Raw genomic sequence first — 51078 nt, forward strand, 5'->3', positions numbered from 1 at the left:
AGGCGTTTGTAACGGGAATAAATATCAGAAGCGATGTAACCGAGCGGGTGGCCTACATGTAGTCCTGCTCCTGACGGATAAGGGAACATGTCCAAAACGTAATACTTTGGTTTGTCGGTATTTTTTTCGACTTTATAAACCTTATTGGCAATCCAGTATTCGTGCCACTTTTTCTCAATTTCTCTGAAATTGTACTCCATGATTGTTTATCGTTTATTTTATCGTTTTCTATTTAAAGCCACAAAGTTAGTGAATTTTGTAATACATAAAGGTTTGGAGCGGCAAATTGAAGGATTTAGTCTTTTACATACCCGATTTTGTTTCTGGGTTTATTCTCTCTTTCCTTGTTCCGGTTAGCCAATTCAGCCAATGCCAAATATATATCATCAAAGTGTTGTTCATAACTTTCATGATCTTTAGAAAGGCTTTCCATATCTTCCCGAAGGTAACGAAGCTGGAGTTTGAGTTCAGCCAGTTCTTTGGCTGTCTGGTTGCTTTCAAGTATGTATTGTCTTATTTTTACGAAAGCCCGCATGATGTTTATATTAACTTGTATGGCTATGGGGGAACGAAGGACGCTTGACAGCATGGCTATGCCCTCTTGTGTGAAAGCAAAAGGTGTATAAGCACTAAAGTTATATTGGGGTGTCCCATTTTGGGATACCCTAATGGATAGCAATGCGTTAGCTTCTTCTTTTGTTAATTCGAACATAAAATCTTCAGGGAAACGTTCTATATTTCTTCTTACGGCACGTTTTAATAATCGTGTTTCTGTTACATAAAGTTCTGCCAGATCAAAATCCAGCATCACCTGTCGTCCCCTGATCTCATAAATCTTGTTTTGAATGATTTGAAGTTCCATAGCTAAGTATTTTTATTGTTTTAATTTATCAAAGGAAAGGATAATAATCTGATAAAGCAAAAAGACAGAAAACTATTTTCTTGTGATAAGGAATATAGGTAATTATCAAAATGTCAAATGAACTCGCTGTCGTTTCTCTCTATCTGTATAAATGTACGGACGCTGAATTTTATAGCCGTATTTGGGAGGATATTATTTTCAATAAGTAATGGAATTGGGTAAATACTTGTGATATTTATTATTACTGGCTTATTATTGTATGAAAAGGTTTCATAGCAAATGTTTTTTATGGTAAAGTGATAGATCGTTTTGTGTTGGTGTTCCTTCACAACCAGCACGGAAATCTTCAAAATTTTCACCTTATTCGTCGGAAATCCATTGCCAGTTTAACAAAAATTGATTGCCTGACGAAATAAATTTTTACTCTTATGAATTTTTAGTTCGTCTTAAACGAAATTTTTCCCGGCTGTAGTCGGGTAGAAGCGCTTCATAAAAGAATATAATTGGTTAATTTATGTATTGTAATTGATAAATATGTATCATTTTTTATTTTGTAAGCCTTTTTTCTCATTAGTCAGTGTTATCGAAAAACTCTAAATGCAACCATAATGAAATGCTATCTGCATAAAATAAATCTTTTTGCTTTTTTGTTTCGGAACGATTGTTTTCTTCTCTCATAATTCGTTTCTTTGTAACAATAGTACCGAATAAAAACACACTCGCTCATATGCAGATATATATTCATGTAAAGCAACTGGGAAAACGCAGAAATGTGATTGACAAGAAAGCCATGCAACTGGATAAAGTCCCCGGAAACACAGCCTCCCTGATAGCCGGTATTGTAGCCCTGCAAGTTCAGGAATATAATCAGAGACTTGAACAAAGCGAACTGCTGAAATATCTCACCGACGAAGAGATACAAGCGAAAGCTACCGCCGGAAAGATCAGTTTTGATATAAACTATAACGGAATGGCCGCCGATACGGAGAAAGCGGTTCGCAACGCCCTCCAATCTTTTGAAGACGGTATTTTCCGCATTTTTGCGGATGGTAAAGAGCTGGAGTCATTGCAGGAACCGGTTTCGTTGCAGGAAGGATCAGAGTTAACATTTGTCCGTCTGACCATGCTGGCCGGGCGTATGTGGTGATATAACGAAATAAAAGAAGAATCGATATGGGATTATTTTGGAGACAGTCGTCGGAATCGTTTGTTTCCGGCTATTTTTATAAACTGGTGAATAACGACCGTCAACTGAGCGAGAAAGGACGGAAACTGTTCAGCGCGTTGGTCAGCCGCTTTACAATCAATACGAGCGAAGCCGATAATTATTTACGTTCGTTGATGGACGGCAAACAGATTCGTTATATCTGGCAACTGTTTGACGACGATCGTCGGGAAGTGCTGCAATACATGTTGGGCGAAGAATATGCGCAGAAATATATAGCCTGGTTGCATAAATTACCTTCAATCCCTTATACATCCGGTTATTACCGTCGTCCGGTTCGTTCTGACAATGCGGGATTGCATTACACAAAGGCGTTGGACAACCTGAAAGACTTTTTAGCTATCGTCGCCTCCGGTCTTCCACTCGAAGTCCTGATGGAAGGCGGGCGGACCGAAGAAGAACGGGCTTTCATCGGAGATATCAACTTTCATCATCTGATGAGTGTGGAGATAGATGCCGGAAATACGGCAGTGATTGAAAAGACGAAGGATATTATTTGCAGCGACAATAACGCAGGTCGTATCTCATACAGCCTTTTGCAGGGCATTGTGATGAGTAATAACCGGGAATTATACGAACTGGAAGGCAAGCTTCTGCTGGCGGCCCGTTTACAGGAAGGTCTTCACCAGTCCATAGCCGAGACTATGGACAGCGGTACGGTGGAAGCGTTTGTCTATTTGTTCAATATCATGCGGACGAATGACATGCAGCGTTTTTCTTCCGTCAAGCGTGCCGTGGGAACCTGGACCGGCCTGCTGGATGAAAATAATGCCGACCGCATCAACCAGAAGGTTATGGACTTGATCTATATGTCGTTGACCGATCCGTCTTATGCGGATGCCTGCCTGAACAGTGAGGACAGCATCGAGCTCTACATGGCGCTTTGGTCGAAAGGATTCCATAAACTGGAAGACCTGACGGCAACCGCTGAGCAAGTCATGGAGGAAGGCGTCAAACATAAAGTGCAGGTTTTGTTTTATTATCTTCTCAATATCCAGGCTGAATGGATGCAGGAACAACTGTCCAAACAGGCATTGGAACGTTTCTCCGGCGACTTTTCGATAGTGGTTTCTTTCTTGCGTTCCTATTTAGCGAGCGTTTCCATAGGCTATTATTATCCCAGAAAGAAAGAGGATCATTCTTATTTCGATTCTTTGTCGGAAGCTAAAAAGCAATATTATATACTGAAAGATATCAACAGTCGCCTGACAAAGAAACTGACGTTTTCTCCTTTTATCTTCCCTTGGCATAGTACCGAACTGACGCATGAAGATATTCTGGAAAAGATGGCGTCTATCATCTATGTGGTCGGCAGTGACGAATTGCTGGATGATCTTTGTACCTGCTACGAGCAGGCTGGTAGCAATGTACGGGCCTTTATTGTCAAGGAATTGCTCAAACAACCGGCTTCACAGATACAGGTCGATACCCTTGTGAAAGCTCTGGGTGACCGTGCGGATTCTCCCCGCAGTGCCGCATTTGAGATTTTAGATAAACAGGAAATAAGCGACGACCAATATCTGAAGATAGAAGAACTGTTGAAATATAAATCCGGTGTGCTCCGCCAGCAAGCTATCAAGTTGCTGATGAAACGCGGTCCGGAAGCCTTGTCCGGGACAATAGCACGCCTGCTTTCCGCTCCGTTGGCGGACAAGCGCTTGGCTGCTCTCGATATGTTGCTGACTCTTCGTAAAAAGGGCGGACAGGCGGAAGTTTGCGACAGTCTTGTTCCGTTGGTTTCTTCTATTGAAAAGCCATCTTCCAAAGAGTTGTTGCTGATCGAACAATTGATCGTAAAGAAAGAAGAATCTTCCGTATATACTAAAGAAAACGGTTTCGGTCTTTACGATCCTTCCACTAAGGTACAGCTTCCGGTACTTTCCGTTGATGAGGATTTTAATATGAAAGAGGTCTTTTCCCTTTTCCAGGAAGGTTCTCTCATAAAGAAACTGTTTGGCAGGAAGCAACAGGGAGCTTACGAGATTATTGAAAAACTGAATAATCTGATTGCAGCCAATGCCAATTACGAATACAGGGCAAAATATGGCAGTACATACTTGCTGAACGATTATTTTACCGAGACAGATAATGCTGATAAAGCGGAAAAAGAACTCGATAAGTATCCGCTTGCCGGGGTTTGGCGAAACTTCTATAAAGAAGAAGTCGGAAGTTTTGAAATACTTTTCCAACTCGCTTTTTTGCTGAATACGGATTGGAATAGCGGAGATAGCTATTGGAACTGGAACAGCGTGATCGACAAGTCCAGTCCTGTGATCTGTCCGTTTTACGGTTTCGATCTTTCGGGATTGAAAAAACGGGTGAATAGGCTTCCTTATCTGCGTACGGTCAACCACATTATAAATCTTCTTATTGCAGAAAACCGGAATGACGGATATGTCCGGAAAGTAGCCAATAACATACTGGTTAGTTTCAGTTCGGTGCTAAATGAAAAGAACCTTTATAAGTTGTATGACTATAAGAATTACCAGGGAACACAGAAATATACGATATTTTCTTTCCAGGACCGGCGTATCTCTACGTGGATGTCCAATTCTTACGGATGGTCGACAGATGAGGAGTTCGTACGCCATTTTACTGTCCGTTACCATTTTTATAATCTTGCCCGGTATTTCCAGACGGACGAACCTTCGGCTATTACCGATAGCAACTTGCTTATATACGATTTTGCCAAGATGTATGAAATGGGATTGCTGCCGGCATCGGAAGTCATGAAGGAACTGATGGTACGCAAGAAAGCGGACGATAATATCGGTACGGTTTCTTCTTTATTGTGCGGCAATCTCACGGTCTGGCAGCGTAGACAATTTAAACCTTACGAAGATACCGGTCTGGAACAGTTCAAGGACCTGGCCCGGAAGGTGATCGACCGCATTCTCGATATCGAGTTGAAACGTGGCGATACGCCGACCGAAGTTTCTCATCTTGCCTTGAAGCTCGAATATGTGGAAGGAGCCGTGTGGCTGGTCCGGATTCTGAAAGCTTTCGGCAAAGACACTTTCGGGCGTTCCGGCTATTACTATAATTCCAGCTATACGAAGAAAGAGGTATTGAGCAAACTCCTGCGTTGCTGCTATCCGTCTAAAACGGATAATGCCGCTGTTCTGACCGGATTGTTGAAGAATTCCGGTATCACGGAGACGCGTTTGGTCGAAACAGCCATGTATGCACCGCAGTGGCTTGAAATCATCGAACAATGTATCGGATGGAAAGCTCTGACCAGTACCGCTTTCTATTTCCATGCCCATATAAACGAATGGTGTGATGACAAGAAAAAAGCCATCATAGCCCGTTATACCCCGATCGAACCGGAGGATTTGCGTTTAGGCGCATTCGATATCGACTGGTTCCGCGAAGCCTATAAGGAGATAGGAGAGAAGCGTTTCGAAGTTGTCTACAATGCGGCCAAATATATTTCTTCCAGCAACGGACATACGCGTGCCCGCAAATATGCAGATGCCGTGAACGGCAAACTGATTACTTCGGAAGTCAAAAAGCAGATAGAGGAAAAGCGTAATAAGGATTTGCTGATGGCATATTGCCTGATCCCGCTTGCCAAAAAAGCAACACCGGATTTGTTGGAACGTTATCAATATCTGCAACAGTTCCTGAAAGAAAGCAAAGCTTTTGGCGCCCAGCGCCAGGATAGCGAAAAGAAAGCAGTGGAGATCGGCATGCAGAATCTGGCCCGCAATGCCGGCTATAGCGATGTCACCCGCCTTATCTGGAGTATGGAGACGGAACTGATCAAAGAAATGGAACCTTATTTCACTCCGGTGGAGATAGAAGGCGTTCAGGTATATGTAAGCATCGACGAAGAAGGTAAATCCGATCTGAAGCTGATAAAGGGAAGTAAAGAACTGAACAGCGTTCCTGCAAAGCTGAAGAAAAATGCTTATTTAGAGGAACTGAAAGCCGTCCATAAAAAACTTAAGAACCAGTATTCCCGTTCGCGCCTTATGCTGGAACAGGCGATGGAAGACGAAACCCCCTTCTATATCAGCGAGCTGGAGACGTTGACGCATAATCCCGTCATCTGGCCTTTGTTGCGTAACCTTGTTTTCGTGAGCAAGGATGATACAGGGTTTTATCTGGATAAGAATCTGGTAACGCCTGATGGAGAATGTATTTCGCAAAAAGCTTCGACACCGGTACGCATTGCGCATCCGGTCGATTTGTACACCCGCAATGTATGGCATCGTTATCAGCAATGTTTGTTCGAGAAAGGAATCCGCCAGCCTTTTAAACAGGTGTTCCGGGAGTTGTATGTAAAAACAGATGAAGAGCGTCCGATGTTCCATTCCCTCCGTTATGCCGGTAACCAGATACAGCCGCAGAAAACCGTCGCAGTTCTGAAAGGGCGTCGCTGGGTCGCTAATTATGAGGATGGTTTGCAGAAAATCTATTATAAGGAGAATATAGTAGCCAGCATTTATGCGCTTGCAGACTGGTTCAGTCCTGCGGATATTGAAGCTCCTGCACTCGAATGGGTTGCTTTCCATAGCCGGAAGACATACGAACCGATTGCCATAGAAAAGATACCCGAAGTTATTTTCTCAGAAGTTATGAGAGATGTGGATTTGGCCGTTAGCGTGGCGCATGCCGGAGGTGTCGATCCCGAAGCCAGTCATTCGACTGTTGAAATGCGCAGGGCAATACTCGAATTTACTTTGCCGTTATTCAAACTTTCAAATGTCAGGTTAGAAGGTAGTCATGCTTTTGTCGAGGGAACGTTAGGTAATTATAATATTCATCTCGGAAGTGGCGTTATCCATCAGCAGGCGGGAGCGGCTATCAATGTGTTGCCCGTCCATTCCCAGCAACGTGGCCGCCTCTTCCTTCCTTTTGTAGATGAAGACCCGAAAACAGCCGAGATTGTCTCTAAAATATTGCTTTTTGCCGAAGATAAAAAAATCAAGGATCCGTTCATTCTGGATCAGATAAAGATCAGATAAGGATGAAAAAAAGTGGCGGTGTGTCGAAATTCCGTTTTGTCATAATGGACTTGATCCGGGAAGACATAGAATGAATTTTGACACACTGCCACTGCCTTTTGTTCCTTTTTATTTTTCACCCGGCAATAGCGGCCAGTTCGGGTCCGGTCTGTGTTCACGAACCATGATATTTTTCAGTTCCGCTACTTTTTCAGGATATTGGTCCAGTACATTATGCCGTTCCGACGGGTCGGAAGCTAAGTTATACAGTTCATAATAGGGCTTGTCACCGCGGATATTCATGTGAACCAATTTCCACGGTCCTTTGCGTACGGCCTGGCGACCGTTCAGTTCTTGGAATTCGAAATACAGGAATTCATGTTCCTTCTGTCCTTTCCGGTTTTCCAGGAGGGGAAGCATGCTGACGCCGTCCATCTCTTTCTGTTTGGCTTTCGGATGGATTATTTCTTCGAAGGTCGGTAATACATCCCAGAAAGAGCACATAAAGTCTGTTTCCGTACTCGGTTGGACATGCCCCGGCCACGAAATGATCATCGGGACGCGGATGCCGCCTTCATACAAATCCCGTTTATATCCGCGATAAATGCCGTTGCTGTTGAAGAAATCGGGGTCGGCTCCTCCTTCCATATGCGGGCCGTTGTCGCTTGCAAAGATGATGATGGTATTATCATATAAGCCTTTGTCTTTTAACTTCTGGATGATCTGACCGACATAGACGTCCAGGCGGTAAACCATAGCGGCGAAAGTGGCATGCGGATAGAATTGAGTGCAATAACCTCCCTTGCGGAAAGCCGGACTGCCGGGTTCCACACCCTTATGAGGCTTTTCCGGATACATGCCACGGAATTTCTTGATAATGCTGTCTTCCGGAACGATCAGTTCAGCATGCGGAATAATGGTCGGATACCACATGAAGAACGGTTCGTCGGGATTCATATTATCCAGATAGTCCAATGCTTTTCCGTGAATAAGATCTTGCGAGTATGTTCCTTTTCCATATTCTACATTCAGGTTGTTGTCTTTCAGTTCCACCCGTTTGTCGTTATCCCAGAGATGGTCGGGATAATAGCTGTGTGCCAGCAGTTGGCAATTGTATCCGTAGAAAGTGTCGCAACCCTGGTTTTTAGGATCACCGGTCGAACCGATATAGCCCAGTCCCCATTTGCCGAAAGCGGATGTCTTATATCCTGCATCTTTCATTACCTCGAAGATGGTACGGGCGTCAGCGGGAAGCGGAAATTGTCCTTCCGGGTCGAGTTCGAGGTTACCGCGGACAGGCGTGTGCCCGCTGTGCGTGCCTGTCAGCAGGCAGGAGCGGGAAGGAGCGCTGACAGTTGTCCCTGAATAGCACTGCGTAAAACGCATTCCGCTTTGTGCCAGCTTGTCGATGTTGGGTGTCTCGAACTTTTCCTGTCCGTAACAACTTAGATCACCATAACCCAAATCGTCCGCAAGGATAAAAACGACATTCGGTTTCTTGTCCTTATTCTTCTCCGCATGGATGAAAGGTGCTGCCAGCAAAAGGCCGGTCGAAATTAGAATTGCTTGTTTCATGATATATGTTTTTTGTTAGAATGCTTACAAAGTTATATTTTTTATGAGGAATAATTATCTTTGAGCATAAAATATAAGTGAATATCATGAAAAAGATAACCTGTTTACTCTCCGCTTGCCTGTTTCTGTTAGCGATGGCAAGCTGTTTAGGGCCTTCGGCTGCTTCTTATTATTTGGATGCTACGAATGGCGATGATAATCAGAACGGACTTTCCGAATCGAATGCCTGGAAAAGCCTTTCCAAACTCCGGGACGTGAAATTGAATCCGGGTGATAGGGTGCTTCTGAAAAGGGGAGATATTTTTCAGGGAGAACTCGAAATATCGGGACAAGGAACCTCTGATAACCGGATTTATGTAGAAACATACGGTGAGGGAGATAAGCCCTGTATTGTCGGCAACGATACTTCCCTGTATGCCGTCCGTATCCTCAATTCAGATTATCTGACACTGCGGAATGTGGAAATAGTCAATACCGGGAAGGAAAGGAAACCGCATCGTACGGGGCTGAAGATCGAATGCCGGAACTATGGAGTTTCCAAGAACATCGTCATAGACGGTGTGGATATACGGGATGTAAACGGTTCGTTGGTCAAGGAAGAAGGAGGCGGTAGCGGCATCCTGATCGTGAATGGAGGGAAAGATGTCATATCTGTCTTTGACAGCCTGACAATAGAGAATTGCCGGATCCGGCGTTGTGCCCGTAACGCGATGATCTGGTCGGGATATAGCAGCCGGGAGAACTGGCATCCGAGCAAACATACGGTTATCCGTAAAAACCTGATAGAGGAGGTTCCGGGCGACGGTATCGTTCCGATCGGTTGCGACAGCACGTTGATAGAATATAACGTGATGCGCAATTGTCCGGCTACCCTTCCCGATACGGAGGCCGCCGCCGGTATCTGGCCGTGGAGCTGCGACAATACGGTTATCCAGTTCAATGAGGTGAGCGACCATAAGGCTCCCTGGGATGCACAAGGTTTCGATTCGGACTGGAATTGCCGGAACACGCTTATCCAGTATAATTATAGTCACGATAATGATGGCGGGATGGTGCTGATCTGTAACTCCGGCGAATCTCCGGCTTCTTTCAATGCCGGGAACGTGGGGACCGTTGTGCGTTACAATATCAGTGTTAACGACGGTCTCCGGACCCGTCCGACACGTGTCGGCATGTTTTCCCCGTTAATCCATCTGGCCGGACCGGTAAAGAATACGACTATCTGGCGTAATATTATTCATGCAGGTAAAAAGACGATAAAAGAAGCGGATCGCAGTATGATGACTTTCGATTCCTGGGGCGGTTATTCGGACAGTACCTTTGTGAAGGAAAATATTTTTTATACGCCTGAAATAAGTACGTTCAATTTTACAGAGTCAACCAATAATGTATTTGAGGATAATTATTACTTAGGTGCGTTTAAGGTGAAACCGGCTGATCCCGGTGCACAAACCGTTTCCGGTGTTTATCGTTTCTCTGCATTGATGGATACGGTCGCTGTTGCCGGCTCGGAAGGTGTATTTGTAAATGAAAAAGCAATCCGTGAATTTTTTGAAAGATGAAAAGTCGTACCTTTGTACGGTTGAACAGATAAAAAGAAAAGAACAGTGGCAAAGATAGTGGAAACACCCTTGATGAAGCAGTATTTCGATATAAAGGCGAAACACCCTGATGCAATCCTGCTATTCCGTGTAGGCGACTTTTACGAAATGTATGGCGAAGACGCTGTGACCGGAGCTGAAATACTGGGTATCGTACAGACGAAAAAAGCGAACGGACCGGGGCAAACGGTCGAGATGGCCGGTTTCCCCCACCATGCGTTGGACAGCTATCTGCCTAAACTGGTGCGTGCCGGCAAGCGCGTAGCAATCTGCGACCAGCTGGAAGATCCGAAGCTCACGAAAAAATTAGTGAAACGCGGCATCACCGAACTGGTGACTCCGGGTGTCTCTATCAACGACAATATCCTCAACCATAAAGAAAACAACTTCCTTGCCGCCATCCATTTCGGCAAGGATGTCTGTGGAATCGCATTCCTCGATATATCTACCGGCGAGTTCCTGACGGCCGAAGGAACCGTTGATTATGTGGATAAACTGCTGAATAACTTTTCCCCGAAAGAAGTCCTGGTCGAACGGGGTAGCCGTAAACGTTTTGAAGAGGCTTTCGGTCCCCGGTTCTTTATTTTCGAACTGGACGACTGGGTGTTTACTTCGGAAGCCGCCAACGACCGTCTGTTGAAACATTTCGAAACGAAGAATCTGAAAGGTTTCGGTGTCCAGCACCTGAAATTAGGAATCGTAGCTTCGGGAGCCATCCTGTATTATCTGGATCAGACGCAGCACACCCATATTTCTCATATCACCTCTCTTTCCCGTATCGAAGAAGACCGCTATGTGCGCCTCGACAAGTTTACGGTGCGCAGCTTAGAATTGGTCAGCACGATGAACGAAGAGGGTACGAGCTTGCTGGACGTACTGGACAAGACCGTCTCGCCGATGGGATCGCGTATGCTGCGCCGTTGGATCTTGTTTCCGTTGAAGGATGTGAAACCGATCCACGAGCGTCAGGACGTAGTGGAATATTTCTTCCGTCATCCCGAAGTGAAAGAACTGTTAGAAGAAAAATTAGAACAGATCGGCGACCTGGAACGTATTATTTCCAAAGTAGCGGTCGGCCGTGTCTCTCCGCGCGAAGTAGTGCAGTTGAAAGTCGCCCTTCGCGCCATCGAGCCGATTAAAGAGGCTTGCATGGCAAGCGATGAACCGAGCCTTTGCCGTATCGGCGAACAGTTGAATGCCTGTGCCCTGATCCGTGACCGGATAGAAAAAGAGATCGCGGGTGATCCGCCTTCCTTGCTGAACCGGGGCGGCGTGATTGCGACAGGCGTGAACGCCGAGCTGGACGAACTGCGTGCAATCGCTTATTCGGGCAAAGATTATCTCTTGAAGGTACAAGCACGGGAAATAGAATTGACGGGCATATCGAGCCTTAAAATCGGTTTCAACAACGTCTTCGGATATTATATCGAGGTGCGTAACACCTACAAGGACAAAGTCCCTGCCGAATGGATACGCAAACAGACCTTGGTGAATGCCGAACGTTATATTACCGAAGAACTGAAAGAATACGAAGAAAAGATATTGGGGGCGGAAGAGAAGATACTTTCGCTGGAAGCCCGTCTTTTCAATGAACTGGTACTTTGTCTTTCCGAATATATTCCGCCCATCCAGGTGAATGCAAACCTGATCGGTCGTCTGGACTGTCTGCTCTCGTTTGCCAAGGTGGCTGAAAGCAACCGCTATATCCGTCCGGATGTGAATGATTCGCAGGTGATCGATATTAAGGCAGGCCGCCATCCGGTGATTGAAAAGCAGTTGCCTATAGGCGAGTCTTATATTGCCAATGACGTCTATCTGGACGATGAAAAGCAACAGATTATCATTATCACCGGACCTAACATGGCCGGTAAGTCCGCTTTGCTTCGCCAGACGGCCTTGATCACGCTGATGTCCCAGATCGGTTGTTTCGTTCCCGCCGAATGCGCCCGTATCGGGATTGTGGACAAGATATTTACGCGTGTGGGAGCCTCGGATAATATCTCGGTGGGCGAATCTACCTTTATGGTGGAGATGAACGAGGCTTCGGATATCCTCAACAACATGTCTTCCCGCAGCCTTGTCCTGTTTGACGAATTGGGACGCGGGACAAGCACATACGACGGTATTTCCATTGCCTGGGCGATTGTAGAATATATCCACGAGCATCCCAATGCCCGTGCGAAGACCTTGTTTGCCACACATTACCACGAGCTGAACGAGATGGAGGCTTCTTTCAAGCGTATCAAAAACTACAATGTTTCGGTGAAGGAGGTAGGCAACAAAGTGATCTTCCTGCGCAAGCTGGTTCCCGGAGGCAGTGAGCACAGCTTCGGTATCCATGTGGCCAAGATGGCGGGCATGCCGAAAAGCATTGTGAAACGTTCCAACGAGATCCTGAAACAGTTGGAAACGGAAAACCGCCAGGAGGGGATCGCCACGGAAAAGCGCAAAGGCAGCGTCAAAAGCAAGCCTGTAAAAGGAATCGCTTCTTCGGCAGACGGCTATCAGCTCAGCTTCTTCCAATTGGACGACCCGGTACTCAGCCAGGTACGGGATGAAATCAAAAACCTGGATGTCAACAACCTGACGCCGCTGGAAGCTCTGAACAAGCTGAGCGAGATACGGAGGATTATTACCGGGAAATAAACCGATTGCCGGTATTTATATTTAAGGGTAGGCATCTCTCCACCATTAGAGAGGGTGTCTCCCCTATGTTGGAGAGGATGTCTCTCTGCTGTAGGGGGATAACGTCTCCTCTACATTAGAGAGGCTCTCTCTTTTTTCTTGTCTTTTAACAAACCTGGATAACAGGTATGTCTAACAGGAAAGCTATCTTCTTTAGCTTGTCCGCGACATGTCCGATACCGATTGCACAGTGGTGTGAAGGACCAGCCTTACTCCATCGGTCCATAAAAGTTCGGGCTCCGCAGCCGAACCTGTAGCGGCTGTTCGTATTTCCTATTTGCAGGGTGGGTCCGTCGGTCGATTCTCCCTCTGCGACAAGTAGAAATACGCCATAATTATTTTCACATACGGAAAGAAAAGTGACAGGTCCCTGCTTGACGCGCATCTGAATGGACAATCCTTTGCCTGGTTTACCGTGATATATGGGTAGCGGTACAAGGCTGACCTTTCCCTCGGCAATGGCGAAATGAGCCGGTCCGTCATGTCCCCATAAAACAACATCGTCATTGAAGTCCATTGCGTACGGTTCGGAGAAAGAGCCTCCGGCATACAAAAGAGAGAGGAGCTTCATGGCTTGTACGTTCTTTACTTCGCACTCGCCTGCTACCGGGATGCCGCGTCCTGTAAGCAAAGTATTGCCGGCTATTACGGAAGTCACGATATTTTCATAATCGTTTCCTTTCCAACCTTCGTAGTAGTAAGCCATTGAACCGAGGTCGTGGGCTTCGGTCAGTTTATCGAGTGCGACAGAGGTGCGGGCAGCACGATCCAATTCGTATTCTTCACAATGCGGATCGACTTCAAACTTCATGGAAAATTCCAAACGTTTTGCCGTTAGCTCGTCTTCCGTTACAGCATCCCGGTATGCTTTGAGTTCGCACATTTCGAGAATCTCTATGTGAGTGCCGAAAGTGGAAGATTGCCGGGTGGTGTCGGTGTAAACGTCCAGCATACCGCAATAATAGTGTCCGAGAATACCCATCCGGTTGTTACGCATCCCTTGTACGGCCCTTGCCGCATCGATCCAGTTTTCGATTTCGTTCCATACGAATGGTTCTTCGAGGTAACCGGTCAGGATATCGTATTTGATGCCGGCACGGTTGAATACGCAGGCAAATTCCGGAGTGGAACAGGCTTGGCAGTGAGCCAGCCATTCACCGGTCATTTTTCCACGGTCGCCTAATCCGTTGATATAATTGTAATTTATGGCGGCTACGGGTTGTATGTTGAGCAGGATAACCGGAATTTTGATGCGCTGGGCGATCGGGAGGATCGTCGAGGAAAGGGCATAGGTCGAGATAAAGATGAAGAGGATTTCTATGTCTTCACTTTTTAAAACTTCTACTGTCCGGATCGCCTTTTCCGGGCTGTCTACCATTCCCCCGTCAATCACGGTTGCCTGTAGGCCGGACATACGTTCTTTTATCGCTCTTTGATAATCCGTCAATCGGGGGAGGAGTCCTTCGAATTGATTCCAGTAGGTGTTCAATCCGACTCCGATCAGTCCGACTTTAACTTCCTTTTTTGTTGTATTCATGGTATTCTTCATTATTTATTTTTCTTCACTTTGAAAGTATAAGTACCGGAACCTGTTGTTGCCACGATATATCGGTTTCCTTCTTGTTTGCAACTGATTCCGGGGACATCTTCCAACCGTACACCGCTTTCGGTTATTTGTTTCGTATCGGCAGACGGGAGATAGATAGAGGCCTTGCTGTTTGCGGGTACTTCCACTCGGATGATAAATTCTTTATCGTTGTCTTTCCAGTCGGAAACAATCTGTCCGTAAGGCGATTCGTAGGAAACTTGTGCGTCGCGGACATCACCGACCGGTTCCGGTTTGATGACAATATGCTTAAACCCGAAAGAATCTTCTTGCTGGCGGATGCCTCCTAAGCCGCTGAACAACCATTCCATCAGGTGTCCCAGCATAAAATGATTATTCGATACGAAGCCGTATGCTTGCCAGGATTCAGTGAGAGCGGTAGCTCCGTGTGCCAGTTGCCAACCATATCCCGGAGTGTCGTACTTGCAGTTCATATCGTATATGACATCCGAAGCGCCACCGGCTTCAAGAGCACGCAAGACATAGCGGTAGCCTACGTCGCCTGCCGTCAGGGCGTTGTTGCGTCCGCGGATATCGGCTATCAGGTTATCGAATACCTGCTGCCTGTTTTCCGGAGTCGTCAGTCCCATGTAGAGTGCGATGGCGTTTGCCGCCTGGCTGTTGCGGTCGTAGGTACGGGTGGATGGGTTCCAGAAAGTCCGGTTGAAGGCTTGTTTGATCCGGGCGGCCAGTTCCTGGTACTTGTGCGCATCATCCGGTTTGCCTAAAAGGTTTGCCATTTTCTCCATCAGAGTGACGTCGTAATAGTAGATAGCCGTTGCCGTTACGCCATTGGAGGTCAGTTGCGATTCTCCCGGACTTTTCGGGCCGATGTCGAACCAGTCTCCCAAGCCGTAGGCGATAATATGGTTGTCGGCTTTCGAGGAAAGGTAGTCGATGTAGCGTTGCATATCCGGATAATAGGTTTCGATCGGGCGCGTATCGCCATACCATTGGTAAATGTACCAAGGGCTGATGACAAATGTGCTTCCCCATTCCGGCGTATCCTTGAAGCCTCCTTCGAATTCGACCAGTTCGGGAGCAATGGTCGGTATCATGCCGTTGGCTGCTTGTGTGGAGCGCATATCGTTGAATGTCTTTTCGTACAGGCGTGCCAGGTTGTAGCGGTATTGTACGGAGTATTGCATCAGATGCGCTTCTTCCAGCCAACCTAATTTCTCACGATGCGGACAGTCGGTCAGTACGCTTGCCATATTGCTGCGGATCGCCCAGTCGATCAGTTCATATGTCTGGTTAAACAACGGCTTGGAACAATGGAAACTTCCTACATTTTCGGCCGAATTGCAAGTATGAAGACCGGTGATTTCCGTTATTTCAGGTAGTCCGTCCGGATTGGGTTGGCCGGCAGGAACAGCACCTTCGACCTGCACGTAACGAAAGCCGTAATAAGTAAACTGGGGTTGCCAGCTTTCAAAACCTTTTCCTTTCGGTGTGTAACCGAACCAGAAAGGAGCGCCGGACGCGCTTTGGTTTACGGTACTGTCCGGATTCAGCAGTTCAGCCGGATAGAGCTTAACCGGGTGCGTGTCCTTTGAATGCAGGGAAAGCCGTATGATGCCGGAAAAGTTTTGTCCCAAATCGTATACCCATTGTCCTTGCCTGGTCTTGAAAAGACGGACGGTGGGGATCCGGTCACGTACGGTCAGCGGTGCGGAACGTTGGGAGAGGAGCCGGGTTTTCCAGCCTGTGTCGAGGGCTTTGTTCCAGGTACGGTCGTCGAAACCGGGTTGCATCCATCCGGCCTGTTCTTTCGTGGCATCGTAGTCTTCACCACCGTAAATACTGCTGTAGGTAACGGGGCTTTCGGTTGTTTTCCAGTCTGTGTCGGTTACGATGTCCTGCGTACTGCCGTCTGCATATTCGATTTGTATTTTCATCAAGAGGCGTGGAGCGCCATATGAAGCAAGCAGTTTGAAATAACGTTCCCGCGGGATATTAAAAAAGCCGTTCCCCAACATGACACCTATTGCGTTTCCGCCTTGCTTTAGCTGTCCGGACAGATCGAAAGTGACATATAGCGCACATTTATCGTATTTAGTCCATCCCGGATCGAGAAAATTGTTACCTACCTTTTCCCCATTCAGGAACATATCGAAATGTCCGAGTCCGGAGACATAGGCGGTCGCTCGTTTCACAGGTTTCCGAACCGTAAATTCTTTTCGGAATTGGGGGAGGCGGTACATACCGATCTTTTTGCCTTTGAGCTCCCGGTCCACGTTGGCCAGTCCGTGCAGCCCTGTCGTGACGATTTCGTCTTTCCTGTCTTTTTCCAGTGCAATCCATTTGGCATTGCTCCAGTCTTTTTTCGAAAGAAGCCCCATGCCGAAGGTATGTGTACAGCTCCAGCGGGAAGGGTTGTCCTCCTTATCCCAACTCCTTACTTTCCAGTAGTAGGTCTGTCCTGCTTTCAATTCTTTTCCTTTGAAAGGAACAAGAATCGAAGCGGAAGAAAGCATTTTCCCGCTATCCCAGATATTTCCGTTGCCAGCTTGTAGTTTTTCCGGAGAGTCGGCCACTAATATCTGCCAGGCCGATTGTTCGAAGTTCCGTTGTTGTGCCTGTATCTGCCAGCTGAAACAAGGTTGTCCTGTTTCGATTCCTAACGGGTTTTCTTCCTGTTCGCATCTCAGGTTATAAACGGAATGTGTGTCCGCTGCCTGTAGAAAGAAAGGAAAAACCATACATAAGATACAAATGTTTAAAAGTCTATTTTTCATGCTGCCGTCCTTTTTTGAAAAAGGTGCCATGCTTTTCCGGAAAAGCACGCACCCTTTTTTCGTGTATGTTTAATGAATTAATTCAAAGTCTTCCATCAGCCCGTAATCCACCATCTGGTATTCTTTTCCGGGTATCGGTTTGTCTACGTTTTTCCAATGCCAGGGAGATGCCAGGCCGGGAGCCGGATTCCGGTAATGCGGGCCTAACAGGTTCTTCAAGCTGCCGATCACATGTACGTCGATCGTGTTGCTGCCTTCTTTCAGGTAAGACGTTACATCCAGTTGCCAGGGGTCGAAGGCGATCATACCGGCTTTCTTTCCGTTGACGTATACTTCTGCTACCGTGCCGTTCCATTTGTTCAGTTTGACGGCATACCTGTCTGTAAGGTCGTTGAGGGCATACTCTTTGCTGTAGCTCATATCCCATGAGTAGAACGGTTGCTTTTGTTCTTTCCAGCTACCCAGTGTGAACGATTCCTGTGGTGCGTCGATGCTCCATCCCTCTTGTTCGGGTACGACCGAGAAGTTTCCGATGATGTAGACCGGTTCTATCTCCGCAAAAATACTCATCGGGTTGATACTGAGTTCTACCGTATTGCTACCTTTTTTCACCTGTCCGCCTATCGGATAAACGCCAAAAGAACGGTCCAGCCACCATTCACCAGGAAGAGCATTCACGAGATTCCCGTTGATTTTGACGGTAAATAGTTCGGGGCGTTCGGAAACCAGTTTGATACCGGAATAGTCGAAAGCGTCGTTTACCGTAAAATGATAGGAGGCTGTGAAGCCGCCATCCTTAAAGTTGTCGCGATCGAGGATATTCCGTTTGTATTGTACGGAGGTGTTCCAGGGATTGCCGTTGGTGAATCCGTGTGCTTTGAAAGCGATATCGGCGGCACGGGAGAAATGTTGTTTCTTATGTGTTTTTCCTTTTACCGTAACGTCGCAAAAGTCAATTGTCAAAGCATTGTCGCGTAAGCGGCTGACGGTGGTTCGGCTTGTTGCCGTAACCGGGCTGCTTCCTACTTTTCCAGGACGTTCCGGATAGCTTTTCGGTTTTTTGGCAGAACAGTAAAGCAAGAGGCTTCCTGCCGGTTCGATCCGGAAAGATGTACTTAGTTTGTCTCCTTCTTTTGAAGACGGATACGTATAGATTTCTCCGTTTAGTGCATCCATTTCCAGCATGGCTTTTCCCTGCGTAGAAAGGGTGCCGTCTACAACTTCATCCATTGAAGAGTTGACAAGGAAAACCAATTCTCCGTCAGCAAACTGGCGACGGTGGTGATACAGGTTGCCACCGTTGAAAGTGATGCTGAAGTTATCGGAAGAGAAATACCGGGCAATTACATCTTTGGACAGTTCCGGGAGCGATGTGACGGCTGTACTGGCCAACAGTCCGGCCAGTTCGTCATTGACGGCTCCGTCTATCCGGGTGGGAGCGGAGAAGGTTATGATCTGTCCACCCTGTTCTACAAATTGCCGCAAGAGGTTGAAGGTAGGCTTGTTTAAGGTCTCCATCATGGGAGGCAGAACGACAGTCGAGTAGGAGGTATTGCCTACGATGAAACGCCCGTTTTCTACCTTTCCGAGGTCTTTGATGATGTTCTCGGAACCGAGATCATATGCTACCTGGTTCTTTTCCAAAGTTGTCACAAAAGCCTGGAAATCGGTTCCTATCTCCATGAGTTTCGGGGAACTTCCTGCATGGACGTAATAACTCCATAAGGTAGAAGTGGGTTCCAACACCAGGATATCATTCTTTTGGACTCCTTTACTCATGACAAATGAAAGGCGTCCGTAATAGTCGTTCAGTTCGCGGTAGTCGGGCCACCAGGGAGAATGATAGGTGAATACCGGCGGATAGTCGTATTTGCGTGCTCCCGTCAGTGTCATGTGGGCTAAATGTTGGTTCATGAAGTTGACTCCGAGTACATATTCCCAGTCACCTAACCGTTTGAAATCCTTGAAAGTTTCGTCCCAGCCTCCGCCTCCATAAGTTTCGCTGAGGGTACGGCTGCGGCCTGTCTGGTTGGCGGCACTGCGCAATTCTTTTACCGCACGGATATTGCCGAACTGTGCCTGCGGATTCGTTTCGTCGAACTGGTTGAAGAGCATGTCAATGGCCGGAACCTGATGCCAGGCGTACATTGCCATATTGTCCGGTCCGTCGTTCATCTGCGGCCAACCGTGTTCCCAATAGTGCCCGGTCCATTTCAGGTTGTTCGCCTCGCAATAGTTATGCCAAGGTTTGGACCAGCGGTCGACGAACATTTGCAACAGGGTTTCCATATAGTTGTGGCGGACTTGTTTCCAATTCCCAGTCTCTTCGTTCAGGAGGGGAAGGAGTGGTTTCAGGTCATATCCCCACTGCTTTTGAAAGACTTCGAACAGATCCGGAGTCCAACGCAGGCCACCCGGACTACTGATGTTCGGTTCGTCGGTGAAGATACCGAAAACAGACTTCCCGAACTCGTCTTGTATGCTCTTCTCGTAACCTTTCATTGTGATGTCGATGAACTTCTCTGTTACGCCGGGAACAAGCAGATCGACATATGAGTAGCCACCGTACCAGTCCGACTTGCCTAAGTAGGTCTTTTTGTAGAGGTAATAATCTCCTTTCGCTTTTTTATATGTATTCGTATTTTGCGTAATGTCAGCCCATTTGTCACCTTCCTTTTTCAGGATGATGGAATATGCGTCTGTCTCGTCTGGCAAGAGTTCTGCTTTCGTCAGGGCAAGTCCTTGTCCCTGGTTGTAGGATTCGGGCATCTCTTCCGGAACATGTCCTCCGGCAAATCCGCTGGGATAGGAGTTTTCATCGTAGATCCAGATGTCCAATCCCATTTCTTTTCCTTTATCGACGGCATAGCGATATAGGGAATACCATTCGTCGGACATATATTCCGTGATCATGCCCGGACGCGGATGGATAAAAGCTCCTCCGCAGCCCGCATCTTTAAAGTCTTTCAGCATGCGGTCTATTTCAGCCTCCGTAACTTTTCCGTTCCAAACCATAAAAGGAGCTGTACGGAACTCGGATGAAGGATTGGAGAACTGGGTTTCCAGAGTGGAAAAACTGTCTGTCGTTTCCGCTTTGTTGCCACTGCAACCGACCGTTCCGAGAGACAGGATACCTCCCGCTACGGCATATATAAAGTTTCTGATAATGTGTCGTGTATTCATGGTGTTAATAGTAAAAAGACCTCTACTACAAAAGTAAAGGTCTTTTTGTTAATATGATAATTAATAACCGGGATTTTGCTTGAGTTGATCATTTAATTGCAATTCGTTGTAAGGAATCGGATAAAGCAAGTATTCCGGTTTTATCTGATAGGTACGGTCCGGCAGTTCCGTATCGACCGTTTTGATATATTTTCCGTAGGCGGTCATTACTTCAATAGCTTTTCCTGTTCTCAACAAATCATACCAGCGATGGTTCTCAAATGCAAGTTCATGACGTCGCTCATTGGCAACCACCTCGGCATTGATTGTTGTAACAGCAGGTAAACCTGCACGTGCACGTACCTGATTGACGTAGGGTGTTGCATCCCCTGCACGTCCTTGTTCCACCAGACATTCGGCTAACAATAACAGACAGTCCGCATAACGGTAAACAGGCCAATTATCGTCTGTATTTTCTATCTTGGAGTGTGCGTGACGGTATTTATTGATAAACGGATAGTTTATAGGGTAATCATTGATCTTGGGATCGCCGACTTTTAGTACATCGGCCACGACTAATGCGTTTGCCGCGTCCAGTGTACCGACTGCAACCGCGATAGACGGATCGACACGGAGATCTCCCGGCTCGTAAGAAGCAATCATTTCCGGTGTCGGGACATTCCAGCCTCCTGTCAGCAATGTACTGCAATCGGGAACACCTGTAATAATTTCCGCATTCGTTGTTTTGGGAATAAAGTAGTACAGCCAATCACTTTGCTGTCCTTGATCTCCCATTTGATATTGGATTTCGAAGATCGATTCTTTCCCGTTCTTTTTGGATGTGTCGTATATATCGGCGTAATCGGGGAGTAATTCATATCCCATATTCATGACATCTTTCAACTGTGCTTCCGCTGTCGCATAATCCCGGTCTGGCTTTGTCATTAATACATAAGCGTAAAGCATTTTGGCTGCTCCTTTGGTTGCCGCACCGTTTTGCGGGAATTTGACTGTCGGAAGTTTCTCTATGGCGTCTTTCACATCGTCGACGATGGCCGTATATACGTCGTTAACGGACGAACGGGGTAAGAATGCGTTGTCCGCTCCCGTCACTTCTTCCAGATGCAAAGGGATGTCTCCGTAGCATTGCACCAATTGGAAATACATGAAGGCACGGATGAATTTAGCTTCTCCGATCGTTTGATTTTTGAAATCATCGGGAAAACTTGTCCCTTCAATGCGGTTCAGAATGGTGTTGGCTCTTGAAATGCCTGTATAACATGCATAATACATTTCATTTGTCCACTGATTCTGGTCGTCTACGACAAAATCCGCAATGTTTTCGCGATACAGGATGTGTAGACCGCGATCCGCTTTATAGCGGGTGTAATGCGTGTTGTCGGAACGCATTTCTCCCATCAGATATCCTTGTCTTGCCGATACTCCCCGTAAAGCGGAATAGGCTCCGTTCACTGCTTGAGTGAATTGTTCCTGAGTTTTAAAGAATGTCGCATCATTCGGATAATATTGAGGCGTCAGATTCAGGAAATCTTCCGAACAAGAAGCCAAAGTCAATAATGCAACAACTAAACTAAATATCTTTTTCATGATCTTTCGTTTTAAATTTATAATTTATTTTCCTGTCAGAATGAGATGTTGCATCCGATACTGAATGTTCTTGGAACCGGGTAAGTCGTACGGTCTACCCCTAAACCGTTCCATCCCATATCTTCATTCATGGCTATTTCCGGGTTCATACCTGGGTATTTGGTGAATGTAGCCAATTGCTGGGCTGTTACATATACCCGGAGTTTGGAGAGATACTGGCTCGGTTTGATCGGAATCGTGTAGCCCAGAGTGATATTCTTTATGGTCAAATAGGAAGCATCATATACCCAACTGCTATTATTAAAGCGGAATAATTCCGTGGTACCGGCTTTTGTTCTCGGAACCTGTCCGTCACCCGGATTTTCCGGAGAACGCCAACGGTTGGCAACTTGTTTCAATACATTGAAACAACCGTCGATATTCAAAGTGTGCTCGTAGTTTGAATTTATGATGTCGCCGCCTACCTGTCCGCTGATCAGGATACTCAGGTCGAAGTTCTTCCAGGAAAATTCATTTGTCATACCATAAATGAAATCTGGATTCGGATCACCGATTTTTACGCGGTCATTATTGTCGATTATACCGTCAGGAACACCGTTGGGACCACTGACATCTTTCATGCGGACCGTTCCGATCTCGGATGAGGCATGCTTTGGCTGGGAGTTAAACTCTTCTTCGGTCATATATACGCCGTCAAATACATATCCCATGAATATACCGATAGGTTCTCCTACTGCTAAGCGGTTGAAATCTTCCTGGTTGGAATATCCGCCTTTCGGGGTGTTGTTGGTTCCCATTTGGGTTATCTCATTCCGGTTGAAGGCAATATTCAAATTGGTAGTCCATTTGAAATCACCGACAAGATTGCGGGATTGCAAAGTGATTTCATGTCCCCATGCTTTGTAATCACCGATATTGGAATAAATGTTGGAAAAGCCGGAAGCTCTCGGAATATCGACCTGATACAAAAGTCCGTCAACTTTCTTATTATAATAGTCATACATCAAGTAGATACGATCGTTTAGGAAACCGATATCGACACCTAAGTCCAGTTGCTTTGTTTCTTCCCAAGTTAGGTCATTGTTCCCTAAGTTACCCAATCCTTTTCCCGGAGCTAAAGAACCACCCAGGACATAGTTGTAAGTGCTAACTCCCGCAATATATCGGTAATTACCAATATTGTAGTTACCGGTTAATCCATAGCTGGCTCTTATTTTCAGATAATTCATAACATCGGTTACCGGTTCCATGAAAGCCTCGTCAGATACAATCCATCCGGCGGATATGGAAGGGAAGTTTGCATATTTATTACCTGTTCCGAAACGTGAGCACCCATCCCGGCGGAAAGTTGCCTGTAGTAAGTAACGATCTTTGAAACTGTAGTTTGCACGTGCAATGACGGAGGCCAGCGTCCATTGTTCGATGTTGTTGTCACCGTTTTTTGTGGCACCGGCACCCATCCAGGCGATATCATCACTTGGAAAGTCGGTTGCTGTCAGTTGGTTATATTCGTTGGAATATTTTTGTGCGCTGTAACCGACAAGTGCATCGATGTTGTGGTCTCCGAATTTATGGTTATACATCAACATATTTTCGATAGTCCAGCTATAATGGAAGTTGGTATTGTATTGTCCGCTTGCTTTCTGAGGGGGAGCAGTGAACATCGCTCCTCCGGATGTCGAAGGTGTAAAATCCCTGTAGTTCTTGGCTCCTAAATCGAAACCTGCCTGGAATTTATATTTGATGCCGTTCCATATATCCAGTTCTGCAAAAGCATTGCTTAATAAAGCCAAATCCTGTGTTTTACTTGTTTTTTCATGTAAAACGCGTATCCAGTTAGGCTGGGGGAACATGCCCGGAGAGTTTAAAGAAAGAATAGGTTCTCCGTTTTCATCGTAGGGATTTACAGTCGGGTCAGCCAAGAACGCAGCGCTTAATATCTGCCAGCCTCCGTCTGTATTTTGGTTGTTTTTGATTTGCAAGGTGGGAGCTATGTTCAGTCCCAATTTTAATCGGTCGTTTACCTGATAATCGTTGTTTGCACGTAAAGAATAACGTTCGAAATTAGAATTGTACATGACGCCATCCTGGCGGAAGTAGCCTAATACGATAGCCGTGTTGAACTTATCTTTATTGGCTGTCACACTGATACTGTAATTCTGTGTGGCGGCGTTGCGTGTCAGCAAGTCATACCAGTTGGTTCCGGCACCGTATTGGGATGGGTTTTGATATTGTTCCGGAACTCCTCCGGTATACCCTTCATATCTGGCTGCATCTTCGTAGTATTCTTTTTTGTATTGAGCAAATTCTTCCCCATTCATAACATCCGGAGTCTTTAATCCCTTTAAAGTCTGGATGCCGAATGAAGCGTTCACATCTACCTGGGTTTTGCCTTGTTTCCCTCTCTTCGTTGTGATCAGTACGACGCCATTGGCGGCGCGTGATCCATACAAAGAAGTGGCAGCGGCATCTTTCAGGATGGAAAAGGTTTCGATTTCATCCGGGTTGATACTGCTTAAGTCCATATTGACAGGGATCCCATCGACCACGAATAAAGGTGAACTGCCGCCATTGATAGAAGCTGCACCACGGATACGGAATCCCATGCCCTTACCCGGTTGTCCTGTTGACTGGTTGATTTGTACACCAGCTATCTGTCCTTGGAGCTTTTGAGCAAATTGCCCTACGGGAAAACTTTCTAATTCTCCTGCATCTATCTTTGAAACAGATCCGGTCAAATCCCTTTTTTTCTGCGTACCGTAGCTAACGACAACAAGTTCGTCCAGCTGGTTTACAGTCTCTTTCAGAACGATATTTAATGTTTTTTGGTTGGAGACAGGGATTGTTTTTGTTTCATATCCGATGAAACTGATGGTGAGTATTTGATTGGGGTTAACATCTATGGAAAAATTACCGTCCATGTCCGTAATAGTACCGATGGTAGTACCTTTGATGAAAATGTTTGCACCTGGTATAGGTTCTCCTTTTGCGTCGATAACCCGTCCGGACAGTTTACCGTTCGTTTGTTCTATACCACTGATGGAACCTGTGTTTGCATGAGCTGTTGAAATCACATATCCGGGGCTTAAAAATACTGATAATAGTACAGCTTTAGACAATAGATTGCTGTATATCGATTTGATCATAATATTAAAATTTAATTTAACAGTTGAAATACTCTAATTTTCTCTACTAAAACTTTTTAGGTGTGTTCTTTACTTCTCTCCATAGGCAAATGATTTAAAATTACAATTGAATTTGTTCTGGTAGAACTATGAACTATATGGTATGGATAATTATAAAAAAGTAGGCTCGGTCGTCGGTTTTGGTCTATCTGTAGAGGTTATTAGAGTCTTTTGGGAGGAAAAAAGGAGAATATCTTTTTTGAAAGAGTATCAATTTGACTAATTTTAATATCATTTTTGAAAACATCCGGTAGTTTTATATATCTAATTTTGTCACGGTAGCAAACAATAGACAAGAATAGCCTTAGTTCTACCAGAACTAAGGTATTCCAAAAGCATAATTATCGTTTCGGAATAACTATGCTTTTCTTGTTTTAGTTGTAACTGATCGTTACCTCTTTTTTATCGCTTTGGGAAAAACTTGTTGCCACATCCTGTATGTCCTGCAAAGTGAACTTGCCTGTTATCCGGATTACCACATAGTCCGAATCCGTGTCGGCCAGCATGATCATTTCGTTGATCAGGTCGCCGTTCTGGACGATGTAGAAAGAGGCGCGCGTGTCGTTGTCCTTGACCCGCATCAGTTCTTCGTGCGATTGGCCGATGAGGCTGCTGAATTCTTTCCGCATCTGGTCCCGTACCTCCCGCTTGTCGGAAGTGACGATCTGGAGGCTGTTTATTTTCCCTTTCAGGTTCATCAGGTTGAGGCCGCCGCTTTCTACGTTAGGGATCATGTCGAACATTTTCTTGGAGATGAAGACGGATGTCACGTTATCCATGTCGGCATATTTTTCGAACAGTTTGTCCTGGGCGAAGCACAGGCTGGTGCAGCAAAGAAACAGGATCAGGAATATATTCTTGGATTTCATAAGATTAATCGTTTAAATGTTTGTTTAAAATGTTGTTTACTTTATCTATCTCCTGCCCGGCATTGTCCACCTGGCTGATGCCTTTGTTGAGGTTCTGCGAGAGCAGGAGCAAAGCCTTTTCGGCGGCGACGGCGGCATCTTCCGGATTGGTGTAAGTGTCGCTGAGCCGGTCGTGGGCCTGATACGATGCTTCGTACTGGAAAAGGCCGATGCAGAGCAGGATGGAGGCGGCGATCCCGCTTAGCCAGTACAAAGTCTGTCTACGGGTCAATGAACGAGTCTTCTTTTCTTCCGTGGCAGCCCAGGCGTCGATCTGCTCTTCCAGCCTGCGGGAAAGTCCTTCGGGTAAAGCCTGCTCCTCTTGGAGGGCTTTGTTGATCAGTTCGTCTATCTTTTTATCGTTCATATTCGTATGTATAATATTTTTCAAGTTGTCCCCGGATTATTTTTCGTGCACGGGAAAGTAGCACCCGTATGTTGACGGCACTCAGGCCGGTGATCTGTTCTATCTCGTCCATCGAGCAGTCTTCGATCCCTCTCAACCGGAGGACTTGCCGCTGGTTTTCCGGCAGGCAGTCGATCAGGTGGCGGACTTGCTGCACTTTGTCTTGCATTTCCAGTTCTTCGTCCGGAGAAGAATCTGTCGAGAGGGTGACGGCTTCGGTGACATCTCCCTCATGCCTGCCCGCACGGGCAGAACGAAGATAATCGAGGCAAAGATTCTTGAGCAGCCTCACGCAGAAGGCTTCCGGCTTCCGGATATCGGACAGTTCATCCCGCCGGCTCCAAAGCTTATAGTAGGCATCTTGCAGGATATCTTCGGCATCGGCCTTGTTTCCGACCAGCGCGTAAGCGATCCGGAAGAGCTTGGGATGGAGGGGAAGGAACAGCCTTTTAAAGCTCTCAACATCCATCTTTGTGGTCGTTTATTACTTTCTCGATGTCAGACGGCTTGATCTTTCCTTTGATGCGGATCAGGGCATCGTCGCCACCGTCGGTCGTCAGGATTACCAGTTCGCGGATGACATCTTTGTCGATGCGTACCATTATTTTCGTCCGGTTCTCACCTTCACTGGTCGTGACCATTGTTTCGTAATTCGGGTCTTTCAGTTTTTTGATGGCAGTGCGGAGATCGTCTTTGACGGTACTGCCGCATTCCTCGAAAGAAAGGACTTCGATGCTGTTCACGCCCATCGTCTCGGTGAACAGGCTGCTTATTTTCATCAGGAACGGGCCGACCGTTACGCGGGTTACGTTTTTTTGCTTGGCAAAGTCGTTGAACAGTTTGTCCATGCTCTGGCCGTATCCTGCCTGGCAGGATAGGATGAGGATCAGGATTGCGATGTATTTTTTCATCTTTCTAATGTATTAATCGTTACTTATTCCGTTAGTTCCGGCTCTTCAATGCGCGCTATTGAAGAGCGTTCATCAAGTAGACGGGAACGGAAAAGCCATTGTTACAAAGAAAGAGAAAAAATTTATGATTTTTCCTTGCTTTCTGCTATTTCAACGAAATAAACGCTCGAACAGATCAGGAGGACAGCTATTAATTGGGGCCAACTGAAGCGGTCTTGTCCCAGTATCAGCGAGGTAATGGTCGCCACAATCAGGATCAGGTAGCCATAGATGGCAACCAGTGTGGTCTTCAGGTATTTTAGTCCGACCGGTATTAACAGGTAACTGATAACGGTCGGGAAGATCAGGACGAATGCCAGGACTGCCATCGGTTTCCAATGGATCGGGAGCGTGAAAAGTGTCGCTTCGAATCCTGTAAATCCGGAAACGATGATGGCAGAGAAGGCCGCACCGGAAAAGGTGTACCGCAGCATCGTCATAACTCCCACATGTTTCAATATCCGGTTGCTTGCAATCAGATAGATTGCATAAGCTATGGAACTTAGCAGGCAAAGCAGATTTCCGGTGAAGGCATCGGAGGCCAGGTCGTCGCTTTTCTGAGTCAGGATGCAGAGCAATGCGCCGCCTAATCCGATCAGGATACCGGTTATTTTCATCTTTGTGATTGTTTCTTTAAAGAAGATGACAGACAGAATGAATACCCAGATAGGCTGTAAACTGGAGAAAATGGAGCTTGATACAGGGGTCGTTTTGCTCAATCCCAGCAAGTAAAAGAACATAAAGCCATAAATGCCGAGTGCCCCCAACAGGAATAAGAGAATCTTTTCCCGGCGGGTGGAAGTCTCCGGTTTGGTGAACATGCCGATAATCCAGAACGCAAGAGCGGCAAACGTACAGCGCAGAGTTACACCCGTCAGCGGACTTATCCATAACGGCAGGAGGTATTTCAGCGCGTTCATATTCAACCCGCTGAAAGTTTTGGAAATAATCATGTAAATATTGGCTTCTCTTACTTTATTTTTCACGATGCTTGGGATTTTATGTTATACTTGTTTGATACGGTCGTCGAACAGGAACGAATCTTGTTTCAGGTAGGCCCATGCGGCAGCTATCAGGGCAATGGCCATATTGAAGATGAAAGCGAACTGCTGTGTCTCGATATGGAGCATATCCTTGAATATGTTTATAATGAAAGGGCAAAGAAGGATGGCCAGATAGTTCATGGCCATAACGAATGCCAGTGCAAGCGTCACTTTTTCAGGAATAGCCGTGCGGGTTGTTTTGTCGTAAGCTATCGGTTGTATGACACCGTAGCCTAACCCGGCAAAGATACAACCCAGCCCGATCAGCCATTCGGTGCGGGAAACGAGTATAAGCGCCATTCCGGCAGCGATCGAGACCATACAGGCAAACTTGGTCTTTTTGCCGAAGAAGGAGACGATTTGATTCAGTATAAATCCCGGCGCCATGATAGCCAGGAAAAACAGCGAGATCATAATACCCGAATTACCGCTGGTAAAATGATATTCCTTCATCAGGAAAGGAAGATTGAAGCTGATGATGATCACTAAGTAAGTAGCCAGCCCGTAGAACGACATGATCTGCATCAGGTGGGGGATCTGTATGCCGAACTTCCCGAAACTGCTATCGGCAGGCCCTTCCGCTTTCCGGTTAGTTGTGTTTATGCCTGTGCCGGGATACGGCGAAATATTCTTTTTCAGATAGAACGAGAGAACGATCGAGACCAGAGGAAACAGGTAAACGACAAACGGCAAATGCCAGTTCACCTCTGCCAGATATCCCGTCAGAACGGTTGCCAGCACTAACGTTATATTCGTAATGGCGGAACTAAGCCCGAACTGCTTCGTACGGTATGCTCCCGTAAAAAAGCGGGAAATCAAACCGGTGGAAAGCGGCACGATCAATCCGGAACCGATCCCCAACAATGCGCTGACTGCTATCAGTTGCCACATCTTTGTGGAAAGCAGGTACAGGATGCCGCTCAACGAGAAGATCACCAGCCCCACTTGCAGCAGAAGGATATTATTAATCTTCTCGGTCAGCTTTCCCGACAATATGATAAAAGGAATAATCAGCAACGACGGTAGCGACGAAAGCATCTGTATGTCCAGTTCCGTGGAATGCGGAAAGATCGCAGAAAGTTTCCCTAAGATAGGGGAGACAGCCAGGCCGGGCAACGCATTCAGTGCCGATATCGACCATATACCTATTAATGTGATAAGGGGAATCGTCCCCTGTCCGGTCTGTATTCGCATAATCGTTTCGTTAAATCATTATTTATTGTATTGAAACAATCCCGGATAACGAATGTTCATTATTTTAATAAACCCCAAATATCGTATGTTTAACCAAAAACGCAGAACAATTGCGGATAGTAGCTGTTTTTGCCATACACTCGGCCGAAAGAAGCCGATAACGCCATTAATAATTAAAAACAAAAAAGACATGGAAGATTCTAATTTCAGAAAAGGTGATGCCAAGACAGCAATCTTCGGCTCGGAAAAAATGTTACAAGCCTCTCCTGTAGACAAAATCCCTGATGGTCCTACCACCCCGGAAATCGCGTATCAAATGGTTAAAGACGAAACGTATGCACAGACACAGCCGCGCCTGAACCTGGCAACATTCGTAACTACCTACATGGATGACTATGCGACCAAATTGATGAACGAGGCGATCAACATCAATTACATCGATGAAACGGAATATCCGCGTATCGCCGTTATGAACGCCAAATGTATCAACATCGTAGCCAATTTGTGGAATACCCCCGAACAGGCAAAATGGAAAGCCGGAGCATTGGCTATCGGTTCGTCCGAAGCATGTATGTTAGGTGGTGTTGCAGCCTGGCTGCGCTGGCGTAAGAAAAGATTGGCCGCCGGTAAGCCTGTAGACAAACCGAACTTCGTTATCTCTACCGGATTCCAGGTCGTATGGGAAAAATTCGCCCAACTTTGGCAGATCGAAATGCGCCAGGTTCCTCTGACACTTGAAAAGACGACGCTCGATCCCGAAGAAGCATTGAAGATGTGTGATGAAAATACGATCTGTATCGTGCCGATCCAAGGGGTTACATGGACAGGTCTGAATGATGATGTAGAGGCTTTGGATAAAGCTCTCGATGCCTACAATGCGAAGACCGGATACGATATTCCTATTCACGTGGATGCTGCTTCCGGCGGCTTTATCCTTCCGTTCCTGAAACCGGAATTGAAATGGGACTTCCGTTTGAAATGGGTTCTTTCCATCAGCACATCCGGACATAAGTTCGGTCTGGTTTATCCGGGCTTGGGCTGGGTTGTCTGGAAAGACAAATCGTATCTGCCTGATTCGATGTCGTTCAGTGTAAACTATTTAGGGGCCAATATTACACAGGTCGGTTTGAACTTCTCCCGTCCTGCCGCTCAGATCCTCGGACAGTACTACCAGTTCATCCGTCTCGGATTCGAAGGATATAAAGCTGTCCAGGAAAACAGCATGGCAGTAACCCAATACTTGCATGACCAGATCGGCAAGATGGCTCCGTTCGTAAACTACAGTAACGAAGTCGTGAACCCGTTGTTCATCTGGTATCTGAAACCGGATTATGCAAAGAAGGCGAAATGGACACTGTACGACCTGCAGGATAAACTGAAACAAAACGGTTGGATGGTTCCGGCCTATACATTGCCTAATAATCTTGAAAACTATGTGGTGATGCGTATCGTAGCCCGCCAGGGATTCAGCCGCGACATGGCAGACATGTTGCTGAACGATATCACTGCCGCTATTGCAGAACTTGAAAAACTCGAATATCCGACTCCTACCCGTATCGCGCAGGATAAGAATCAGGAAGTGAAAGGTTCTGTATTTACTCATACGGGTGTGCCTCACAAGAAGTAATCCTGTTGACTATATATATCCAAGAGCGAGGAAGTTGCAGCCCTGTTGCGACTGCCTCCTCTTTCACTATCAATCTTTAATTACAGTTGTTTATGAATAAAACAATTTCCGTTTCACAAATAAAGGATGCTGCTCAGGAAGCCTACGCGCAATTCAAGGATAATACGGGTGGAAAGAATGCCGATTATATTCCTTACCTGGCTAATATCGACAAGAACCTGTTCGGTATCAGTATCTGCCTGTTAGACGGCAGAATCATTACGTTGGGTGATTCTTCCTACCGTTTCGGGATCGAGTCCGTTTCGAAAGTGCACACGGCTATCCTGGCATTGCGCCAATACGGGGCCGAAAAAGTACTGAAGATGATCGGGGCCGATGCAACCGGCCTTCCGTTCAACTCCATCATGGCGATCTTGCTGGAAAACGACCATCCTTCCACTCCGTTGGTAAACGCCGGGGCGATCACAGCTTGCAGCATGGTGCAACCGGTCGGCGATTCCGACAAGAAGTGGGAAGCGATCGTTTCGAACATCACCGACCTTTGCGGGAGTGCCCCGCAGCTGATCGACGAACTGTATAAGTCCGAGACAGCAACCAATTTCAACAACCGTTCCATCGCCTGGTTGCTAAAGAACTACAACCGTATCTACGACGATCCGGATATGTCGCTCGACCTATACACCCGCCAGTGCTCACTGGGTATCACAGCCGAACAGCTTTCCATCGCCGCAGCAACTGTTGCCAACGACGGCGTGAACCCGGTTACCAAGAAGCCTGTCTTCGACGCTTCCTTGTCTCCTAAGATCACCTCTTTAGTGGCTACAGTCGGTTTCTATGAACGTACGGGAGACTGGTTGTACACCTCCGGTATTCCTGCCAAAACGGGTGTAGGCGGCGGCGTGATGGGGATCATGCCGGGACATTTCGGTATCTCGGCCTTCGCTCCTCCTTTGGACAGTTCCGGCAATTCCGTAAAAGCTCAATTGGCAATAAAATACATAATGAATAAACTGGGCATCTCCATCTTTGGCAGTACCCGGTTTACAATCACCGATTAAAACGGTTTATTCTTTTAGTTGACGAGTCTCCACGCCCCTGTGTAAACAGGGTGACGGGAGGCTCGTTTTTTGTGTCTATCCGATGCAACGGAATGGAGAGATCGTGCATCAATTTTTTAGAGGATGTTTTGTGAATTATTACATTTTGTAATTGCATTATCCGTATATTTGTTGCAATCAGTAATTAATCAAAATACAGGTTTACAGAAAGGAATGATTGCCTGCCGGAAATGTTTGCCACGTACATGCGAACCTTGTGTTAACTTATGTTCGTCTTCTTGCCAAAAGAATATATTAATTTAGGATGTTAACTTTTAAAACAAATCAGAGAATATGAAAACAAGAGAAACAAGAGAAACAAGAAAAAATAATCAATGGCTATTGCCTTTTGATAATCCTAAATTTGTATTCCTTTATCATGTCGGATGTGTTTCAGAAAAACAAGAGGGGGAAAATGGAAGAGCCGTGGTGTAAAAAGAGTAATTTCTCTAATAAAGCGAACCTTATGTAAACAAATTTGTTTACCTTTGTGAAAAGGATAAAATTATGGATAGCCGTATTGATATAATAAAAGGTATTCATCCCGGAAAATTTATTGAAAGGGAATTGAAAAAAGGAAATTTGACTCAGCGTTCTCTGGCAGAGGCAACAGGTATTCCATATCAAACTATTAATGCAATTATTGCAGGCAGACGAAACTTAACAACGGAGCAAGCCATAAAAATAGATTCTGTATTGAACTTGGAAGAGGGTTTTTTCTCTATACTTCAAGTTTATTATGACATAAAACAGTATAGAGAGAAAGAATTAGCTAATCTGTATACTGGTAGTCCACGTATTCGTCGAATACTTTTTTGGGACACGGATTTCGACAAAATCAACTGGGGTAAGTATAAAGATGCTGTTATCAAGCGGGTATTAGAGAGAGGTAATGAAGAAGAAATCAATGAAATTCAAAATTTTTATAATCTTTCGACAGGTCAACTAAAACTATATAAGCCGAGGAAAATACGTCAATATAGATTAAACCAAAAAACGAATGACTAAGAAAAACGCTAATAAACTGCATTATGAAACGGTTAGTCCTCTATTGAGGAAGATTCTCAATGATATAATGGGGAATTCTATTTTTGAGCCGTTCTATTTGGTTGGTGGTACTTCTTTGAGCTTGCGGTTAGGACATAGGAAGTCGGTAGATATTGATTTGTTTACCAATGTCCCTTATGGAAGCTTGGATTTTACTGTATATGAAAACTTTTTTCGGAATAACTATCAATACTACTATTGTGCAGATAAAACAGACCTTGTCGGGTTTGGGCGTTCGTATTATATTGGAAATTTGGAAGACGATAGCATAAAAGTAGATTTGTTTTATCACGATGAGATTATAGACCCATGCGATATAGTTGATGGTATACGAATGGCAAGTCTTCCCGATGTTACAGCGATGAAAATAGATGTTATTTCCCGAATTGGTCGTAAAAAGGATTTTTGGGATTTACACGAACTGCTGAATACTTATACTATTTCTCAAATGATATCCTTTCATAAACAGCGGTATGAATACACGCATGACAAAAAGGAAATAATTTCCAATCTTACTGATTTTTCTTCTGCTGATAAGGAGCTTGACCCTATCTGTCTGAAAGAGAAAGAGTGGGAATTAATAAAGTTGGACTTTGTGGAACTGATGAAACTAAAATCTTAATGGGATGGGGTATTTGTATGGAGTAATTCATGGTGATTGCCAAAATCAGACACTAATCATGTATTAAGAGATAAAACTATCGTAAAACAAAAAAATGACAATAACCCCTTTTTTGCCCTTTTTCTATTTCATCTCAAATTCCGGTTCATTTTGATCTTACATTTTATCCGGTCAGACGGTTTTTGTTTGACAACAGAAAGTATGTGGTAGGCAGCTTGTCCGGTTATCGCTTCTGTTTTGTCAGTCTGAGTAGGAAAAACAGGGAAATGTGATAAAGTCCAACTCCCGGAGAATCGAATATTTGCAGACGAGGTCGGGGCGCTTATCATTTATGGAGAAATTTTTTTTCTGGCCTCTCACTGTGAGCTGCGCAGAATTTTGCCATGACGACCGTCTTCGTTGCCGTGGGTTGCCGGGTTCATGGGTAATGACGACCGTCTTCACGGCGATGAAGTCCCTTGCCATAGTGATGACGACCGTCCTCATGGCGATAAACCTGCAAATAAATGGAAAAAGTGCGTTTTACCTTCAAAAAGAAGAATATCTGAATTCTTTTATCGCCAAATCTACCAATTGTTAAATAACTTGTTTTTTACAATAAGTGATCTTGAATTTATTTGTTTATTTGAGTAGGGTCGGCCGGTTTGGCATCAACTGCTTGTCCGGCGGGGGCAGGATGCGTTTTATTATAATAATCTTCTTTTTTCTTGTTTGCTGCCTGCACCAGGCTTGTGACGTAGACGGTGAAGATCGGGAACATCATCATGCCGAGAGCGGCTAACAGGACCGACAAGATGCGGCCTGTAGGCGTGACCGCGATGATGTTCGAGCCGACGGTCGTCACGTCCATGAAAGCCCACCAGAGGGCGTCGCTGTAATCCCTGACTTCGGGGTTCACTTTATGTTCGAGCACGAAAAATATCAGGCTGGAGAAATAGACCATCGCCAACAACATCGTCAGGTAGGAGACGAAGAGCCCGGAAGCCCGGTTGGAGGTCAACCAGCCTACGACGATCGCCAGTGCCCATCCGCTGCGTACAAGCGGGATGAAACGCAGGAAATAGGTCACCTCGGCCGAGAAAGTGAAACCATAGTAATCTATAATATTAAGATAAGGAATCGAAACCAGCAGGAAGATAAAGTGAGTCTGCAAATAGTGTAATTTATGTTTTGATAAGAAGAACTCCAACACGAAATCGGCGATGAAGAACATGCAGATCCAGAACTGCGTCTTCAGATACGACGTTTGCGTGATAAACGGAATGTTGTTGAACGTGTCGATCGAAATATCAACAATAAGAAAAAGCGAGAGTAGCAATATCATCACATGAAGCACTCCGTAAATGCCCCGCTTTTCATAAAAAAAGTCGTTGAATGCAGTTCTCATTATCTTTAAATATTTAGTATTTATTTGGTAAATGTTGATTTATGGGTGAGCAAACAGACAAGGCAGCGTCTTGTGCCGCAGGTTCTCTTTTGCCGTCTGCTTCAGCAGACGGATAGATGATTGTTCCGGCTTTGCCGGTTCCTCTGTGGGTTTTAACCCCTTTAAATACAATAGATGAAAGGGACTGAAGTCCACAGAGGAAGAGGCTTTGCCTCTAAATCTTTTAAACCGTCTGCTGAATCAGACGGCAAAAGAGAGCCTTCAGTCACGAGACAAACTTCGTTTGTTAGCTCGCTGATAAATCATCATTTATATTTTATCCGATGAAACAACAAAATGACACCTTTTGTTTTTAACACTTGTCTGTTAATTAACCAAGTTTTACATACAGTTGACAAACTAACACAAAAAGGAGTTGTTATACTGTCAATACGAGCGAAACTAAACAAAACAAAATTCACATTTTAATAGTAAAATTCATGGCAAATATTGGAAAAGCAGTAAAACTTGGAGTATTTACTCTTGCGATTATGAATGTTACGGCAGTCGTGTCACTACGCGGACTGCCGGCCGAGGCTGTGTATGGACTGAGTTCAGCCTTTTATTATCTGTTTGCAGCAATCGTGTTCTTAATTCCTACCTCGTTGGTGGCAGCCGAGTTGGCCGCCATGTTCCAGGATAAACAGGGTGGGGTGTTCCGATGGGTAGGAGAGGCCTATGGCAAGAAATGGGGCTTCTTAGCTATCTGGGTGCAATGGATCGAAAGTACGATCTGGTATCCGACCGTTTTGACTTTCGGGGCCGTTTCCATCGCGTTTATCGGGATGAACGATGCGCACGACATGACGCTGGCTTCAAACAAAATGTACACGCTGGTTGTGGTATTGATTATTTACTGGCTTGCGACGTTTATCTCTTTGAAGGGTTTGAGCTGGGTCGGTAAGGTGGCTAAAGTAGGTGGTATCGTCGGGACGATCATCCCTGCCGGTTTGCTGATTATCTTGGCTGTTGTGTATCTGGCTTCCGGCGGTCATTCCAATATGGATTTCCACGGAAATTTCTTCCCCGACTTTACGAAGTTCGACAACCTGGTGCTTGCATCCAGTATCTTCCTCTTTTATGCCGGTATGGAAATGGGCGGTATTCACGTGAAAGATGTGCAGAACCCTTCCGTCAACTATCCGAAGGCAGTGTTTATCGGTGCGTTGATTACCGTTTTGATCTTCGTGTTGGGAACATTCGCATTGGGTATCATTATCCCGCAGAAGGATATTAACCTGACACAGAGTTTGCTGGTCGGTTTCGACAACTATTTCAAGTTTATCCATGCTTCCTGGCTGTCGCCCGTTATCGCCGTTGCGTTGGCTTTCGGTGTGCTGGCTGGTGTATTGACATGGGTTGCCGGTCCGTCAAAAGGTATCTTTGCCGTTGGTAAAGCCGGTTATCTGCCTCCGTTCTTCCAGAAAACAAACAAGTTGGGCGTACAGAAAAATATCCTGCTGATCCAGGGCTTGGCTGTTACATTCCTGAGCTTGCTGTTCGTGGTCATGCCTTCCGTGCAGAGTTTCTATCAGATTTTGTCGCAGTTGACGGTTATCCTTTACCTGATTATGTACATGCTGATGTTCTCCGGTGCGATCGCATTGCGTTACCGGATGAAGAAAGCCGGTCGTCCGTTCCGTATCGGTAAGAGTGGCAACGGGCTGATGTGGTTTATCGGCGGTCTTGGTTTCTGCGGTTCATTGCTCGCTTTCATCCTGAGCTTTATCCCGCCGAGCCAGATTTCTACAGGTAACAATACCGTTTGGTTTGCCGTGCTGATTATCGGCGCTATCGTGGTGGTAGCCGCTCCGTTCATCATCTATGCTGCCAAGAAACCGTCTTGGGTGGATCCGAATACAGAGTTCGAACCGTTCCATTGGGAAGTCGACAAACAGGTACAAGGAACCGGCAGCAGCAATACGGCAGGCGCATCCTCCTCCGGAACGTCCCCTAAGGCGTAAATCCGTGCGCGATGGGTTTGCCTCTGGCAAGTGATATGCTTTATTGGCAATAGAATGAAACAAAAGGATGTATCAAAACTCCCCCGTTCCCGCGCCAAGCACGGGGACAAGGGGCTTTGGATGCATCCTCTTGTTATTTAAAGACTAAGAAACTGTTTTGATTTTTTACAAACAGCCTTATTTATTATTTTATTGTTGTTTTCGCCTATGCTTTGAGCGTCTTTTCAGTCATATCCGTCCCTCCTCTTCGTCAGATAGCCCGCTATCTTCCTCATCAGAGTGACGGATCTGCCTCAAAAAGCCATCTCAAATCATGGGGCGAAAAAATCAAAACAGTTTCTAATACTTCGTGAGGTTTTACCAACCTGTGTTCTGTACCAGATTCTCGTTCATGTCTATTTCTTCCTGCGGGATCGGCCAGAGCTTATATTTCTCTTCAGTCGCTTTGGTGGAAAGGACTTTTCCCACAACGTCTACCTGTGCCTGGTTGTCTGTCATAGAGATCAGCAAGCCCCAACGTTTCAAGTCATTGTAACGGATGCCTTCGGCTGCGAATTCGATAGCCCTTTCGTGTTTGATCCGTTCGAATACCTGTTCTTTACCCGTTGCCTGCAAGTATGACGGTCCGGAGTTCAGGAGCGCGATGCCAGCTCTTTGGCGTACCTGGTTGATCAACTCGACAGCCTTTGGCTGGTTGCCGTTTTCGTTATAGCATTCGGCAAGCATCAGCAATACGTCTGCGTAGCGGATCAGCGGGAAATTAGTCGGCGAATGGAAACGGTCCGTGATCAATCCGTCCATGTCATATTCGGGGACAAATTTGCGATACAGATAGGTGTTATGCCCGAAAGCATTACGTACGTATCCGTTGGTCTCGTTTGACGGGTTCGATGGAGCGATAATCATTTCACAATCTTTGGCGGCATTGTTTACCCACCCTTTATACTTGTTGGCTGTGTAAGGCAGGATAATAGTCGATTCCATGCGCGGATCGCGTTCTGCATACATCTTTTGCAAAGTTGCGACACTTTCCGGATATTCGGCTACGTATTTGCCGTCCGCATCAAACGTGCTGTAGAATACATTCTCCTTCACCGTGTTGTCTGTCGAGAAGCCGGGGAAAAGCTCGTCCCAGTCGAACGGCCGTCCATCCTTGTATTCATACATATCCACCAGTTCGACCGATGGAACCAGGCAGTTGATACAACCTCCATAAGAAGCCCGGTTGGCAATATAATGGACCGGCATGCCGTAAGCAGTACTTGCCCCGCCCAGGTTCTGGACGGCAAAGATCATTTCCGTGCTTTCGTCTCCACCCGGTTTGAACAGTCCGGCATAGTCCGGATAAAGGGCATAGCCGTAACCACCGTTGCAGACTTCTTCAAAGGCCGTTGCTGCATCCTGGTATTGTTTGTTATAGAGCAGGACTTTTCCTTTCAGGGCGTATGCCGTACCCCTGGTGACACGTCCTTTATCGGCATCGTCCCATGCCTTGGGAAGAGTGGAGCAGGCATATTCCAGATCGGCCAGAATGAAGTTGCGCACTTCTTCTTCCGTATTCCGGGTTTTGTACATATTATCGTATTCTTTATCTACCTCGGTTGTTTCGTCGTAGATGGGTACGCCCCCGTAGAGGTTCAACAATTCGTTGTAGAAAAAGGCACGCATGAAACGGGCTTCGGCGGTATACTGGTTGATCAGGCTTTCGTCCATATCTACGCGTTTTATATTTGTGATCAGGGTGTTCGAACGTGCGATCCCGTCGTACATGCGTTTCCAGATGTCTTTGAACAAACCGGTAGTCGAATTGCTTTGTCCCTGGGCTACTTCGATAAAGCCATAAACGCCCCAGTTCAACCCGATACCGATATCTGCCAAACAATCGCGAGTATAATATATGCCGAAAGCATCATCTTTTTTGAGGGAACTGTAGATCCCCATCATGCCCTCTTTCGCATCAGCTTCGTCCTGCCAGAAAGAACCGCTCGATACTTTATCGGCAGGATATTGATCCATGTCGTAGCATCCTGTTAATAGAAGGAGGCTCGATAGAGCTGTTAAGCCTATATGTTTAATTGATTTTTTCATGATCCTGATATTTAAAATTCTATATTAACACCAATAACTGCCTGTCTCATGGTCGGGTAGGTCAACTGATCCAGTTCGGGATCGATGCCTTTGTAGCTTGTGAACGTAAAGAAGTTTTCCAAGCTCCCGTAGATACGCAATTTCTGTAATTGAATCTTGCTCAGCAAATGCTTCGGGATACTGTATCCTAACTGGATGTTCCGTATCTTCAGATAATTTTTATTCTGTATCCACAGCGTGTTTGCCTGGTTGTTGATGGCGTTCTGGTAGGTCAAACGCGGATATTTGGCGTTTGTCATGCCTTCCGCCCAGCTATTTTCGGCGATCTCTTTCGTGATCTGGTAGCCTCTCTGTACGCTTGTGCTGAAGTATTTCTCATTCAGATACCCTTTTGCACCGGCTACGCCCTGCATGAAGATCGAGAAGTCGATTCCTTTGTAAGCGGCAGACAATGTCAGGCCGAATGTATGTTTCGGGATCGTGCTGCCTACAACTTTGCGGTCTTTGTTCGGGTCGATGATACCGTCTCCATCCTGGTCTTTGAACAAGATATCCCCTTTGCCCGGAGTCGCTCCCAGTTTGCTGAATGCGTCCGGATTCTTGGCGATCATGTTGTTGACGATTGCCAAGTCTTCGTCTGTCTGGATGATACGGTCTGCTTCGTACATGTACATCGAACCGATGGCTTCGCCTTCTTTGGTCATATAGATTCCGTCCAAACTATAATCTTTGCCCTTGAATTTGTCCACATTATTCGTGACATACATATAGTTTCCGTTGATGCTGTAGCTGAAATCGTTGATCTGGTCTCTCCAACCTAAAGACAGTTCGATACCCTTATTGGTAACCTGTGCTGCATTGGAGGTCGGAGTCGAGGCTGCACCGTGCACCAATGGAGACGGCAGTTGGATCAAGATTCCTTCTGTCTGCTTGTTGAACCAGTCGAATGTTCCGTACAAACGGTTGTTCAGAACACCGAAATCGAAACCGATATCGGTTACTTTGGTCTTTTCCCAAGTCAGGTTGGCATTTGCCAGTGCGGTAATGGACCAACCGGTGTTGACCGCGTTATTCAGGATGTAATTAGCTGCTCCATAGCTGGAAATAGCAGAATAGTTGCCAACCGAGTTATTACCCAATGCACCGTAAGAAGCACGAATCTTCAGATTGTCGAGCCATTCGGCATCTTCCATGAAAGCTTCCTGGTCGATACGCCATGCCAGTGATCCGGAAGGGAAGTAACCCCAGCGGTGGTCGGACAGGAAACGGGAGGAACCGTCGGAACGAAGGTTGAACTCGGCCAGATATTTATTTTCCCAGTCCAGGTTGATACGTCCGAAGTAGGAACGCATCACCCATTGGGTACGGTTACCGTTTGCACTGATTTCACCGTTTGCGGCATCTAATACGCTTCCATTGGGAACAGTCAGGTCCTTGCGGCTGACGGTGTGCCATTCATACTGGTATTGTTCCTGGCTTGCGCCCGCCATTACTTGTAATCCCAGGCGGTCATCCAGAAAACGATGGTTGTAGTTGGCTACGACGTCCATGTAGTTGCGTTCGCGGTCATATTGCTTTTGAGTGATATAACTTTGTCCTTCGCCGTAAAACATGATCTGGTTCGTTCCGAAATTCCATATATCGTTGAAAACAGGCATTGTCTTCACGCTTTGTCCGGTATATTCATACGAGTAAGATCCTGTAACCGATAAATCCTTGATCGGTTGCAAAGTGATGAAAAAGCGGGATTTAACATTGCGGGTGATGTTGCTTCCTGTCGTGGAGTTCAGAGCCAACCGGATATTGTTTCCGGATTCGGACACGTCGTCTTCCGGGTTCTGGATACCTCCGTAACGTCCGTCATGCTTCAGGATCATGGCGGGAGAAGTCGCCCAGCCCCAGGTGAATGCTCCGACAGAGGCTTGTTCGCCTGCTTCGGTAGCAGTTTGTCCGGCATTTCCCGGATCGGCTTTACCAACAAAACCGCTGGCATTGATACCCATCTTCAACCAGGAGGTCAGCTGGGCGGTAATGTTCGTGCGGGCATTGTATTTGCGGTAACCGGCATTTTCCAATACTCCCGGATTATCGAAATAACCGAAAGCGCCGTAAAACTGGATTTTGTCCGTACCTCCGCTCATGGACAGGTTATGCTGGGTTCCTACGCCGTTCTGGAAAGCCGCGTCGATCCAGTTCGTGTTCGGATATTTCAGCGGGTTTTGCCCGTTGTCGCTTCTCCATTCGGAAATAGCCGTGGAACTGTACGGGGTAGCCATGTCGCTGTTTACATATCCACTATTGATATATTCCATATAGTCCGCATAGTTGCTTACAGGGTCTAATACTCCCGGACGGATGCTCTGGAAAGATACATATCCGTTGTAAGAAACTGACAGTTTACCCGATTTACCGGATTTAGTCGTGATCAGGATTACGCCATTGGCGGCACGAGAACCGTAAATAGCGGCTGAAGAGGCATCTTTCAGTACCGAAATATTTTCGATATCCTGCACGTTCAGGCTGCTCATTTCGCCTTCCATACCGTCGATTATCACCAGCGGGGCGGCATTATTGAGAGTACCCTGCCCGCGAATCAGGATGCTGGCATTGTCATCGCCCGGACGGTTGTTGGATGATGTTACTTGCAGACCGGCTGCGACACCGGCCAAGGCGTTTGTCACGTTCGTGATCGGGCGGCTTTCAGCCAGTTCATTCATATCGACCGAAGCCACCGAACCCGACAGATTGACCTTTTTCTGTGTCCCGAAACCGACCACTACCACTTCTTCCAAAGCCTGGGTATCTTCTTTCAACTGGACATTGAGAGTCGACTCGTTGCCTAATTTGATACGGCGGGTAGCATATCCGATGTAAGAGATCTGGATGGTTTCGCCCGGAGAGGCAGACAGTGAGAAATGGCCGGATCCGTCGGTGATCGTTCCGTTGCTCGTGCCTTCTACGGATACGTTCACGCCGATCAGCGGTTCACCGTATTCGTCGGTGATCGTCCCGGTGATTCTCTTGACCGACTGCATGACGACGGGGCTTTCTGTTTTCTCCCCTTTCATCAGCATGATGCTGTTTCCCTGCATGGCATAGACAATATCGGTGTTCTTGAATATGTTTTGCAGGATGTCTGCAACGGATTGATTGGTTGCATGTACGGAAACCTTACGGGTAAGGTCTACTTCGTTCTTATTAAATATAAACAGGTAATCCGTTTGCTGTTCGATTTGATTGATCAGCACCTGGATATTTATGTTTTCGCTGTTGATGGAAACTTTGGCAACTTGCGAGCTGGCTTCCGTAGCGAATAGCCCCGTTATGAAAATGAAGAGAGATGCAAAGGTTATTTTCATAATGCGCAATATATGTTTGTTAGTCATTTTTAATGGGATATAGAAATCCCTGTATAAATTATTTTTCATACATTTATAGCCTTGTATTAGTTAATACTTAAGATAATTAAAATCCTGTCTGGTATTGACTTAGCCGGAGTGTGTCGGTAGCGCGTTCCGGCTTTTTTATGTATTCTTTCCTTTCTCCATAGGCAGCATAGATTTAAGATGTTAATAACTCTTGTTTATTTTATTATGATTGTACTCTCCTTGTCGTCTTTTTTCTCGTATTTGAATTTTGTCCTGAGCTGTAAGGTCTTCAGGACATGTTCCACCCCGTCGCTGGTTCGGAATTTGCCGCTGTAGCGCTGGTTGAGGATTCGGGTGTTTTCAATGATGATGTTGACATCGAAATAGAGTTGCAGCTTCTTGAACAGGTCACTGATCGTGTTGTCGTCAAAGCAAATCAGCCCTTCTTTCCACAGGAAATAATTGTACTGGGTGATCGGGGAGGTTTTAAGCTGCCCGTGTTCCATGTAGGCCTTTTTGTTGGGTTCCAGGAGGAGATTGTCCCGGTGGTTGGCCGATTCGATCTGTACCGAACCTTTCAGCAACGCGGTCTCGAAGACGGGATTTCCTTTATAGGCATGGACATTGAACTCCGTACCTAAAACCTTTATGTCGTACTGCTCGGTCTTGACGATGAACGGTCTGTTTTTGTTGTGGGTCACGTTGAAATAGCCTTCGCCATCCAGCGTGACGCTGCGGTTATCGCCCTCGAAATGGCTGGGGAAAGTCAGGGTCGTTTTAGCATTCAGCCAGACTTTCGTGCTATCCGACAGTGTCAGTTCGGCACGCTGTCCGGCAGGAACATAAATCGTTTGCATGATAGCTTCCTGCCGGACAGGTTCCGGCTCCGGTCTGTTATATATGGACACAACTGAAAAAGCAATGGCGAATATGGCGGCTATTTTCAGTAGTTCCCGCCCGATCGACCATAATGTCCGGCGTTTCCGTACCTCAGAAATTATTTCTGAGGCAACAGGAGCCGGCTCCTGTTGCCAGATCGTTATGTTATAGAGTTTGCGTAAGGCGAGATATTCTTCCATATTCTCCTTATCGGCGTCTACCCATCGGGTAACGGCCTCCTTTTCTTCGGGGCTTGCGTCGCCAATAATATATTTATGTAATATCTCCTTATCCATAATTTTCTCTCCAGGAGGCAGATTTTTCCGCCCTCTTATTAATAAAACGATTCGGAAACGAACATCCCTAACCGGAAAACGAAGATTATTCAATTAAAAGTAAAAAAGATAAAACGGGCAGATAATCTTTCAGCCTCAGGCGTAACGGCTTGAGCGCTTTTGTGATATGATATTCCACGCCTTTTACCGAGATACCTAACTGTGCTGCAATCTCTTTATTCGATCTGTTCTGGAAACGGCTCATGATGAATATATGGCGTGTCTGTTCGGGCAGGGTCGCCAGCGTGTCTGCGATAATCTTTTTCACTTCCTCGGAGAATATTTCTTCAGGATCGCATGCCTGCAAGGTGGAGATACGGATTTCCAGTTCGCGCTGGCTCATGTTGCTCATCGAATGGATGGCTTCTGCCTTGATGGCCTCGTGTTTCAGATGGTCGAGCGATTTGTTTTTGAGGATTGTAAGCAGCAAGGCATCGGTATAGTCCGTTTCTTTTTCTTTCAGGCTTTCCCATAGCTTGATCAGCGCGTCGGATACAATGTCTTCGGCTACGGATTCATCATGTACAAACGATTTCGTAAACAGGAAGGCTTTCCTGTAGTACCGTGTGTATAAAGTATTAAAGCTATGTATTTCCCTATGAGACATTTATTTATATTTGTATTCCATACGCTTCTGGTAGCAAATATAAATAAAAATATGAGATTGGCGCGAGAAGTGAGATGAAAAGCGGCCCCGCTCTGGTTAAAATTGAATAGAGGTGTGTTGTTGGCGATAAGTTGAGAAGGGATAAGATGGGCGGGGGCGCTTTCATATGCCTTTTGAGTAGTAAAGTTCGGCGTATTAGCCGGTGGCAAGCGGAGGGATAGAGCTTGCCACGGCTGTTACACCTAACATAACCAAAACATAAAATAAAACTTACACTACAGAATCATATTTTCCATATTTCCTTCAACGGGAAGCCATTCACTGGTACTAACATTTTCGAGAGTGATGTCTTTACCGTTGAAAAGGAGGTCGTATATATATCTTTTCCCTTTTTCCCACTTCGTATCGGCGGGAACTTTATATTTGAATGTCGTTTCATTGATGGTGAAGAGCACTTCCACATCTCCGTCTGTCCTGATATGCGATGTCGGGATCACCATCAGTTGCTGCGGCTCGTCCGGTATCTTTTTCAGCATACGCGGAGAGTTCAGCTTCAGACGGGTGGAGGCATTCGTCCCGGCACATCCGCCGATGTTTCCGGTTTTAATATTCATCCTGCCTCTGAAGCAGAGGGCTGTTCCGCCGGCTTTATTCCCGATCTGGATGGCGTGGAGCAGGAAACAGCCTTCCGTTTCCGGTGTCAGGCGCAACTGGAAGCTCAGGAGCGAAAGCGTATGATTCATATTGAGCAGCGCGACCGGGGAAATCCGGTTGACCGCCCGTTGTCCGCTGGCCTGTATACCGTACATGTAATCTTTCGTCAGGGAAGCATCCGGCGATATGCGTACCGGAATATTCTCCGGGTCGAAGTTTACTTGCGATTGATACGGATAATAGGCATAAACGCTGACCGGTTCCTCACGCAGATAGACTGTGGGTGACTGGCTCCAGTTCAGTTTGTTGTTAACCAAATAGGCTTCAGCCCGTACGTTTTTGTAATCCGGATTGCTATCGTAGATATTGCCGGTGTTTTCCGAGACAACATGCAACCCGATAACCGACCCTTTTGTAAATTCTTGCATAAAATTGGGTGACTTTGTTGTCAGCACCTTTGTTATTATTCTTAAAGGTTGCTCTTTTATGCCTAAATTTTCAATAAGTCCCGGATCGTAGTCGTTTGTACAGCTAAAAATACTAACCGTCATCATCATAAATAGTAGTAATTTATCCATTCTTTGTGTTATTTTTGTGAAATGATTACAGGTGCAAAGATCAGTCAGTTTGGGGAGGTAGAGAGTGCATTCGGTATAAAACCACGATGAAATCGTATAAAACCGCAGGGTGCAAATTGTCTACAGGCGTCAAATTGTCTACTAATGCTTCATATCAACTATTTAATGCTTCAATTTGTTTACTTAATACGAGGGATATATTATGTTGGACAAAATTCAGTTTTTATTAAGCTTACAAATCATAGGGTTCTGTATTTTCGGGGGAATCACCCTGTTGCTTCGGGCCGGTGATAACCGGGCGAAAAAGATTCTGGGATGGGGCATGTTTTTGTGGGCTTTCCTGGCAGTCATCAGATTGTCTGTGAACCTTTATCTGCATGAACCCAAAGAGGCTTTCCATCCGGATATCCTGATCATGGGCGCTTTGGTGACGGCAACGCTCGCCTGTTATGTGATCGAGGTTTTACGGCCTGGCTATCTTACCTGCAAACGATCTTTTCTATTTATCAGTCCTGTTATTTTCGGGGGCTTGGCTTATCTGACCTACCGTTTGTCCGGAGGTGAAATTCATACCTATTATTCGGTACGTGAGGTGTTTGAATTTTTTAATATGGATGTTTTGCTCCGTATGACGGTCTTTTTGCTGACCTTATTCTATATGGTTTTGCCTGTTTATCTGATAGCACGGTACAGTAAAGATTTCAAGGTTTTCTTGGCAGAGAATGTTTCCGATCCGGAAGAATATGATTTGGAATGGTTAAAGAAAACCATGATAATACTAATTGTCATGTATGGCTTTTATCTTGTTTTATTGCTAACCGATACGCCTTTAATGTATGTGATCGACAAAACGGTACTGCTGTTTGCCTGGTATTATTTCTTCTATAAGGCGCTATTCCTGAAGGTCGTTGTCCTGGAACATTCCTTTAAGGACGGATGGGATTTGCCGTATCAGGAGCAGGATGCGGGTGACGATGACGATGAACACAAGATTCTCGGTAAACGCTATGCTGAGGAAGTAAATGCATGGTTTGAAAGAGAAAAACCGTATCTTCGCGAAGATTTACGCCTGACGGATTTGCAACGGGTCTTTCCTATCAGCCGTTCTTATCTTTCCCAACTGTTTAACCGGGAGCTGGGACAATCGTTTTCCGATTATGTCAACCAGTTCCGGATCGAGGAGAGCAAACGTCTGATGGAGGCCGAGCCCAATGCCAGTATACAGGAGATTGCCGAACGTTCCGGATTCCATTCGATTAGTACGTTCCGGCGGGCTTTCCAGAAGTGTACGGGTACGATTCCGTCGGAGTATAAGAATAGCAAGTAAACAAATAACGATCTTTATTCTGCCATGAGCACTGTTCAAACTACTACTGCCAGATCGCATATTGTCTGGCTGGATGTTCTTCGTCTTGTCGCAATCCTGATGGTGATTGCCATTCATTGCACCGACCCGTTTAACGCTTCGCCTGAGTCGCGTGCCGATCCTGAATTTAATTTCTGGGGTTCTGTTTACGGCTCCATGCTGCGTGCCAGTGTGCCGCTTTTTGTGATGATGACCGGATTCCTTTTGTTGCCTGTCAGGCAGGAGGCTTCCGCCTTTTATAAGAAACGCATTCCGCGTGTGTTATTTCCATTCCTGATCTGGTCTGTCTTGTTCGATCTGGCGCCCTGGTTTATCCAGTGGGTGGGAGGCAGTCCGGAACTGGTGACAGACTTTTTCCCTTGGGAGCCGGACCCTTCGGCCTCGTTTGTGGAGGCGTTGAAGACGATTGCTTTGATTCCTGTCACGTTTACGGTCTATGCGACACCGATGTGGTATATCTATGTGCTGATCGGGCTTTATCTGTATATGCCGGTCTTCTCCGCCTGGGTGGAAAAGGCGTCGGACAAGGCGAAGCGCGTGTTTCTGACCCTTTGGTTCGTTTCGCTGTTTATCCCTTATCTGACGGAGTTTGTTTCGCGTTACCAGTTCGGAACTTGCTCTTGGAATTCGTTCGGGTTGTTTTACTATTTTGCCGGTTTCAACGGATATTTGCTGTTAGGGCATTATTTAGGGAAAGGTACAGGCTGGTCGCTCGGCAAGACCTTGTCGGTGACGGTTCCGCTGTTCCTGGCAGGCTATTTTATTACATTAGCCGGTTTTCGCTATATGACATCCGATCCGAACGTGAGCGAGGAGGGGATGGAGCTGTTCTTTACCTATTGTTCGCCTAACGCGTTGTTGATGACGGCTGCCGTTTTCCTGTTGGTGCAGAAGGTGCGGATTACCTCGCCTGCCATTTGCCGTGCCCTTGCCAATCTGACCAAATGCGGTTTCGGCTTGTATTGCGTGCATTATTTCTTTGTCGGCCCGTCCTATATGTTCGCGCAGTGGATCGGGACGCCCGTCCCGGCACTGGTCCCTGTCTCGACCGTTCTGACTTTTACCTGCGCCTGGTCGTTCACTTATCTGGTGAGCAAGTTGCCGCATGCGAAGTATATCATCGGGTAAGGCTGCTTGGCAAGAAACGGGCATTTATGCAAATGATGTTAAATAGACACGCTAAAATGAATAACGTATTCATTTTAGCTCTACTTTTGTGTTGTAAAACATAATTCTGCGGTAAAGATGCAGATTTGTTTAGTATAAGTCGTTTTAAACAAGAAGAGAGAAGCTATGAAGAAGGTTTTTAGGAAATGCCTCAGATGCCTTGAAATATTAGGCGAATATGGAATGCAGAAATATGGTGTGAAATAATAAGAGGTAAATGTGTGTCTGGTAAGGAATGTCAATATTGGCATTCCTTTTTTATTGGGTTCTTATTATTCGTTCAAAACAATGTATCTTCAGCCGATTCTAATTCAAGTAGTTTCTTTTTCGCAACAAGTCCGCCCCCGTAGCCTGTAAGTGAGTGGTCGCTGCCAATCACACGGTGGCAAGGCGCAATTATAGAAATGGCATTTGCCCCGTTAGCATTGGCTACGGCACGAACGGCTTTAGGCATGTCCAGTAGGGTCGCCAGTTTTCCGTAGGATATGGTAGTGCCATACGGGATTTCCAATAGTTTATGCCAAACTTTTTTTTGAAAGTCCGTACCCACAAAAAGCAGAGGAATATCGAACACCTTGCGCTTACCATCAAAATATTCGTCTAACTGTTTACTGGTTTCCTCGATAATATCCGATGTTTTTTCTTCGTAATTGGCATGTAAGACTTTCCGTAACCTTATATCTACTATATCCCTGTGTTTTTCAACAGCCCAGTCGCACAGACAGAGCTTGCCCTCAAACGAACCGAGCATCAAATCTCCGCATGGAGAATGATAACGCTGTATCTGAATAATGTTTGAAGGTCTACGATTCATGACTGCTTTAATCTTTTCTTCTTTTTCCATTTGGAGTTTTTTATTTTGTAATAATAGTGTATTTCATAAGTTGAAATACTGGTTCGAATCTTGAGGGGCTTCTTTCCGTGAGCACATTGTATAGCATCTTATGGGATTGACAACTGTTATTTTATAATCTATAAAATCATTCATTCGTCCCTGTTTTTGTGCTATACGATGTTCTAAAAGATTTCTCCATTTCGTTACACTTTCTTCATCTTTCCACTCGGACTTGCTAAGTATTTTGTTTTCTACTGCAAGACTTGAAAAACGCTCTGCACAAATAAAGCCTTCTGCTTTTGACAATTCTTCTTTTAGAGCGGCTGCCGTTTTCAGGTAATTTTCCATCTTTCCGGCTTTTAATGTAACCTCGAATAAAACAATTATATTTTCCATTTTATTATTTGTTATGATCAGCATCTTCCCAAAACCGGGCGGCAATGCTCGATGCTTTTGAAGCATTTCTATCTGTGATATGTTTAACTAATTTCTCATGCAGGGGTTGTGAATCCAAGAAATGTTTGGTGTCATCATAAATGTGGCTGTAACCTTTCTGCAGATGAACGGAAGCTGACCTGTATAATTCAAACAGGATTTCATTATGAGTTGCTTTGGCAACAGCTACATGGAAATGAATGTCCGCTTCAATGCACTCTTTCAGCAGGCCGTCTTTGGCGGAAGTCTTTCGTTCCATGGCATATCTCTGTATCTCTTTTAAATCTTGTTCAGTACGACGTAGTGCAGCTCTTTCGGCGATAGCTGCTTCTAAAATCTTGCGCACATCGTACAAGTCCCGGATGTCAGCCCGTTTCAAACGCTGTTCAAAAGGTTCACTCGTCGGCATCTGACTTTCAACAAACGTGCCTCGCCCTTGTTGGACACTCAGATATCCTCTATTTAATAACATCTTAATAGCTTCGCGAATGGTAGAGCGGCCAACACCGAAAATTTTCATAAGTTCGGGTTCGATGGGAAGTTTATCGCCTTCTTTCAGTTTCCCTTCCGTGATTTCCTTTTGAAGTTGTTCTGCCACTTCTTCTGCTAAAGACTTTTTTTGAATAATAGAATTTGTCTTCATATTAGTCATATCATCTGATGAATTGTGCAAAAGTAGATATTTATTGTTTATCGAACAAATTAAAGGAAATTCTTTTTCTGAAAAACATGCTTGAGAGGTTCAGTCCTTAAAACAACGAAGCCCCGAAGATGTCGATCACCTCCGGGGCTTGTTTTCTGTATGCTTTCGTCCTTCACAGGGCTACAGGCTACATTGAACTTTAAATTTCAATATACTTTAGTATTATTAATATTAAATCTGACCGCTTGTTCGCCTGTCGCAGGGTAATTGCCGTTTTCGCGGCACACGGCCAAACACTTTAGAATTATTTGATTATAAAATATCTTCCTTTTGCCGGGGGATCAATCCCCCGGCAAGGGGAATTTGTGTGTTTCTTTTATTTTACAATTGCTTTGACAGCTTCTTCGCCTTCGACAGCTACTACGACTACACCCTGGGGAGCAGCGATTACAGCGTTGTCAGAAGTAAGAACCGTGTTGGCTACTACCTGGCCTAAGATGTTGCTGATAACAACCTTCTTGCCGGCAGCGTTAGCGATCGTTACCTGGCCTTCGCCTGCGATAACGGCTACTTCAGCTGTTGCGATTGTTTCGTTGTCAGTAGCAACTACATCGTCTGCAGAGACTTCAAGAACGTTTAC

At 45.8% G+C, this 51078-nt stretch carries 37 protein-coding genes (1 of these 37 cut by a window edge); 13 read left to right on the plus strand and 24 right to left on the minus strand.

The window, feature by feature from the left end; genetic code table 11:
* Together leuS and H8S65_RS09665 are read right to left on the minus strand one after the other, a co-directional pair.
* On the minus strand, positions 1-200 hold the 5' end (the start) of the coding sequence (gene leuS / locus H8S65_RS09660) for a leucine--tRNA ligase (RefSeq protein WP_186929785.1). 2638 nt of this gene lie to the left of the window's left edge; the window shows 200 of its 2838 coding nt (coding positions 1-200); the start codon lies at positions 198-200; the stop codon falls past the left edge of the window.
* 95 nt (positions 201-295) lie between these two features.
* Positions 296-862: an ORF6N domain-containing protein gene (locus H8S65_RS09665; RefSeq protein WP_186929786.1), complete on the minus strand. Its 567-nt coding sequence runs from the start codon at positions 860-862 to the stop codon at positions 296-298.
* Between the two features lie 727 nt (positions 863-1589).
* Between H8S65_RS09665 and H8S65_RS09670 the strand changes: the two genes are divergently transcribed.
* Together H8S65_RS09670 and H8S65_RS09675 are read left to right on the plus strand one after the other, a co-directional pair.
* Positions 1590-2009: a hypothetical protein gene (locus tag H8S65_RS09670; protein ID WP_186929787.1), complete on the plus strand. Its 420-nt coding sequence runs from the start codon at positions 1590-1592 to the stop codon at positions 2007-2009.
* A gap of 26 nt (positions 2010-2035) precedes the next feature.
* Complete coding sequence (locus tag H8S65_RS09675; RefSeq protein ID WP_186929788.1) at positions 2036-7060, plus strand: DUF4132 domain-containing protein; 5025 nt, start codon at positions 2036-2038, stop codon at positions 7058-7060.
* A 108-nt stretch (positions 7061-7168) separates the two neighbouring features.
* Here the strand turns inward: H8S65_RS09675 and H8S65_RS09680 are convergent, their stop codons facing one another.
* A complete protein-coding gene (locus H8S65_RS09680) occupies positions 7169-8614 on the minus strand; it encodes an arylsulfatase (RefSeq protein ID WP_186929789.1) in 1446 nt (481 codons plus the stop codon).
* An 86-nt stretch (positions 8615-8700) separates the two neighbouring features.
* Here H8S65_RS09680 and H8S65_RS09685 point away from each other — a divergent pair, with 86 nt between their 5' ends.
* Positions 8701-10176, plus strand: coding sequence for a right-handed parallel beta-helix repeat-containing protein (locus tag H8S65_RS09685; protein WP_186929790.1), 1476 nt, complete (start codon positions 8701-8703; stop codon positions 10174-10176).
* Between the two features lie 72 nt (positions 10177-10248).
* Positions 10249-12861 (plus strand): DNA mismatch repair protein MutS, encoded by a 2613-nt coding sequence (mutS, locus tag H8S65_RS09690; protein WP_222616268.1) that lies wholly within the window; start codon positions 10249-10251, stop codon positions 12859-12861.
* Between the two features lie 145 nt (positions 12862-13006).
* Here mutS and H8S65_RS09695 read toward each other — a convergent pair whose 3' ends face one another.
* From H8S65_RS09695 to H8S65_RS09745, 11 genes are all read right to left on the minus strand, one after another.
* A complete protein-coding gene (locus H8S65_RS09695; RefSeq protein WP_186929792.1) occupies positions 13007-14437 on the minus strand; it encodes an L-fucose/L-arabinose isomerase family protein in 1431 nt (476 codons plus the stop codon).
* 11 nt (positions 14438-14448) lie between these two features.
* The gene (locus H8S65_RS09700; RefSeq protein WP_186929793.1) at positions 14449-17244 is read right to left on the minus strand and encodes a family 78 glycoside hydrolase catalytic domain; all 2796 of its coding nucleotides are present in this window, start codon (positions 17242-17244) and stop codon (positions 14449-14451) included.
* A gap of 69 nt (positions 17245-17313) precedes the next feature.
* A complete protein-coding gene (locus tag H8S65_RS09705) occupies positions 17314-20427 on the minus strand; it encodes a glycosyl hydrolase (RefSeq protein WP_186929794.1) in 3114 nt (1037 codons plus the stop codon).
* 60 nt (positions 20428-20487) lie between these two features.
* Positions 20488-22014, minus strand: coding sequence for a RagB/SusD family nutrient uptake outer membrane protein (locus H8S65_RS09710; RefSeq protein WP_186929795.1), 1527 nt, complete (start codon positions 22012-22014; stop codon positions 20488-20490).
* Between the two features lie 35 nt (positions 22015-22049).
* On the minus strand, positions 22050-25160 hold the full coding sequence (locus H8S65_RS09715) for a SusC/RagA family TonB-linked outer membrane protein (protein ID WP_186929796.1): 3111 nt from the start codon (positions 25158-25160) through the stop codon (positions 22050-22052).
* Positions 25161-25573: 413 nt separating this feature from the next.
* Complete coding sequence (locus tag H8S65_RS09720; RefSeq protein WP_186929797.1) at positions 25574-26068, minus strand: DUF4252 domain-containing protein; 495 nt, start codon at positions 26066-26068, stop codon at positions 25574-25576.
* Positions 26069-26072: 4 nt separating this feature from the next.
* Complete coding sequence (locus tag H8S65_RS09725) at positions 26073-26474, minus strand: hypothetical protein (RefSeq protein WP_186929798.1); 402 nt, start codon at positions 26472-26474, stop codon at positions 26073-26075.
* Positions 26464-26982, minus strand: a complete 519-nt coding sequence (locus H8S65_RS09730; RefSeq protein WP_186929799.1) for a GFO_1088 family ECF-type sigma factor — start codon at positions 26980-26982, stop codon at positions 26464-26466. The genes H8S65_RS09725 and H8S65_RS09730 overlap by 11 nt, the downstream gene beginning before the upstream one ends.
* Positions 26972-27424, minus strand: coding sequence for a DUF4252 domain-containing protein (locus H8S65_RS09735; RefSeq protein WP_186929800.1), 453 nt, complete (start codon positions 27422-27424; stop codon positions 26972-26974). Before H8S65_RS09735 ends, H8S65_RS09730 begins: the two co-directional genes overlap by 11 nt.
* Positions 27425-27546: 122 nt before the next feature.
* Positions 27547-28449 (minus strand): DMT family transporter, encoded by a 903-nt coding sequence (locus H8S65_RS09740; RefSeq protein ID WP_186929801.1) that lies wholly within the window; start codon positions 28447-28449, stop codon positions 27547-27549.
* An 18-nt stretch (positions 28450-28467) separates the two neighbouring features.
* Entirely contained in the window at positions 28468-29700 is a 1233-nt protein-coding gene (locus H8S65_RS09745; protein WP_186929802.1) for an MFS transporter, read from the minus strand.
* A 190-nt stretch (positions 29701-29890) separates the two neighbouring features.
* Here H8S65_RS09745 and gad point away from each other — a divergent pair, with 190 nt between their 5' ends.
* From gad to H8S65_RS09775, 6 genes are all read left to right on the plus strand, one after another.
* Positions 29891-31327, plus strand: a complete 1437-nt coding sequence (gad, locus tag H8S65_RS09750; RefSeq protein ID WP_186929803.1) for a glutamate decarboxylase — start codon at positions 29891-29893, stop codon at positions 31325-31327.
* Between the two features lie 92 nt (positions 31328-31419).
* Complete coding sequence (gene glsA, locus H8S65_RS09755) at positions 31420-32385, plus strand: glutaminase A (RefSeq protein WP_186929804.1); 966 nt, start codon at positions 31420-31422, stop codon at positions 32383-32385.
* A gap of 333 nt (positions 32386-32718) precedes the next feature.
* Positions 32719-32859, plus strand: a complete 141-nt coding sequence (locus H8S65_RS09760; protein ID WP_186929805.1) for a hypothetical protein — start codon at positions 32719-32721, stop codon at positions 32857-32859.
* A 72-nt stretch (positions 32860-32931) separates the two neighbouring features.
* Positions 32932-33432, plus strand: a complete 501-nt coding sequence (locus H8S65_RS09765) for a HigA family addiction module antitoxin (protein ID WP_186929806.1) — start codon at positions 32932-32934, stop codon at positions 33430-33432.
* Positions 33425-34093: a nucleotidyl transferase AbiEii/AbiGii toxin family protein gene (locus H8S65_RS09770; RefSeq protein WP_186929807.1), complete on the plus strand. Its 669-nt coding sequence runs from the start codon at positions 33425-33427 to the stop codon at positions 34091-34093. Before H8S65_RS09765 ends, H8S65_RS09770 begins: the two co-directional genes overlap by 8 nt.
* A gap of 331 nt (positions 34094-34424) precedes the next feature.
* Complete coding sequence (locus H8S65_RS09775; RefSeq protein WP_186929808.1) at positions 34425-34673, plus strand: hypothetical protein; 249 nt, start codon at positions 34425-34427, stop codon at positions 34671-34673.
* 33 nt (positions 34674-34706) lie between these two features.
* Here the strand turns inward: H8S65_RS09775 and H8S65_RS09780 are convergent, their stop codons facing one another.
* Positions 34707-35480 carry a potassium channel family protein gene (locus H8S65_RS09780; RefSeq protein WP_186929809.1) on the minus strand — a complete coding sequence of 258 codons (774 nt, stop codon included), beginning with the start codon at positions 35478-35480 and terminating at the stop codon, positions 34707-34709.
* 479 nt (positions 35481-35959) lie between these two features.
* On the opposite strand from H8S65_RS09780, the gene gadC reads away from it, so the two are divergent.
* Positions 35960-37483 carry a glutamine/gamma-aminobutyrate antiporter GadC gene (gene gadC / locus H8S65_RS09785; RefSeq protein WP_186929810.1) on the plus strand — a complete coding sequence of 508 codons (1524 nt, stop codon included), beginning with the start codon at positions 35960-35962 and terminating at the stop codon, positions 37481-37483.
* 357 nt (positions 37484-37840) lie between these two features.
* Here gadC and H8S65_RS09790 read toward each other — a convergent pair whose 3' ends face one another.
* The 5 genes from H8S65_RS09790 to H8S65_RS09810 all read right to left on the minus strand — a co-directional run bounded on the left by H8S65_RS09790 (position 37841) and on the right by H8S65_RS09810 (position 45992).
* A complete protein-coding gene (locus tag H8S65_RS09790) occupies positions 37841-39571 on the minus strand; it encodes a RagB/SusD family nutrient uptake outer membrane protein (protein ID WP_186929811.1) in 1731 nt (576 codons plus the stop codon).
* Positions 39572-39582: 11 nt separating this feature from the next.
* Positions 39583-42930: a TonB-dependent receptor gene (locus tag H8S65_RS09795; RefSeq protein ID WP_255489150.1), complete on the minus strand. Its 3348-nt coding sequence runs from the start codon at positions 42928-42930 to the stop codon at positions 39583-39585.
* A gap of 224 nt (positions 42931-43154) precedes the next feature.
* Entirely contained in the window at positions 43155-44114 is a 960-nt protein-coding gene (locus H8S65_RS09800) for a FecR family protein (RefSeq protein ID WP_186929813.1), read from the minus strand.
* 85 nt (positions 44115-44199) lie between these two features.
* Complete coding sequence (locus H8S65_RS09805) at positions 44200-44760, minus strand: RNA polymerase sigma-70 factor (RefSeq protein ID WP_186929814.1); 561 nt, start codon at positions 44758-44760, stop codon at positions 44200-44202.
* 275 nt (positions 44761-45035) lie between these two features.
* Positions 45036-45992, minus strand: coding sequence for a fimbrillin family protein (locus tag H8S65_RS09810; RefSeq protein ID WP_186929815.1), 957 nt, complete (start codon positions 45990-45992; stop codon positions 45036-45038).
* 202 nt (positions 45993-46194) lie between these two features.
* On the opposite strand from H8S65_RS09810, the gene H8S65_RS09815 reads away from it, so the two are divergent.
* Complete coding sequence (locus tag H8S65_RS09815) at positions 46195-47319, plus strand: helix-turn-helix domain-containing protein (protein WP_186929816.1); 1125 nt, start codon at positions 46195-46197, stop codon at positions 47317-47319.
* A 24-nt stretch (positions 47320-47343) separates the two neighbouring features.
* Entirely contained in the window at positions 47344-48486 is a 1143-nt protein-coding gene (locus H8S65_RS09820; protein ID WP_186929817.1) for an acyltransferase, read from the plus strand.
* Between the two features lie 319 nt (positions 48487-48805).
* Here the strand turns inward: H8S65_RS09820 and H8S65_RS09825 are convergent, their stop codons facing one another.
* From H8S65_RS09825 to H8S65_RS09840, 4 genes are all read right to left on the minus strand, one after another.
* Positions 48806-49369 carry a methylated-DNA--[protein]-cysteine S-methyltransferase gene (locus H8S65_RS09825; protein ID WP_255489152.1) on the minus strand — a complete coding sequence of 188 codons (564 nt, stop codon included), beginning with the start codon at positions 49367-49369 and terminating at the stop codon, positions 48806-48808.
* Between the two features lie 33 nt (positions 49370-49402).
* On the minus strand, positions 49403-49756 hold the full coding sequence (locus tag H8S65_RS09830; protein ID WP_186929818.1) for an antibiotic biosynthesis monooxygenase family protein: 354 nt from the start codon (positions 49754-49756) through the stop codon (positions 49403-49405).
* Between the two features lie 4 nt (positions 49757-49760).
* Positions 49761-50438: a FadR/GntR family transcriptional regulator gene (locus H8S65_RS09835; protein WP_186929819.1), complete on the minus strand. Its 678-nt coding sequence runs from the start codon at positions 50436-50438 to the stop codon at positions 49761-49763.
* Between the two features lie 376 nt (positions 50439-50814).
* Positions 50815-51078 (minus strand): DUF6383 domain-containing protein (locus tag H8S65_RS09840; RefSeq protein ID WP_222616267.1); only part of this gene is annotated, 264 nt, incomplete at its 5' end.

It is taken from the genome of Parabacteroides hominis (genome assembly GCF_014287585.1).
Classification (GTDB): domain Bacteria; phylum Bacteroidota; class Bacteroidia; order Bacteroidales; family Tannerellaceae; genus Parabacteroides; species Parabacteroides hominis.

Bases quoted from the DNA above. Each gene is read 5' to 3' on its own strand.
- H8S65_RS09715 (WP_186929796.1), bottom strand. From the start codon at position 25,160: ATGATCAAATCGATATACAGCAATCTATTGTCTAAAGCTGTACTATTA.
- H8S65_RS09825 (WP_255489152.1), bottom strand. From the start codon at position 49,369: ATGGAAAAAGAAGAAAAGATTAAAGCAGTCATGAATCGTAGACCTTCA.
- H8S65_RS09700 (WP_186929793.1), bottom strand. From the start codon at position 17,244: ATGAAAAATAGACTTTTAAACATTTGTATCTTATGTATGGTTTTTCCT.
- H8S65_RS09830 (WP_186929818.1), bottom strand. From the start codon at position 49,756: ATGGAAAATATAATTGTTTTATTCGAGGTTACATTAAAAGCCGGAAAG.
- H8S65_RS09765 (WP_186929806.1), top strand. From the start codon at position 32,932: ATGGATAGCCGTATTGATATAATAAAAGGTATTCATCCCGGAAAATTT.
- H8S65_RS09725 (WP_186929798.1), bottom strand. From the start codon at position 26,474: ATGAACGATAAAAAGATAGACGAACTGATCAACAAAGCCCTCCAAGAG.
- H8S65_RS09735 (WP_186929800.1), bottom strand. From the start codon at position 27,424: ATGAAAAAATACATCGCAATCCTGATCCTCATCCTATCCTGCCAGGCA.
- H8S65_RS09820 (WP_186929817.1), top strand. From the start codon at position 47,344: ATGAGCACTGTTCAAACTACTACTGCCAGATCGCATATTGTCTGGCTG.
- glsA (WP_186929804.1), top strand. From the start codon at position 31,420: ATGAATAAAACAATTTCCGTTTCACAAATAAAGGATGCTGCTCAGGAA.
- H8S65_RS09680 (WP_186929789.1), bottom strand. From the start codon at position 8,614: ATGAAACAAGCAATTCTAATTTCGACCGGCCTTTTGCTGGCAGCACCT.
- H8S65_RS09815 (WP_186929816.1), top strand. From the start codon at position 46,195: ATGTTGGACAAAATTCAGTTTTTATTAAGCTTACAAATCATAGGGTTC.
- mutS (WP_222616268.1), top strand. From the start codon at position 10,249: ATGAAGCAGTATTTCGATATAAAGGCGAAACACCCTGATGCAATCCTG.
- H8S65_RS09670 (WP_186929787.1), top strand. From the start codon at position 1,590: ATGCAGATATATATTCATGTAAAGCAACTGGGAAAACGCAGAAATGTG.
- H8S65_RS09780 (WP_186929809.1), bottom strand. From the start codon at position 35,480: ATGAGAACTGCATTCAACGACTTTTTTTATGAAAAGCGGGGCATTTAC.
- H8S65_RS09695 (WP_186929792.1), bottom strand. From the start codon at position 14,437: ATGAATACAACAAAAAAGGAAGTTAAAGTCGGACTGATCGGAGTCGGA.
- H8S65_RS09675 (WP_186929788.1), top strand. From the start codon at position 2,036: ATGGGATTATTTTGGAGACAGTCGTCGGAATCGTTTGTTTCCGGCTAT.
- H8S65_RS09665 (WP_186929786.1), bottom strand. From the start codon at position 862: ATGGAACTTCAAATCATTCAAAACAAGATTTATGAGATCAGGGGACGA.
- H8S65_RS09770 (WP_186929807.1), top strand. From the start codon at position 33,425: ATGACTAAGAAAAACGCTAATAAACTGCATTATGAAACGGTTAGTCCT.
- H8S65_RS09705 (WP_186929794.1), bottom strand. From the start codon at position 20,427: ATGAATACACGACACATTATCAGAAACTTTATATATGCCGTAGCGGGA.
- H8S65_RS09800 (WP_186929813.1), bottom strand. From the start codon at position 44,114: ATGGATAAGGAGATATTACATAAATATATTATTGGCGACGCAAGCCCC.
- H8S65_RS09760 (WP_186929805.1), top strand. From the start codon at position 32,719: ATGAAAACAAGAGAAACAAGAGAAACAAGAAAAAATAATCAATGGCTA.
- H8S65_RS09805 (WP_186929814.1), bottom strand. From the start codon at position 44,760: ATGTCTCATAGGGAAATACATAGCTTTAATACTTTATACACACGGTAC.
- H8S65_RS09710 (WP_186929795.1), bottom strand. From the start codon at position 22,014: ATGAAAAAGATATTTAGTTTAGTTGTTGCATTATTGACTTTGGCTTCT.
- gad (WP_186929803.1), top strand. From the start codon at position 29,891: ATGGAAGATTCTAATTTCAGAAAAGGTGATGCCAAGACAGCAATCTTC.
- H8S65_RS09685 (WP_186929790.1), top strand. From the start codon at position 8,701: ATGAAAAAGATAACCTGTTTACTCTCCGCTTGCCTGTTTCTGTTAGCG.
- gadC (WP_186929810.1), top strand. From the start codon at position 35,960: ATGGCAAATATTGGAAAAGCAGTAAAACTTGGAGTATTTACTCTTGCG.
- H8S65_RS09810 (WP_186929815.1), bottom strand. From the start codon at position 45,992: ATGGATAAATTACTACTATTTATGATGATGACGGTTAGTATTTTTAGC.
- H8S65_RS09730 (WP_186929799.1), bottom strand. From the start codon at position 26,982: ATGGATGTTGAGAGCTTTAAAAGGCTGTTCCTTCCCCTCCATCCCAAG.
- H8S65_RS09720 (WP_186929797.1), bottom strand. From the start codon at position 26,068: ATGAAATCCAAGAATATATTCCTGATCCTGTTTCTTTGCTGCACCAGC.
- H8S65_RS09795 (WP_255489150.1), bottom strand. From the start codon at position 42,930: ATGAAAATAACCTTTGCATCTCTCTTCATTTTCATAACGGGGCTATTC.
- H8S65_RS09745 (WP_186929802.1), bottom strand. From the start codon at position 29,700: ATGCGAATACAGACCGGACAGGGGACGATTCCCCTTATCACATTAATA.
- H8S65_RS09775 (WP_186929808.1), top strand. From the start codon at position 34,425: ATGGAGAAATTTTTTTTCTGGCCTCTCACTGTGAGCTGCGCAGAATTT.
- H8S65_RS09790 (WP_186929811.1), bottom strand. From the start codon at position 39,571: ATGAAAAAATCAATTAAACATATAGGCTTAACAGCTCTATCGAGCCTC.
- H8S65_RS09835 (WP_186929819.1), bottom strand. From the start codon at position 50,438: ATGAAGACAAATTCTATTATTCAAAAAAAGTCTTTAGCAGAAGAAGTG.